The 49,228-nt window shown below is 65.0% G+C and carries 47 protein-coding genes (1 of these 47 running past the window's edge); 18 read left to right on the top strand and 29 right to left on the bottom strand.

Annotation, left to right across the window (positions count from 1 at the left end; genetic code table 11):
- Positions 1–147: 147 nt before the first annotated feature.
- The 5 genes from I6F31_RS33930 to I6F31_RS33910 form a co-directional block, all read right to left on the bottom strand.
- Positions 148–771, bottom strand: a complete 624-nt coding sequence (locus I6F31_RS33930; RefSeq protein ID WP_036024785.1) for a flavin reductase family protein — start codon at positions 769–771, stop codon at positions 148–150.
- Between the two features lie 177 nt (positions 772–948).
- Positions 949–1,548 (bottom strand): TetR/AcrR family transcriptional regulator, encoded by a 600-nt coding sequence (locus tag I6F31_RS33925; protein ID WP_225186862.1) that lies wholly within the window; start codon positions 1,546–1,548, stop codon positions 949–951.
- A 33-nt stretch (positions 1,549–1,581) separates the two neighbouring features.
- Positions 1,582–4,719, bottom strand: coding sequence for an efflux RND transporter permease subunit (locus tag I6F31_RS33920; RefSeq protein ID WP_225186861.1), 3,138 nt, complete (start codon positions 4,717–4,719; stop codon positions 1,582–1,584).
- A 222-nt stretch (positions 4,720–4,941) separates the two neighbouring features.
- Positions 4,942–6,048, bottom strand: coding sequence for an efflux RND transporter periplasmic adaptor subunit (locus tag I6F31_RS33915; RefSeq protein ID WP_225186860.1), 1,107 nt, complete (start codon positions 6,046–6,048; stop codon positions 4,942–4,944).
- 239 nt (positions 6,049–6,287) lie between these two features.
- Entirely contained in the window at positions 6,288–7,619 is a 1,332-nt protein-coding gene (locus tag I6F31_RS33910; RefSeq protein ID WP_225173035.1) for an MFS transporter, read from the bottom strand.
- A gap of 79 nt (positions 7,620–7,698) precedes the next feature.
- Here I6F31_RS33910 and I6F31_RS33905 point away from each other — a divergent pair, with 79 nt between their 5' ends.
- Entirely contained in the window at positions 7,699–8,142 is a 444-nt protein-coding gene (locus I6F31_RS33905; protein WP_225115082.1) for a DUF2809 domain-containing protein, read from the top strand.
- Between the two features lie 83 nt (positions 8,143–8,225).
- Here the strand turns inward: I6F31_RS33905 and I6F31_RS33900 are convergent, their stop codons facing one another.
- From I6F31_RS33900 to I6F31_RS33890, 3 genes are all read right to left on the bottom strand, one after another.
- Positions 8,226–9,386 (bottom strand): crosslink repair DNA glycosylase YcaQ family protein, encoded by a 1,161-nt coding sequence (locus tag I6F31_RS33900; RefSeq protein ID WP_225186859.1) that lies wholly within the window; start codon positions 9,384–9,386, stop codon positions 8,226–8,228.
- A 111-nt stretch (positions 9,387–9,497) separates the two neighbouring features.
- Complete coding sequence (locus I6F31_RS33895; RefSeq protein WP_036035285.1) at positions 9,498–9,746, bottom strand: hypothetical protein; 249 nt, start codon at positions 9,744–9,746, stop codon at positions 9,498–9,500.
- A 119-nt stretch (positions 9,747–9,865) separates the two neighbouring features.
- The gene (locus I6F31_RS33890) at positions 9,866–10,102 is read right to left on the bottom strand and encodes a hypothetical protein (protein WP_036013890.1); all 237 of its coding nucleotides are present in this window, start codon (positions 10,100–10,102) and stop codon (positions 9,866–9,868) included.
- A 373-nt stretch (positions 10,103–10,475) separates the two neighbouring features.
- Between I6F31_RS33890 and I6F31_RS33885 the strand changes: the two genes are divergently transcribed.
- Positions 10,476–11,117, top strand: a complete 642-nt coding sequence (locus tag I6F31_RS33885; protein WP_225115083.1) for an OmpA family protein — start codon at positions 10,476–10,478, stop codon at positions 11,115–11,117.
- A 55-nt stretch (positions 11,118–11,172) separates the two neighbouring features.
- On the opposite strand, the gene I6F31_RS33880 is transcribed toward I6F31_RS33885, so the two are convergent.
- Positions 11,173–12,462, bottom strand: a complete 1,290-nt coding sequence (locus I6F31_RS33880; protein ID WP_225148778.1) for a phospholipid carrier-dependent glycosyltransferase — start codon at positions 12,460–12,462, stop codon at positions 11,173–11,175.
- A gap of 191 nt (positions 12,463–12,653) precedes the next feature.
- Between I6F31_RS33880 and I6F31_RS33875 the strand changes: the two genes are divergently transcribed.
- Positions 12,654–13,355 carry a FecR domain-containing protein gene (locus tag I6F31_RS33875; RefSeq protein ID WP_192893324.1) on the top strand — a complete coding sequence of 234 codons (702 nt, stop codon included), beginning with the start codon at positions 12,654–12,656 and terminating at the stop codon, positions 13,353–13,355.
- A 2-nt stretch (positions 13,356–13,357) separates the two neighbouring features.
- Positions 13,358–14,518 carry a hypothetical protein gene (locus I6F31_RS33870; protein WP_225186858.1) on the top strand — a complete coding sequence of 387 codons (1,161 nt, stop codon included), beginning with the start codon at positions 13,358–13,360 and terminating at the stop codon, positions 14,516–14,518.
- A 159-nt stretch (positions 14,519–14,677) separates the two neighbouring features.
- Here I6F31_RS33870 and I6F31_RS33865 read toward each other — a convergent pair whose 3' ends face one another.
- The 3 genes from I6F31_RS33865 to I6F31_RS33855 form a co-directional block, all read right to left on the bottom strand.
- Positions 14,678–15,166, bottom strand: a complete 489-nt coding sequence (locus I6F31_RS33865; protein ID WP_225112442.1) for a VOC family protein — start codon at positions 15,164–15,166, stop codon at positions 14,678–14,680.
- Positions 15,167–15,200: 34 nt separating this feature from the next.
- Complete coding sequence (locus I6F31_RS33860; RefSeq protein ID WP_225147055.1) at positions 15,201–15,629, bottom strand: VOC family protein; 429 nt, start codon at positions 15,627–15,629, stop codon at positions 15,201–15,203.
- A 129-nt stretch (positions 15,630–15,758) separates the two neighbouring features.
- Complete coding sequence (locus I6F31_RS33855; protein WP_036024770.1) at positions 15,759–16,277, bottom strand: cupin domain-containing protein; 519 nt, start codon at positions 16,275–16,277, stop codon at positions 15,759–15,761.
- A gap of 128 nt (positions 16,278–16,405) precedes the next feature.
- On the opposite strand from I6F31_RS33855, the gene I6F31_RS33850 reads away from it, so the two are divergent.
- Positions 16,406–16,624 (top strand): CsbD family protein, encoded by a 219-nt coding sequence (locus I6F31_RS33850; protein WP_036013900.1) that lies wholly within the window; start codon positions 16,406–16,408, stop codon positions 16,622–16,624.
- Positions 16,625–16,832: 208 nt separating this feature from the next.
- Here the strand turns inward: I6F31_RS33850 and I6F31_RS33845 are convergent, their stop codons facing one another.
- From I6F31_RS33845 to ggt, 5 genes are all read right to left on the bottom strand, one after another.
- Positions 16,833–17,297, bottom strand: coding sequence for an FKBP-type peptidyl-prolyl cis-trans isomerase (locus tag I6F31_RS33845; protein ID WP_036013901.1), 465 nt, complete (start codon positions 17,295–17,297; stop codon positions 16,833–16,835).
- 62 nt (positions 17,298–17,359) lie between these two features.
- On the bottom strand, positions 17,360–19,651 hold the full coding sequence (locus I6F31_RS33840) for a xanthine dehydrogenase family protein molybdopterin-binding subunit (RefSeq protein ID WP_225186857.1): 2,292 nt from the start codon (positions 19,649–19,651) through the stop codon (positions 17,360–17,362).
- A 2-nt stretch (positions 19,652–19,653) separates the two neighbouring features.
- Positions 19,654–20,670, bottom strand: coding sequence for a xanthine dehydrogenase family protein subunit M (locus I6F31_RS33835; RefSeq protein WP_225186856.1), 1,017 nt, complete (start codon positions 20,668–20,670; stop codon positions 19,654–19,656).
- 4 nt (positions 20,671–20,674) lie between these two features.
- Complete coding sequence (locus I6F31_RS33830) at positions 20,675–21,289, bottom strand: (2Fe-2S)-binding protein (RefSeq protein WP_225158257.1); 615 nt, start codon at positions 21,287–21,289, stop codon at positions 20,675–20,677.
- Between the two features lie 167 nt (positions 21,290–21,456).
- Positions 21,457–23,043, bottom strand: a complete 1,587-nt coding sequence (ggt, locus tag I6F31_RS33825) for a gamma-glutamyltransferase (protein ID WP_225112438.1) — start codon at positions 23,041–23,043, stop codon at positions 21,457–21,459.
- Positions 23,044–23,239: 196 nt separating this feature from the next.
- On the opposite strand from ggt, the gene I6F31_RS33820 reads away from it, so the two are divergent.
- Positions 23,240–24,007 carry a rhodanese-related sulfurtransferase gene (locus I6F31_RS33820; RefSeq protein WP_225186855.1) on the top strand — a complete coding sequence of 256 codons (768 nt, stop codon included), beginning with the start codon at positions 23,240–23,242 and terminating at the stop codon, positions 24,005–24,007.
- Positions 23,997–24,215 (top strand): SlyX family protein, encoded by a 219-nt coding sequence (locus I6F31_RS33815; RefSeq protein ID WP_036024763.1) that lies wholly within the window; start codon positions 23,997–23,999, stop codon positions 24,213–24,215. The genes I6F31_RS33820 and I6F31_RS33815 overlap by 11 nt, the downstream gene beginning before the upstream one ends.
- Before the next feature lie 6 nt (positions 24,216–24,221).
- Here the strand turns inward: I6F31_RS33815 and I6F31_RS33810 are convergent, their stop codons facing one another.
- Together I6F31_RS33810 and I6F31_RS33805 are read right to left on the bottom strand one after the other, a co-directional pair.
- On the bottom strand, positions 24,222–26,123 hold the full coding sequence (locus I6F31_RS33810; protein ID WP_225186854.1) for a diguanylate cyclase: 1,902 nt from the start codon (positions 26,121–26,123) through the stop codon (positions 24,222–24,224).
- Between the two features lie 174 nt (positions 26,124–26,297).
- Positions 26,298–26,513: a hypothetical protein gene (locus I6F31_RS33805; protein ID WP_036013926.1), complete on the bottom strand. Its 216-nt coding sequence runs from the start codon at positions 26,511–26,513 to the stop codon at positions 26,298–26,300.
- Positions 26,514–26,619: 106 nt separating this feature from the next.
- On the opposite strand from I6F31_RS33805, the gene hemE reads away from it, so the two are divergent.
- Entirely contained in the window at positions 26,620–27,654 is a 1,035-nt protein-coding gene (hemE, locus tag I6F31_RS33800) for a uroporphyrinogen decarboxylase (protein WP_225186853.1), read from the top strand.
- 167 nt (positions 27,655–27,821) lie between these two features.
- Here hemE and hemC read toward each other — a convergent pair whose 3' ends face one another.
- The 3 genes from hemC to I6F31_RS33785 are packed head-to-tail and all read right to left on the bottom strand — an operon-like array spanning position 27,822 to position 31,097.
- Positions 27,822–28,802 carry a hydroxymethylbilane synthase gene (hemC, locus tag I6F31_RS33795; RefSeq protein WP_225186852.1) on the bottom strand — a complete coding sequence of 327 codons (981 nt, stop codon included), beginning with the start codon at positions 28,800–28,802 and terminating at the stop codon, positions 27,822–27,824.
- A gap of 25 nt (positions 28,803–28,827) precedes the next feature.
- Complete coding sequence (locus tag I6F31_RS33790; RefSeq protein WP_225145250.1) at positions 28,828–30,453, bottom strand: choline dehydrogenase; 1,626 nt, start codon at positions 30,451–30,453, stop codon at positions 28,828–28,830.
- A 53-nt stretch (positions 30,454–30,506) separates the two neighbouring features.
- Positions 30,507–31,097 (bottom strand): TetR/AcrR family transcriptional regulator, encoded by a 591-nt coding sequence (locus I6F31_RS33785; protein WP_225147046.1) that lies wholly within the window; start codon positions 31,095–31,097, stop codon positions 30,507–30,509.
- 101 nt (positions 31,098–31,198) lie between these two features.
- Between I6F31_RS33785 and I6F31_RS33780 the strand changes: the two genes are divergently transcribed.
- Positions 31,199–31,564 carry a nuclear transport factor 2 family protein gene (locus tag I6F31_RS33780; protein ID WP_036013913.1) on the top strand — a complete coding sequence of 122 codons (366 nt, stop codon included), beginning with the start codon at positions 31,199–31,201 and terminating at the stop codon, positions 31,562–31,564.
- Between the two features lie 11 nt (positions 31,565–31,575).
- Here the strand turns inward: I6F31_RS33780 and I6F31_RS33775 are convergent, their stop codons facing one another.
- The gene (locus I6F31_RS33775) at positions 31,576–32,586 is read right to left on the bottom strand and encodes a hypothetical protein (RefSeq protein WP_225186851.1); all 1,011 of its coding nucleotides are present in this window, start codon (positions 32,584–32,586) and stop codon (positions 31,576–31,578) included.
- Positions 32,587–32,735: 149 nt separating this feature from the next.
- On the opposite strand from I6F31_RS33775, the gene I6F31_RS33770 reads away from it, so the two are divergent.
- From I6F31_RS33770 to I6F31_RS33760, 3 genes are all read left to right on the top strand, one after another.
- Positions 32,736–33,350 carry a TetR/AcrR family transcriptional regulator gene (locus I6F31_RS33770; protein ID WP_036013914.1) on the top strand — a complete coding sequence of 205 codons (615 nt, stop codon included), beginning with the start codon at positions 32,736–32,738 and terminating at the stop codon, positions 33,348–33,350.
- 72 nt (positions 33,351–33,422) lie between these two features.
- On the top strand, positions 33,423–34,283 hold the full coding sequence (locus tag I6F31_RS33765) for an EamA family transporter (RefSeq protein ID WP_036013915.1): 861 nt from the start codon (positions 33,423–33,425) through the stop codon (positions 34,281–34,283).
- A gap of 171 nt (positions 34,284–34,454) precedes the next feature.
- Entirely contained in the window at positions 34,455–36,416 is a 1,962-nt protein-coding gene (locus I6F31_RS33760) for an EAL domain-containing protein (RefSeq protein WP_036013916.1), read from the top strand.
- 232 nt (positions 36,417–36,648) lie between these two features.
- Here the strand turns inward: I6F31_RS33760 and I6F31_RS33755 are convergent, their stop codons facing one another.
- The 4 genes from I6F31_RS33755 to pgm form a co-directional block, all read right to left on the bottom strand.
- On the bottom strand, positions 36,649–37,629 hold the full coding sequence (locus I6F31_RS33755; protein ID WP_036013917.1) for a PDR/VanB family oxidoreductase: 981 nt from the start codon (positions 37,627–37,629) through the stop codon (positions 36,649–36,651).
- Between the two features lie 11 nt (positions 37,630–37,640).
- A complete protein-coding gene (locus tag I6F31_RS33750; protein ID WP_036013918.1) occupies positions 37,641–38,393 on the bottom strand; it encodes a GntR family transcriptional regulator in 753 nt (250 codons plus the stop codon).
- A 3-nt stretch (positions 38,394–38,396) separates the two neighbouring features.
- Entirely contained in the window at positions 38,397–39,446 is a 1,050-nt protein-coding gene (locus I6F31_RS33745) for an aromatic ring-hydroxylating dioxygenase subunit alpha (protein ID WP_036013919.1), read from the bottom strand.
- A 187-nt stretch (positions 39,447–39,633) separates the two neighbouring features.
- Positions 39,634–41,280, bottom strand: coding sequence for a phosphoglucomutase (alpha-D-glucose-1,6-bisphosphate-dependent) (pgm, locus tag I6F31_RS33740; protein ID WP_036013920.1), 1,647 nt, complete (start codon positions 41,278–41,280; stop codon positions 39,634–39,636).
- Positions 41,281–41,444: 164 nt separating this feature from the next.
- Between pgm and I6F31_RS33735 the strand changes: the two genes are divergently transcribed.
- Together I6F31_RS33735 and I6F31_RS33730 are read left to right on the top strand one after the other, a co-directional pair.
- Positions 41,445–42,581, top strand: coding sequence for a CocE/NonD family hydrolase (locus I6F31_RS33735; RefSeq protein WP_225186850.1), 1,137 nt, complete (start codon positions 41,445–41,447; stop codon positions 42,579–42,581).
- Positions 42,508–43,404, top strand: coding sequence for a transglycosylase SLT domain-containing protein (locus I6F31_RS33730; protein WP_346656511.1), 897 nt, complete (start codon positions 42,508–42,510; stop codon positions 43,402–43,404). Before I6F31_RS33735 ends, I6F31_RS33730 begins: the two co-directional genes overlap by 74 nt.
- 68 nt (positions 43,405–43,472) lie before the next feature.
- Here the strand turns inward: I6F31_RS33730 and I6F31_RS33725 are convergent, their stop codons facing one another.
- Positions 43,473–44,276, bottom strand: a complete 804-nt coding sequence (locus tag I6F31_RS33725; RefSeq protein WP_036024738.1) for a response regulator transcription factor — start codon at positions 44,274–44,276, stop codon at positions 43,473–43,475.
- Between the two features lie 247 nt (positions 44,277–44,523).
- Here I6F31_RS33725 and I6F31_RS33720 point away from each other — a divergent pair, with 247 nt between their 5' ends.
- Positions 44,524–45,372 carry an MBL fold metallo-hydrolase gene (locus tag I6F31_RS33720; RefSeq protein WP_225186848.1) on the top strand — a complete coding sequence of 283 codons (849 nt, stop codon included), beginning with the start codon at positions 44,524–44,526 and terminating at the stop codon, positions 45,370–45,372.
- Positions 45,373–45,434: 62 nt separating this feature from the next.
- Here the strand turns inward: I6F31_RS33720 and I6F31_RS33715 are convergent, their stop codons facing one another.
- Entirely contained in the window at positions 45,435–46,322 is an 888-nt protein-coding gene (locus I6F31_RS33715; protein WP_225186847.1) for an aldose 1-epimerase family protein, read from the bottom strand.
- Between the two features lie 181 nt (positions 46,323–46,503).
- On the opposite strand from I6F31_RS33715, the gene I6F31_RS33710 reads away from it, so the two are divergent.
- From I6F31_RS33710 to I6F31_RS33700, 3 genes are all read left to right on the top strand, one after another.
- Positions 46,504–47,607: a glycosyltransferase family 1 protein gene (locus tag I6F31_RS33710; RefSeq protein ID WP_225186865.1), complete on the top strand. Its 1,104-nt coding sequence runs from the start codon at positions 46,504–46,506 to the stop codon at positions 47,605–47,607.
- A 214-nt stretch (positions 47,608–47,821) separates the two neighbouring features.
- Positions 47,822–49,000, top strand: coding sequence for a glycosyltransferase (locus tag I6F31_RS33705; protein ID WP_225186846.1), 1,179 nt, complete (start codon positions 47,822–47,824; stop codon positions 48,998–49,000).
- On the top strand, positions 49,000–49,228 hold the 5' portion of the coding sequence (locus tag I6F31_RS33700; protein WP_225186845.1) for a hypothetical protein. It continues 1,112 nt past the right edge of the window; only the first 229 of its 1,341 coding nucleotides appear in the window; its start codon is at positions 49,000–49,002; its stop codon lies beyond the right edge, outside the window. Before I6F31_RS33705 ends, I6F31_RS33700 begins: the two co-directional genes overlap by 1 nt.

The raw sequence follows: 49,228 nt of genomic DNA, 5'->3' as shown, positions 1-49,228 counted from the left end.
GTTCCGGGAGGGGGTGGGGCTGAATGTCTCTCCACTGTCATTCCGGGGCACGCGAAGCGTGAGCCCGGAATCCATCGTGCCGCAGCGTTGGTCGATGAATGGATTCCGGGCTCGACGCTGCGCGTCGCCCCGGAATGACGGAGTGGCCTAGTCCGGCCGGACCATCTCGAACATGTTCTCCGGCTTGATCTCGAAATAATCGCCGCGCCGGCCGGCGCGGACGATGGGGCGGGCGGCGGCGGTCTGGTAGACGCCGTCCTTGATCAAGGCCTTGTCGATGTGGACGGCGACGACTTCGCCGAGCGTCAGCCAGGCGTCGGCCTCCTTGCCATTGGCGCCCTTGAGGCGGACGATGTCGGACACCTTGCACTCGAAGGCGACGGGGCTCTCGCCGACGCGCGGGACATTGACGAGCTTGCCGGGCACGGCGGTGAGGCCCGCGACCTCGAACTCGTCGACCTCGGGGGCGACATGCGCCGCGGTCGCGTTCATGTGCTTGGCGAGATCCATCGTCGTCAGATTCCAGACGAACTCGCCGGTCTGCTGCATGTTCTCGACCGTGTCCTTCCAGTTGGTCGAGGAGAAGCCGATGATCGGCGGCACGTAGCAGAACGCGTTGAAGAAGCTGTAGGGCGCGAGGTTGACGTGGCCCCTGGCGTCGCGCGAGGAGATCCAGCCGATCGGCCGCGGCGCGATGATGGCGTTGAAGGGGTCGTGCTTGAGTCCGTGGCCCTTGGAGGGTTCGTAGAAGTACAGGTCTTTGTCGGTCACGCGCTGCTTCCTTTCGTCATTGCGAGCGCAGCGAAGCAATCCAGAATCCCTCCGCGGAGACGGTCTGGATTGCTTCGCTGCGCTCGCAATGACGGAGTTTGTGGGTCCGTCCCGGTCCGCCTCCGGCGGTCGTGCCGGGGGCGATCAGTCTGCTTATAGGAGAAAACGCCCCGCCCGTCAGTGGCGCGGCGACAGACCCGCGATGACGAAATCGATCATCTGGTCGATGGTCGGGCCCGGCTTGGTGGCGCACTGGGCGATCATCTGGGGGTGGAAGAAGCGGATCATCGCGGTGCAGGCGCACAGCGAGGCCAGTTGCAGGTCCGGCGCCTCGAGCTCGCCGGAGGCGACGCCTTGCGCGATCATCTGGCCGATGACGCCGGCGATGCACTCCATATGGGCGACGCAGACCTCCCAGTCCTCCTCCATCGCGATCGCGACCATCTCGTGCAGCTTGTTGTCGCCGACATAGCGCTCGGTGTTCATGCGATTAATGGTGATGAGCAGCTCGCGGAAGCGCGGCAGCACCGGACCGGGCCTTGCCACGATCCGCTGCGCCTCCAGCTCGACCTCGCCCATCAGCGAGCGGGCCACCGCCTGATGGATCGCCTTCTTCGATTCGAAGAAGCGATACACGTTGGCGGGGCTCATCCTGAGCTCCTTGGCGATGTCGCCGACGGTCGTCTTCTGGTAGCCGATCTGGCGGAACAGCCGCTCGGCCACCTCGAGGATGCGATCCCGGGTGTCGACTTCGATATGTTCCGAAACAAGGGCCATCAGTCAGGACTCGCTGGTCAACAGTCTTCTCATCTATTCAGCCGCTTCGGCAAGCGGAATTGCGTGCGGGTCATCGCTCCCATGCTGCGGCGCGGCCGGCTGCTCGGGCGTTCCGGCCTCGTCCAGGCTCTTGCGGAACCACAGGGCGTAGAGGCCCGGCAGGTACAGCAGCGTCAGGAAGGTCGCGACGAACAGGCCGCCCATGATGGTGATCGCCATCGGGCCCCAGAAGGCCGAGCGCGTCAGCGGGATCATGGCGAGAATGGCGGCGAGCGCCGTCAGCACCACCGGCCGGGCACGGCGGACGGTCGCCTCGACGATCGCCTCGCGCCGGGTCAGGCCGTGGCTGACGTCGGTCTCGATCTGGTCGACCAGGATGACCGTGTTGCGCATGATCATGCCGGCGAGCGCGATCAGGCCGAGCAGCGCCACGAAGCCGAACGGGGCATTGGCGACGTTGAGGCCAAGCGAGGCACCGACGATGCCGAGCGGCGCGGTCAGGAACACCAGGATCAGGCGTGAGAAGCTCTGCAGCTGGATCATCAGCAGCGTCAGCATCACCATGACCATCACCGGGAAGAGGATGAAGATCGAGGCGTTGCCCTTGGCGGATTCCTCGAACGCGCCGCCCGGCTCGATCCGGTAGGCCGGCTCGAGGTGATCCTTGATCGCCTTCAGCTTCGGCGTGATCTGGTTGGTGACATCAGGGGCCTGCACGCCATCGACGACGTCGGAGCGCACGGTGATCGCCATGTCGCGGTTGCGCCGCCACATGATCGGCTCCTCATGGGCATATTCAATTCGAGCGATCTGCTGCAGGGGCACGGCGACGCCGTTGCGCGAGGTGATGGTGAGATCGCCGACGCCGCCGAGGTCGAGGCGCTCGGACGGGATCGCGCGGGCGACCACGCCGACCTTCTCGATGCCGTCGCGCACGGTCGTGACCTGCGAGCCCGAGATCAGCATCGCCAGCGCCTGCGAGACGTCCTGCGGGGTCAGGCCCATGGCGCGGGCGCGGTCCTGGTCAACGACGAGCTTGAGGTAGGGCGACTGCTCGTTCCAGTCGAGCTGGACGTCCTTGACGCTCTTGTTCTCCCGCATGACGTCGCGGACCTGGTAGGCGATCTCGCGGACCTTGTTGGCATCGGGGCCGATCACGCGGAACTGCACGGGGAAGCCGACCGGCGGACCGAAATTGAAGCGGTCGACGCGCACGCGTGCCTCGGTCAGGAAGCCCTCGGCGGCCGCGGTCTCGATCTTGGCCTTGATGCGCTCGCGCGCCTCGACCCCCTTGGCAACGATGACGATCTCGGCAAAGGCCTCGTTCGGAAGCTGCGGGTTGAGGCCGAGCCAGAAGCGCGGAGAGCCCTGGCCGACATAGGCGGTATAGGTCTCGATGTCCTTGTCGTCCTTGAGCAGCGTCTCAGCCTTCTTCACCGCCTTCTCGGTAACGTTGAAGGCGGTGCCTTCCGGAAGGCGCAGCTGCAGGAACAGCTCGGGGCGCTCCGAGAGTGGGAAGAACTGCTGCTGGACCTGGCCGAACCCGACGATCGAGGCGGCGAAGACGCCGACGGTCGCGACCACCACGGTGATGCGGTGGTTGACGCACCATTTCACGATGGCGCGCAGGCCGCGGTACATGCGGGTCTCGTAGACCGCATGCGGATCATGGTTGTGGTGCGCCTTCATCTCGGGCAGCAGCTTGACGCCGATATAGGGCGTGAAGATCACCGCTACGAACCAGGAGGCGACCAGCGCGATTGCCACGATCCAGAATATGCTGCCGGCATATTCGCCGACCGCGGAATTGGCAAAGCCGATGGGGAGGAAGCCAGCGGCCGTGACCAGCGTTCCCGTGAGCATCGGAAACGCAGTTGATTCCCAGGCAAAGGACGCCGCACGCATGCGGTCCCAGCCCTGCTCCATCTTCACCACCATCATCTCGACCGCGATGATGGCGTCGTCGACGAGCAGGCCGAGCGCGATGATCAGCGCGCCGAGCGTGATGCGGTGCAGGTCGAGCGACATCGTGTTCATGACGATGAAGACGATGCCGAGCACCAGGGGCACCGACAGTGCGACCACGATGCCGGTGCGCCAGCCGAGCGCCAGGAACGAGACGAACAGCACGATGACGAGCGCTTCCATGAAGGAGTGCACGAACTCGCCGACGGCGTGCTCGACCACCTTGGGCTGGTCGGCAATCAGCTTGACGTCGACGCCCTGCGGCACCGCCTTCATGAAGTCGGCCGTCGCCTTCTCGACCTCCTTGCCGAGCTGGAGGATGTTGGCGCCCTTGGCGGTGACGACGCCGATGCCGATGGCGGGCTTGCCTTCCTGGCGCACGACGAAGCTCGGCGGATCGACATAGCCGTGAGTGACGGTGGCGATATCGCCGAGACGGAACACGCGGCCGTTGCTCTCGACCGGCGTTTCGGCGACGGCCTTGGCACCGTCGAGCGCGCCGGTGACGCGCAGCGGCACGCGCTGCGAGGAGGTCTCGACCGTGCCGGCCGGCGTCACGTTGTTCTGCTTGGCGAGCGAATCGAACAGCGCCTGCGGCGCGATGCCGAGCGTGGCGAGCTTGGCGTGGCTGAACTCGACGAAAATGCGCTCATCCTGGTTGCCGTAGACGTCGACCTTGGTCACGCCGGGCACCTTGAGCAGGCGCTGGCGAAAACCTTCGGAGACCTTCTTGAGCTGGGCATAATCGGCGCCGTCGCCGGTCATCATGTAGAGGATGGAATCGACGTCGGAGAACTCGTCGTTGACGACGGGCCCGAGGATACCTGACGGCAGCTGGCCCTGCACGTCGACCAGCTTCTTGCGCAGGAGATAGAAGAGGTAGGGCACGTCCTTCGGCGGCGTGTTGTCGCGGAAGGTGACCTGGAGCGCGGTGAAGGCGGGCTTGGAATAGGTCTGCACCTTCTCGAAATAGGGCAGCTCCTGGATCTTCTTCTCGATGGGATCGGCAACCTGGGTCTGCATTTCCTGCGCGGTCGCGCCGGGCCAGATCACGGAGACGTTGACCACCTTCACCGTGAAGAACGGATCCTCGGCACGGCCGAGCTTCTCATAGGAGAAGAAGCCGGCGACGCCGAGGATGATCATCAGGAAGAGCACCAGCGTCGGATGGCTGACGGCCCAGGCCGAAAGGTTGAAGCGCTTCATCGCACTCTCCGAAAGACGATCCAGTTGCAAACAACGACAGCCGCTCTGCTCAAACCGTCGTCGCGAGGCAGCGAAGCAATCCAGGGGGCTGGGCAGGTTCTGGATCGCTTCGCCGCTTCAGCCTTTGCTTAGGGACAAAGGCCGAAACTCACCTCACACGACGTAACTCACTTCTCTTGTCATTCCGGGATGGTCCGAAGGACCAGACTTTCAAACGACGGATCAGAACGACAAGGACGACACGATCCGCACCCGCTGGCCGGGATCGAGCTTCTGCACGCCGAGGGCGACGATCTTGGCACCCTCCTCCACGCCGCCGGTGATGACGACGTCCTTGCTCTCGTAGGACTTCACCGTGACCGGCTTGAGCGTGACGCCACCGTTGTCGTCGACGACGTAGAAGGAGGGCTTGCCGCCTTCGTTGAAGAGCGCCGACAGCGGCAACCGCGCGACGCGCTCGGTCGCGGCATCCGACAGCGTCAGCGTCGCCGTCATGCCGAGCGCGACCTTGTCGTCGGCCTCGGGCAGCGAGAACTTTGCCAGATAGGTGCGCGTGGCGGGATCGGCTGCCGGCGCGATCTCGCGCAGCTTGGCCGTGTATTGCTTGTTCGGCTCGGACCAGAGAGTGACGCTGGCGACGCCCGACTTGGCGCGTCCGACCAGCGTCTCAGGGATAGCGACGACCGCTTCCTTCTCGGCAAAGCGGGCGACACGGATCGAAGCCTGGCCCGCGGCAACCACCTGGCCGGGCTCGATCAGCGTTGCGGTGACGACGCCGCGGGCGTCGGCGTTGAGCGTCGCGTAGGAAAGGGAATTCTTGGTCAACTCGACCGAGCGCTCGGCCCGGTTCAAGCGCGCACGGGCTTCATCGGCGGCGGCGCGGCTCTGGTCGAGCTGGGCGTCCGTGGTCCAGCCCTTGGCCTTGAGGTCCTTGGCGCGCTGCTCGGCGGCGGCGGCCTGGGCCAGCACGCCGGTTGCGGCGGTCTGCTCGGCAACGGCCTGCTCGGCCTGGAGCTTCAGGTCGACCTCGTCGAGGGTGGCGAGCGGCTGGCCGACTTCGACTGTCTGGCCCACTTCGACGAGGCGTTTGGCAACCTTGCCGGCGACGCGGAAGCCGAGATCGCTCTCGATCCTGGGACGGATAGTGCCGACGAAGCTGCGCTCCGGGGTCTCGGCAGCGTAATGGGCAGTTGCCACCAGAACCGGCCGCGGCGGCTCGGCCTTCTCGGCGACAGTATCATTGCACCCTGCCAGCGAAACGGCCATCAGGGCGAGCGCGGCTCCTGCGAAAAGCTTGGAATAGCTCGACAAAATCGACCGGACGAACATCGAAGGACACTCCTGCATCTCGACTGAGAGGAATGTCGACTGTTCACTGATAAAAGTCAATAATCGTCAGTCATCAGGAATGCGTGATCGTGAAGGAGTGGTAAGGAGGGATAGGCTTGGCCGCGAGGTGTTATTGTAGGGTGGGCAAAGCGGAGCGTGCCCACCAGAACCGCTCTGCGGCGAAGATGGTGGTTGCAGCGCGCAAAGTGCGCGCCTTTTGCCCACCTACAAAAATCCCCTCACCGCTCCTGGTCGGCGAATTCGTGCTTGCTGTCGTGTCCGCCGACGAACACCAGGATGCCCGCGATCAACGGCAGCACGGCGAGCACCAAGAGGCCCGTCGAGGTCTGGCCCGTGGCTTCCTTGACCCAGCCGATCAGGTACGGCCCGCCGAAGCCGGCGAGGTTGCCGATCGAGTTGATCAGCGCGATGGCGCCGGCTGCGGCCGTGCCGGACAGCCAGGCGGTCGGCAGGGTCCAGAACACACCGAAGCAGCAGAACACGCCGATCGCGGCCACCGTCAGCGCCACCATCGTCAGCGTGGGATCGGTGAGATAGGAGGAGATCCCGAGCGCGACTGCGGTGAGCAGCAGCGGCGCGCCGACATGCATGACGCGCTCGCGGCTCGCATCCGAATGCCGCGCCCACAGGATCATGGCGATGGTGCCGAACAGATACGGGACCGCCGTGACGAATCCAGTCTGGGCGTTGGTGAGACCGAACGCCTTGACGATCTGCGGCAGCCAGAACTGCATGCCGTAGAGCGCGCCGACGAATCCGAAATAGACCAGGCTGAGCGCGATCACCTTCGGTGAAGACAGCGCCTCGCCGAGCGAGAAATGCTTCACCGCTTGCTTGGCCGCGATCTCCGCATCCAGCTTCGCCTTCAGCCAGGCCTTCTGCTCGGCCGAGAGCCAGTCCGCCTTCTCCGGCTTGTCGGTGAGATAGAACCAGGTGACGATGCCGAGCAGCACCGATGGGATGCCCTCGATGATGAACAGCCACTGCCAGCCTTTCAGGCCCATCATGCCGTCGAGCCCGAGCAACAGGCCCGAGATCGGCGCGCCGATCACGGTCGAGACCGGCACCGCGATGGCGAAAGCCGCAAGAAAGCGGGCGCGATATTCGGCCGGATACCAATAGGTGAGATAGAGGATGATCCCGGGGAAGAAGCCGGCCTCGGCGACGCCGAGCAGGAAGCGCAGGACGTAGAAGCTGGTGACCCCGCTGACCACCGCCATCAGCGCCGAGATGATGCCCCAGGTCACCATGATGCGGGCGATCCAGCGGCTCGCGCCGAATTTCTCCAGGGCGAGGTTGCTCGGCACTTCGAAGATGAAATAGCCGATGAAGAAGATGCCGGCGCCCCAGGAGTAGATCAGCGGGGTGAACTTCAGGTCCGCATTCATGGTGAGCGCGGCGAAGCCAAGATTGACGCGGTCGAGATAGGAGAAGAAGTAGGCCAGCACCAGGAACGGAATCAGGCGCCAGGAGATGGCGCGGATGGTCGAGGTTTCGATGTCCGACTTGGTGGCACCGGTGGAACCGGCATAGGTCGTGGTCTGGCTCATGGCTTCCCCCGGGGTTGTTGCTTTTTTCGGGTCTGCGGCCGTTTTCAGCATCGCGAGCAAAGAGTCAATGGAGCAAGCAATGCACGAGACGCAGCCGGGCACGCCTGTTGCGCCTCTACGGACCTCACTGATCCGCGCTGCTTTCGCGCTCGCAGTGATTGCCTGTGGGCTGTCCCTTCGCTGGTACGGCTTCCCGCTCGGCCTGCCTGCGTTCATCGTGAAGTACGGCGGCTCGCTGCTGTGGGCGACGATGGTGTTTCTGCTGGCAGGAGTCGTGCTGCCGCGGCTGACACGGAGCCAGCTCGCAGCCATCGCGATAGTGATCGCGGCAGTCGTCGAGTTCTCCCGCCTGATGCATACTCCCTGGCTCGATGCGTTCCGCCTCACCACCGCCGGCGCGTTGCTGCTCGGCCGCATCTTCTCGCTTTGGAATTTGCTGGCCTATGCGGTTGGGATTGCGTTTGGCATGTGGATCGATCGCGTTGCCATGCGCGGTCCCGTAGGGTGGGCAAAGGCGCCGTAGCGCCGTGCCTACGTCTCGTCATCGAATAGGCAAGACGTGGGCACGCTTCGCTTTGCCCACCCTACAAGACTGCCGTCGGAGCCTCACTCCGCCAGTTGAAACCGCTCGAAACGGTCGAGCTCCTCCTCGATCACGCGCTTCAGCTCCTTGCGGCCCGCCGTCTTCCTGCCCTGCCCGACCCAGGTCCATTTCTGCATCAACAGCTTCTTGTTCTGCCGGTCGGTTTTGAGATCGAGCGCGGCGACGATCTCGTCTCCGACCAGCACGGGCAGCGCGAAATAGCCGAGCTTGCGCTTGGCTTTCGGCACATAAGCTTCGAACAGGTGGTTGTAGCCGAAGATGAGGTTGGTGCGCTTGCGCTGGATGATCAGGGGATCGAACGGCGAGAGGATGTGGACGAGATCGGGCGACACCTCATGCGGCTCAAGCGCTGCAGGCGAGGCCCAGTGCTCCTGCTTACCGGCGCCCTCGATCGCGACGGGCACGAGCTCGCCGCGGCGGACGCGCGAGGCGATCAGGCGCGCGACCGGCTTCTTGCTGGGCGCATCGAGATGGCAGACCGAATCGAGGCTGACCACGCCCTGCGAGCGCAACGCGCGGTCGAGCAGATAGGCCGTGATCTCGCTTGCCGGCGCCGGCTTCGGCAGCCTGTCCCAGCCGAAATGACGCGTCGTCAGCTCGTAGGTCTTGAGCATGCCCTGGCGCGCGCTGATGGTGACCGCCCCGGTATAGAAGGCGAGCTGCAGCGCCCGCTTCGAGGGCTTGCGGCTCTGCCACAGATGCTCCTTCTCGACGAGCACGTCGTCGTCGATGTCACGGATCGTCAGCGGCCCGCCGCGCAGCAGCCGCATCACCTTGCGCGTGTCGGCCGGCTTCACCGCGGCAAACCATTTGTGCCCCTCGCGGCGGTGCTCGCGCATCGCCGGCAGGAAGAAGCGGAAGTCGTCCGCCGGCACGTAGGAGAGCGCGTGCGTCCAGTACTCGAACACGGTCTTGTCGACACTCTGGGCGTGGCGCAGATCGGCGCGGCGATAGGACGGGATCCGGCTGAACAGGATGTGGTGATGGCAACGCTCGATGACGTTGATGGTGTCGATCTGCACATAGCCGAGATGGGCGACGGCGGCCGAGACGGCCTCTGCGCCTTCGCCAAACGGGGCGCGGTCGGTCAGCCGCTGGGCATGCAGCCAGATCTGCCGGGCCTGTGTCGTCGAGAGCGGAAGCGGTTTGGACGTGCGGGGCATTGCAGCGTGCAATGTAGCGGGATTCGCCGCGAGGCAAAGAAGCAGGGACGCGAAAAAGCCGCGCTGCCATCTGCTGGCAGCGCGGCCATGACGTGTGGGATCGGCGGAAGCCTACTTCTTCATCGCCATCGCCTTCTCGGCGCTCATATAGTGCTTGCACGCTCCACGCATGTTGCCCTTGCTCATGTCGGAATTGGCCGCGGCCATCGACTTCCTCGCCGCGATCTTGGCGGGCGTGTCTTCGCCGCCCATGCCGGCAACGAGCTTTGCCATGTTTGCACTGGTGCACGCCATCTTGGCGGCAGAGGCGGGGGACAGAGCAAGTGCGGCGAATGCCGTCGCGAGCAACAGGGTCTTCATCAAGTTCTCTCCTCGAGTAGGCAGCCGGCCTGATGCCGGCCAACGCAACCGCCATTCTTCAGCCACAAGTTTGCAGGGAAAAGACAATTTCGTTGCTGCGCTGCAGTGATACGCGCTTTTCAGCGTGCGGCTTTTGGGCGCTCCCCGACGCTGCCGGTGGCGACCTCCGGGTCGCAGATGGCCTTGCCACGTCCTTCTGCCTGGCAGCGATAGACACTGCCGGTGAGGCGATCGACCAGCCAGACGTTCTCGTCGGTCGGCCCTTCGAGCCCGACATAGCGGGAGGTCATCCCGGTGATCAGTGTCGAGAGCAGGATGGCCACCGCGATCATCGCCGCACCGATATAGATGGGCATTGCGTTCAGGGTCACTGTCCGATCCGGCGGGCCGCTGCGATGGAATTGATAGTCGCGCTGATAGTCACTTGGCCTCGGCACAGGACGGAACTCGGCTCCCCTCGCGTCAAATTATCGAATGATTGAAGTGTGTTAGGCGGACATCTGGACGAATTCTTGTTCGCGGGCGGGCGGTGAGGCGACGCCTTTGCGACGTTCGGGTTTCCCGGAACCCAGTACGGCCGGCTCGAAAGCAAAGTGCGAATGATTCGAACCGGAGCACAGTGACCTCGGCTCGCCGTTCGAATGTGACCAAGATCACATCAGAGCCGTTGAACCTGCCCTACGCTCGCAGCATCAAATCGCCATCAGGCGTAACAGCGAGGATACCACCATGACCCATTTCAATAAGTCTTTTGGACTGACGGCGATCACCCTGACAGCCGTCCTATCGATGACGGCCGGCCTTGCGCTGGCTGGCGACAACAACATCTCCGCCGGCCAGATCGTCGATGCGCTGAAGCCGAAGCCGGCGACCCGCGGCCTGTCCGTTGGCCCCCAGACCGACACGACCGTGCAGGCCAAGGAAGCGACCTTCCTGAACACCGTGCGCAACCGCTCGACCCGGTCGCTCTCGACAGGCGAGCGCGAGCAGATCGCCGAGCTCGCTGCCACCAAGCCGAAGATCGATCTGGAGATCCAGTTCGACTACAACTCGGCCGACATCGCCAAGACCTCGATGGCCTCGGTGCAGGCGCTCGGCAAGGCGCTGTCCGATCCGGCGCTGAAGGGCTCGACCTTCGTGGTCGCCGGCCACACCGACGCGACCGGTGGCGAAGCATACAATCAAGGTCTCTCCGAACGGCGCGCCGACACCATCAAGAAGTACCTGATGCAGAATTACGGCCTCAACGGCAACGATCTCGTCACCGTCGGCTACGGCGAGACGAAGCTGAAGGATGCCGCCAACGGCGCTGACGCCATGAACCGCCGGGTCCAGGTCGTGAACATGGACACCAAGACCGCAGCGAAATGATTCTCGGCTCCTGGAGTAAAACACGCCGCCTGCCGCAGCCCGGCGGGCGGCGAACTCATATCCAGCTTTGGAACAGCATCAGCCGGTTGAAGCCTCCCATCGAGGTGCCGACGAAGGCCGCGGAAATCGGCAGCATCACCGCAAAGCCGGCCGCCGCGACGCCGACATAAGCCCACAACAGCCAGCGCGGCAGACCCTCGCGGCGCAGCACATAGACCAGTGCCAGGGACGCCGCGGTCGCGGCCGGCAGATAGTAATAGATGAAGCCCAGCGTGCGCGGCAGCAACGCCCAGGCGAGCCAGGGACCGAAATAGAATGTGGCGATCAGGAATGCATCCCAGCGCCGCGCCACGATGAAATCGCGCAGCACCATGGCGAGTGCAGGCAGAGCCGGCCACAGCACGAGCGGATTGCCGAGGAAGACGATCGCGGCGATGTGGTCCTCCGCGGTCTTGTCGAACAGGAACCAGACCGGGCGCGCGAGCAGCGGCCAGGACGGCCATGCGCTCATATAGGTGTGGCCGGCGATGGCCGTCGTGGTGTTGTCGGCAAAGATCCGCCGCTGCGCCTCGATCAAGTCCGGGAGCGACAATCCGTAGAGCGGAACGAAGGCGGCAAGATAAGCCAATGCCGGCAGGACGACGAAGCAGAGCGCGACATGATGCAGCTTCAGGCCGGGCCAAAGCTCCGGCCGATACCAGTCGTCCGGCTTCGCGTCGGCGAACAGCGTGTGCCAGCCCTGCATCAGGCGGATCACCGCAACAATGACGATGCAGACGCCGAGCGGGAACAGGCCGCTCCATTTACACGCGGCCGCAAGGCCGAACAGGCTGCCCGCCACCGCGAACAGCGCTTGCGGCCGCTCTCTGCGAAACCCATGCATGAAGGCGGCGGTGGCGAGCAGGCCGAAGCCGAGCGCAAAGACATCGAGCATCGCGATGCGCGCCTGGACGTACAGCATCTGGTTGAAGGCTGCGATCAGCGCGGCGGCGATCGCCGGCCCCTGCGCGGCGAACAACGCGAGTCCGCACAGATAGATCGCGACGATCGCGAGCGCGCCGAACAAGGTCGCGGGATAACGCCATCCAAGCGCGTTGTCGCCGAACGTTGCGATCGATGCCGCGATCATCTCCTTGGCCAGCGGCGGATGCATCGGATTGAGCATCGGCTGCGACATCGCGGGCGTCAGCATCTGGCGCGCCGCCGGCACGTAATGCACCTCATCGAACACGAATTTTTCCGGCGTGACGACACCGATCAACAGCGCCAGATGCGCGATCAGGAAGATCGCGACAGCAATCACTGCACTCCGCGACACCTCAGGAACCGCAGGCAATTCGCGCATCTTTTGTGGGGCTGTCTTGCGTGGCAAATTGGCTTCACCGCGGAGAAAAATAAACTGCTTCCCGTCATTGAACGCATTCTGCCGCAACTGTCACTAAGCATGACGCAGGTCCTGCGCCGCTTGTGATAATTCCGCCACATCAGAAGCGCGCGCGATCCGGTACGATCAGGGACACATCGATCGGTTGCGAAATGAATTTGCGTTTTTGCCTTTTCTCCACACTGCTCACGGCCGCAATCTGTGCGGCATCCGGCGCCGAAGCGCAGACGCGCGTCGGCCAGGCTGTCGTCATTCAGAACGAAGTGGTGCGCGTCGCCGCGACCACGACGCCGATCAATGTCGGCGACAGCATGCTGCGCGACGAGACCGTGCGAACCGGCGCCGACAGCGCGGCGCGTTTCGTGATGGCCGACAGCACCAATCTATCACTGGGGCCGAGCGCCACGCTGAAGCTCGACCGCACCGTCTTCAACGACGAGCACAGCTATCGTGACGTCGCGATCCGCATGACCACCGGCGCCTTCCGCTTCGTCACCGGACGCTCCGACAAGGCCGCCTACAAGATCACGACACCGCTCGCCACCATCGGCGTGCGCGGCACCACGCTCGACATTCTCTCGCAGCGCGGGCGCTCCGTCGTTGTGCTTCAGGACGGCGCGGCCAGCGTTTGCACGAGGAGCGCCCAGTGCGTGCAACTCACCCAGCCCGGCGACACCGCCATCATCACCTCGACTGGCGGCAAGGTGAGCATCACCAAGAGCAACACGCCGCCCTGGACCTTCGCCGCCAATTGCGCCGCGAGCGCCGGGTTGTGCGCAGTCAACCAGTATGCCGGCGCCTCGCCGACCATCACGCCTGCCGTCGAGGACGACGCCATGCTGTGCGGGCGCTGACGATGGCGAAATTCACCGTTCGGCGCCTCATCCTTGCCGCTGCGCTGGCCGCATCTGCGGCGTTTGCGCTCGTCACGTTCGATGCCCGCCCGGCGGCTGCACAGGCCTCGGAGTGCGGGTCCGAGTGCGGTGAACCAGAGCCCACTCCGTCCCCAACCTATTCGCCGTCGCCGAATCCCTCGCCCACGCCGACCCCCTCCCCATCGCCCAGCCCCTATCCGTCGCCTTCACCGAGCCCGGCTCCGTCGCCGTCGCCGTCGGGACCGACGGGCGCGGATTCCAGCGGCAATTCGATCGGCGGCCTTGCCAATCAGCGCTTCAATCAGATGATCACCAACCGGGTGCTCGGCACCGTGCTGCTCGGCGTCAACGAGCAGATCAATTGCGGCGACTGCATCAGCGCGTTCGGCTCGGCCGGCTCGTTCTCGGCCGGCATCCACGGCCGCAAGCAGCTGACCAACAATCTGTCGCTGCTCGCCGGCATTGCCTACACACATTACAACGAGGGCGGCTACAAGATCACGAGCGCACCGATCGGCGCTTTCGCGCTGCGCTACGACTTCACCGACTGGGGCTCGTCGCGCCCGTTCTTCGACGTCGGCGCGATCCTGACGCCATGGGAGAAGGCGCGCTACACGCGCAGCTACGACACCAGCCTTGGGCCGGTGAGCGTGACGAGCTCGACCAACGCGTCCAACTACGCCGTTTACGGCCGCGCCGGCTGGATGAGCCGCCTCTCGCCGCGCGACGAGGTCGCGGCCTCGATCGAGGTCTGGCAGCTCTGGCAACGCGTCTCCGGCTATCGCGACAGCGCGGTGGCGTTCAATCCGTTCGACGCCAGCATCGCTGATGGCACCGACCGCACCAGCCTCGTCAAGATCGGCGGCCAGTGGACGCATCTGTTCGGCAGCAGCATCGAGACCAACATCAATGGCGGCTGGGTGCAGTCCTTCGCCAGCCACAGCGGCATCGTCGCCACAGTGACCGGCCAGGGCACGGTGGTGCCGACCATGGGTAACCAGGGCTGGTTCGAATATGGCGGCCGCCTCGGTTTCCGCGTGCAGAAGGGCTGGATCGTGGACCTCTTCGCCAACGGCACGCTGGGCCCGCAGCCGGTCGGCAACACGATCCACGGCGGCGTGGGGCTGCGGATCAATTATTAGCCGGCGAGAATCCCGCCTCACATTCCGCTGTCATGCCCCGGCTTGACCGGGGCATCCAGTACGCCGCGGCCATCGGTTTAATCACTGCCGTCTCGGAGTACTGGATCGCCCGGTCAAGCCGGGCGATGACAGTGAGTATGTGGCGATAGCGACCTGCCCTCACGCCGCCGACTTGCCCTCGAACGCGCGCCGCAACACCTCGACATCCAGCTTGACCATCTTCATCATCGCGTGCATCGCGCGCGCGGCTGCGGCCTTGTCCGGGCTCGACAGGAACTCGAACATCACCTTTGGCACGATCTGCCAGGCCACGCCCCAGCGATCTCTCAGCCAGCCGCACTGCTCCGCCTTGCCGCCATGGGCGAGGAACGCGTTCCAGACACTGTCGACCTCTGCCTGGTCGTCGCAATGAATCATCAGCGAAATGGCGTGGGTGTATTCCATCTTCATGCCGCCATTGAGCGCGACCAGCTTCTGTCCGGCCACGGTGAACTCGACGACGAGCACGGAGCCTTCCTTGCCGGAGGGGCCGTCCGAAACGTTGCGCTGAACGTGTGTGATCGCCGAATTCGGGACCAGCGAGACGTAGAATTTTGCAGCGTCCTCGGCATCGCCGTTGAACCACATGCAGGGCACGAGCTTGGACATGGTGAATGCTCCTCTTGAGGTCTGCTGTTTCGGCTCAGGCGTTCGCCAGGTCGGGCTGCAGAGGGGCGGCTGAAAGGTCCATCCAGTTCACGCCCCACATGTGGCCGTCCGGATCCTCGAAGCTGCGGCCGTACATGAAGCCGTATTCGTCCTTCGGGCTGGGATCGGCAACGCCTCCTGCAGCCTCCGCCCTGCCAACGATCTCATCGACCTCGCTGCGGCTGTCCGCGGACAGGCAGAACAACGCTTGGTTCGAGGTCCTGGCGTCCGCGATCGGCTTCGGCGTGAACTGGCGGAATTTGTCGTGGGTCAGCAGCATGGCGAAGATGGTCTCGGAAAAGACCATGCAGCTCGCGGTCTCGTCGCTGAATTGCGGGTTCTTGACCGCGCCGACCGCCTCATAGAAGGCAGTCGCGCGCTTGAGGTCGGTCACCGGCAGGTTGACGAAGATCATCTTGGGCATCGGAAGCTCCTTGGCGGGGTTCTGGCCAAGGACGGATGGCCAGGCCGCCATCCGACATCACTTCCGACAAATTTTTCGGACCCCGACTGCGGGGCCCTGTCGCGCCGCTCTCCGCGCCCCTGAAGAGACTTACTTCTTCTCGTTGGGATCCCGGTGCACCGGGTCGATCCACAGCACGGTCTCGGGCTTCTCGACCGGCTCAATGTCGAGGTTGATGGCCACCGCCTCGCCGTCGCTGCGCACCAGCACGCATTCCAGCACCTCGTCGGGGCTGGCGTTGATCTCCTGGTGCGGCACGTAGGGCGGGACGAAAATGAAGTCGCCGGGGCCGGCTTCCGCGGTGAATTGCAGGCTCTCGCCCCAGCGCATGCGCGCCTTGCCCTTCACGACATAGATGACGCTTTCGAGATGGCCGTGGTGATGCGCGCCGGTCTTGGCATCCGGCTTGATGCTGACGGTGCCCGCCCACAATTTCTGGGCGCCGACGCGGGCGAAATTGATCGCGGCCGCACGGTCCATGCCCGCTGTCGACGGCACGTTGGTATCGAGCTGATTGCCGGGAATGACGCGCACGCCGTCATGTTTCCAGCGGTCATCATGATGATGACCATGGTCATGGTGGGAATGCGAATGGTCAGGGCCGGTCATGGGACTTGCTTTCTGTTGGTTCCGTGCGCGGCAAACTAACCCAAAGCCGCAGCCGCAAGCCATGCCAAAATCGGAACCCTCATAGCCGCCCAGCGTTGTCATTCCAAGCAAATCGAAAGGAGATTTTCATGGGCAGCACGACCGACAAGATCAAGGGCACCGCCAACGAGGCGATCGGCAAGGCCAAGCAGGGCGTCGGTGAAGCCACCGGATCCGATCGCATGAAAGGCGAGGGCGTGGTGCAGGAAGTGAAGGGCAAGGGCCAGCAGGCCATGGGCGATGCCAAGGACGCCGCGAAGGATGCGATGGATCGCGCCGCCGCTGCGGCTCGCCGCGCGGCGGAGTGACGCGCGTAAGATTGAAAGTGAAAAGACCGGCCCTAAGGCCGGTCTTTTTACTTGTATCGATTTCATCCGTCATGGCCGGGCTTGACCCGGCCATCCACGTCTAGACCGCACGGCACGAAGATCGTGGATGCCTGAGCCTTCGCCTCGCCGAAGCGGCTTCGGCCGCGCAGGCGGGACGAGCCCGGGCATGACGATGTAGAGACGTCAGTCACTTCACCGCGAGCAATTCCACGTCGAACATCAGCGTCGCGTTCGGCGGGATCACGCCGCCGGCACCGCGGGCGCCATAGCCGAGCTGCGGCGGGATGATCAGCGTGCGCTTGCCGCCGACCTTCATCGAGGCAACGCCTTCGTCCCAGCCGGCGATGACGCGGCCCTTGCCGATCGGGAATTCGAACGGCTCCTTGCGATCGACGGAGCTGTCGAATTTCTTGCCCTTCTGACCGTTCTCATAGAGCCAGCCGGTGTAGTGCATCACGCAGATCTGGCCGGGCTGCGGCGAGGCGCCGGTGCCGACGGTGGAGTCGATGATCTGCAAGCCTGAAGCTGTGGTCATGGTCTTTCCTGCGGTCTGGGCCGAGGCCGTGGTGGAAACGAAATGCGACACGCTGGCGATCACGGTGATCGCGAGTGCCGACATCAGGGCGAGGAGCGCGCGCTGGAAACGCTGCATAAAACACCTTCCGTTTGAGGCGGGAGGTGTCTAACCCAAGGCGGTCGCCGTTTCCACCCCCTTTAGAGCTCGATATCTTCGAGCCGAACCGGCAGCCTGCGGATACGCTGTCCCGTGGCATGGTAGACCGCATTGCAGATCGCAGCATTGGTGCCGACATTGCCAAGCTCGCCGAGGCCCTTCACGCCGACGGGGTTGATGTGATCGTCCTGCTCGGACAGCATGATCACCTCGACGCCGGGCACATCTGCATTCACGGGCACGAGGTAATCTGCAAGATTGTCGTTGACGTAGCGCGCATTGCGCTCGTCGATCTGGGTGGCCTCGAGCAGCGCCGAGGACATGCCCCAGATCAGGCCACCCATGAGCTGGCTGCGCGCGGTGCGCGGATTCATGATCCTGCCTGCCGCGAACGCGCCGACCAGGCGGGGACAGCGGATCTCGTGCGTGAAGCGATTGACGCGAACCTCGGCGAACTCGGCGCCGAAGGCATAGGCGATCTGGTCCTTCATTTGATGGCCGCCGATCAGCCGGACCTGCCCGCTGTGCATGGCCCTGAAGGAATCCAGCGGCGCGCCCTCCGGCTTCCACTCGCCATATTCTTCGACCACGCCGACGCCGAGCGCATCGAACGCCTTCTCGATGTCGAGCGAGCGATCGCCCTTGGCGGCCTGGGTCGAGGGAGCCGGGCTGATGCCGACTGTCTCCTTGGCCTTGTCGGCAAGGCTGTCGCTGGGCATCAGCGCCTTGAACAGGCGCTGTCGGATCTGGTCGCACACCATCATCACGGCCGAGCAGGTGCTGGCAGTGGAATTGGAGCCGCCGGCAACCGGCGCGGGCGGCAGGTCGCTATCGCCCATGAAGACCGCCACCTTCTCAAGGGGCACGCCGAGCCGCTCGGCAGCCGTCTGGGCGATGACGGTGTAGGCGCCGGTCCCGATCTCATGGCCGGCGATCTCGACGCGCGTGCGGCCGTCGCGCTGCAGGCGCACGCGCGCGGCGGACGGTCCCGCCAGCGTCGGATAGCACGTGGCGGCGCAGCCGTAGCCGATCAACCAGTCGCCATCCGACATCGATTTCGGCTGTGGCGAGCGCTGCGACCAGCCGAACGCCTTGGCGGCTTCGTCGAAGCACGCCATGAGCGATCGCGACGTGTAGGGCTTGCCATCGATGGGATCCCTGGCGGCGTCGTTGATGCGGCGAAGCTCGACTGGATCCATGTTCAGGTTCACAGCGAGCTCGTCCAGCGCGCTCTCCAGCGCGAACAGGTACGGCACCTCGGGGGGCGAGCGCATGAAGCCCGGCGTGTTGCGATCGGCACGCACGATCGAGACCAGACTATCCACGTTCGGGCAGGCATAGAGGCGTGTCGTGGTCTTGGTGCCGCCGACGCAATAGGCGTCGGGGCGCGAGGAGACTTCGGCCCCCTCATGCCTCAAGGCGACCAGCCTGCCGTCGCGGCTCGCACCAAGTTTGATCTCGTGACGGGTCTCGGCGCGATGAGTGGTAATGGTGAAGCCCTGGTCGCGGGTCGGGACCAGCTTAATCGGACGGTTCAGGCGCCTGGCCATGGCGGCGATGATGGCGGTGCGCGGCGTCATCGAACCTCGCGAGCCGAATCCGCCGCCGACATAGGGATTGACCACGCGCACCTTGTCGGCGTCGATCCCGAGCTGCTCTGCCACGCCGTTCTTCAGGCCATGGACATACTGGCTGCCCTCGTAGATGACGAGATTGTCGCCCATCCAGGTGCAGCTGGTCGTGAACAGCTCCAGCGGATTGTGATGCTGCGTCGGCGTCTCGTAGGAGGCGGTCAGCTTGACCTCGGCCGCGTCGAACGCCTTGGCGAAATCCCCGACCTTCGGGTCTTCCTTGAACTGCGAGTTTTGTCCTTTCGCGGCGGCTGTCGTCGTCCCCGGCGAATCGAAAGTCGCGCTGGGCGTAGCAGCGCTATAGCTGACCTTGACGCGGTTGGCCGCTTCGCGCGCGGCCTCGTAACTCTCCGCCACCACCACGGCGATGATCTGGCCGTCATGGGCGATCTCGGCCGATTTCAACGGCTGGATCGTGGTGCCGGCATAGCCGCCATTGCTGTACAGTTTCGACTCCTTCAGCTTCGGGGCGTTCTCGTGCGTGACGATGTCGATCACGCCGCGGACGCGCTTGGCATCGTCGAGGTCGAAGCGGTCGATCCGGCCCTTGGCGATGGCGCTGGTGACCAGGAATGCGTAGGCCGGATTGTCCAGCGGCATGTCCGAGGCATAGGTCGCCCGCCCCGTCACCTTTGCGGCCGCATCATAGCGCGGCACGGGCTGCCCCATATTCGTCCTTGGCCCGGGAGCTGCAGCGGTCATGGTCAGATCTCCATCGTTACGGCCTGCTGGAGCGCGCGTGCCACGATACGCTTGCCGAGCGCAATCTTGAAGCTGTTGTGCCGGCGCCCGCGGGCGTCTGCGAAAGCTGCATCGGCGACGCGCTGTGCCAGAGCTTCGTCGAACCTCTGTCCCTTCAACAGCGCCTCGGCCTCACGCGCCCGCCACGGCACGGTGGCGACGCCGCCAAGCGCGACGCGCGCGTCGCGGATCGTGCCGTCCTGGACGTCGAGCGCGATGGCGGCTGACGACAGCGCGAATTCGTAGGATTGCCGGTCGCGGGCCTTCAGATACACGGAGCGTGGCCAGCGGCCGGAGATCGAGAACGCCGAGATCAGCTCGCCGGGCTGAAGCGCAGTCTCGATGTCGGGCGTGCTGCCTGGTGCCCTGTGAAGCTGCGCGAACGGCATGCTGCGCGTACCGGCCTTGCCGGTGATCTCGATCATGGCATCGAGCGCGATCAGCGCCTGCGCGAAATCGCCAGGATACGTCGCGATGCACTGATCGGAGGTCCCGAGCACCGCATGAATGCGATTGACGCCGTCCATTGCGGCACAGCCGGAGCCTGGATTGCGCTTGTTGCAGTTCTCATAGGAGACATCGCGGAAGTAGTTGCAGCGCGTCCGCTGCATCACGTTGCCGCCGAGCGTTGCCATGTTGCGCAGCTGGGCGCTCGCGGCGAGCTTCAGCGAATCCGCGATCACGGGATAGTTGCGCTGGATCTCCGCGTGCGCGGCGACGTCGGACATCTTGGCGAGCGCGCCGAGGCGCAAGCCGTCGCCGCCTGGCGCGATCGCCGACCAGGCGGGGGCCAGCGGATTGATGTCGACGATCGCGGTGGGTCTCATCACGTCGAGCTTCATCAGATCGATCAGGGTGGTGCCGCCGGCAAGCGGCTGCGCCGCCGCCTTCGTCAGCGGATTGTTTGCAGCTGCGGCGACGCCGAGCGCCTGCACGGCCATGTCGGGGTCTGATGCCCTTTGATACGAAAACGGTCGCATGCGCCTAGCCTTTCATGATCTCGGGCGCGGCCTGCTTCACGGCAGCGACGATATTGGGATAGGCGGCACAGCGGCAGATGTTGCCGCTCATGTATTCGCGGATGTCGGCCTCGCTGCCGGCATGGCCCTCCTTCACGCACGCGATCGCCGACATGATCTGACCGGGCGTGCAATAGCCGCACTGGAACGCATCGTTGTCGATGAAGGCCTGCTGCATCGGATGCAGGCGGTCGTCGGTGGCGAGGCCCTCGATCGTCGTGATCTCCTGGTCCTCGGCGGCGAGTGCCAGCGTCAGGCACGATAGCACACGGCGATCGTCGATCAGCACCGTGCAGGCGCCGCACTGGCCGTGGTCGCAGCCCTTCTTGCTGCCGGTGAGCTTGAGATGTTCGCGTAAGGCATCGAGCACCGTGGTGCGCGCATCGATGGTCAGGCGCTTGTCCTTGCCGTTGACGCGCAGCGTGACCTCGACGGGAAGCGACGGATCCTGCGCGGCCGGCGCCCGGGCATCCTCCGACGCCGCGCGCGCCGTGATCGGGATCAGCGCGCTGCCCGCCGCGCCGGTCATGAAGGCGCGCCGGTCGAATCCGGATGATCTGGAACCTGGTTTGTCGGGCATGGCAGGCCTCCGCCGCTGATCTGCAAAGCAGCGCACGCCTGCACCGCTCATCGCCCCTTAACCTGGAGCAATGGGCGCAGTTCCGGATGAGAGAAGGGCGGCGCAGCAAATGCCGCGCCGCCCTTCGTCAACTTTTCCTGATCTCGCGTGGGGAACTGCGCCGGCGATCAATAACCCAGCGCGCAGCCGTCCTTGCGCGGATCGGAGCCGCCGGTGAGCGTGCCCTTGTCCCAATCGATCCAGATCGCCTGGGCACCGCCGAGCGGGCCGACCACGCTGGTGGTCTTGTGGCCGAGCTTCTTCAGGCCCTCGACGACGGCCGCCGGCACGCTGTCCTCGAGCTGATACTGTCCCTCGTAGTGCAGGCCGCGCGGCATGTCGATCGCCTCCTGCACGTCGCAGCCGTAGTCGAGGATGTTGGTCAGGAGATGAGTCTGGCCCGTCGGCTGGTACTGGCCGCCCATGACCGCGAACGACATCGTGGAACGGCCGCCCTTGGTGAGCAGGCCCGGCATGATCGTGTGCAGCGGGCGCTTGCCGCCTTCGATGCAATTGGGATGGCCCGGCTGGATGCGGAAGCCGCCGGCGCGATTCTGGAACAGGACACCGGTCTTGTTCGAGACAATCGCCGAGCCGAAGGAATGCGCAACCGAATTGATGAACGAGCAGACGTTGCGGTCCTTGTCCACGACCGTGATGTAGATGGTCGAGGGATTCATCGGCGGCGCGACGTTCGGCAGGTCGAGCATGCCGTCCAGGCGGATCTTGCTGATGTACTCGTCGGCAAAGCCCTTCTCGAGCATCTCGGCGACGTTGATCTTCATGTGCGCAGGCGAGGCGACATGCATCTCGCGGTTCATGTAGGCGATGCGCGCGGCTTCCGCTTCGAGATGGAAGCGCTCGACGCTCACGGGCGCGTACTTGGTCAGATCGAACCGCGACAGGATGTTGAGCATCAGGAGCGCGGTGACGCCCGGGCCGTTCGGCGGGCACTGCCAGACGTCATAGCCCTTGTACATGGTGCCGATCGGCGTGGTCACTTCGGTCGTGTGCGCGGCGAAATCGTCGAGCGTATGCAGGCCCCCGATGCCCCTGAGGGTCTCGACCATGTCCTCCGCGATCTCGCCCTTGTAGAACGCGTCGCGGCCGTCCCTGGCGATCGCGCGCAGCGTCTTGCCGAGCTCGGCCTGGCGAATGACGTCGCCGGCGACCGGCGGCTGGCCGCCCGGCAACAAATAGCGCACGGTGTTGGTACCGTTCTTCAGCTTCTCGAACTGGTTCTTCCAATCGAAGGCAATGCGGGGCGCGACGACGTAGCCCTCCTCGGCCGCCTTGATCGCGGGCTGGAGCAGCCGGTCGAAGCCGAACTTGCCGTGATCGCGCAGCACGGTCGCGAAGGCATCGATCACGCCAGGGATCGAGACCGCATGCGCCGAGGTGAGCGGCACGGAATTGATCTTGCGTTCGAGATACCAGTCGGCATTCGCCGCCTTTGGCGCGCGGCCGGAGCCGTTATAGGCGACGATCTTGCCCTCGCCCCGCGGCTGGATCAGCGCAAAGCAATCACCGCCGATGCCGGTCGATTGCGGCTCGATCACGCCGAGCAGGGCCGAGCCGGCAACCGCCGCGTCCACCGCGGTGCCGCCCTCGCGCAGCACCTCGATCGCGGCGAGCGAGGCCTGCGGATGCGAGGTCGCCACCATCGCGTTGGTGGCGTGGACCGTGGACCTGCCGGGGAAATGGAAGTTTCTCATCGAATGTCTTGCTCTCTTGGCCGTCGGCGCGGTTGGCGCGCCATCTCGAAAACCGCGTCTACATGACACATTCCCGCCCCGCGGGGCAATGCTGGCATACCAGGAAAATGGCTGCCATCCGCTGGGCGTATGGACCTTTTGCAAGCTTTTGCGATGCGGGTTTTCCGGGCGCGGGCCGCCTGCTAAACGAGCGGCCATGACGTCCAGCAATACGCCTTACAAGGTCTGCGCCTTCTATCAATTCGTCGCCCTCCCGGATTACCGCGAGCTGCGCGAGCCGCTGCGCGCCTGCTGCGCCGGTCTTGGGCTGAAGGGCAGCGTGTTGCTGGCGCAGGAGGGCATCAACGGCACGGTCGCCGGCGCACCGGAGGCGATCGAGGCTTTCGCTCACGAGCTCGCACGCGGCGACATGTTCGGCGGCAGGCTCGACAATCTCGAATTGAAATTCTCCGCCGCGGAGGCGATGCCGTTCGGACGGCTGAAGGTGCGGCTGAAGAAGGAAATCGTCACGCTGGGCGATGCGGCCGCCGATCCGACGCGTCAGGTCGGCACCTATGTCGATCCGCACGAATGGAACGCGCTGATCGCAGCACCCGATACCCTCGTGCTCGACACCCGCAACGCCTTCGAGGTCGCGATGGGCACGTTCGAGGGCGCGCTCGATCCCGGCATCAAGAGCTTCGGCCAGTTCAAGGACTTTGCCGCCGAGCAGCTCGATCCGGCACGGCACCGCAGGATCGCGATGTTCTGCACCGGCGGCATCCGCTGCGAGAAGGCGAGCGCGCATCTGCTCGCGCGCGGCTTTGGCGAGGTCTATCACCTCAAGGGCGGCATCCTGAGATATCTGGAAGAGGTGCCGGAGGCGGAGAGCCGCTGGCGCGGCGAATGCTTCGTGTTCGACGAGCGCGTGGCGCTCGGCCACGGCTTGCGCGAGCGAAACAAGGACGTAACGCGTGACGAATGAGATCAAGACGCTGAGCGAGCGCATCGACACGCTGGAGACGCGCCTCGCCTATCAGGACGATACGATCGAGACGTTGAACCAGACCATCACCGCGCAGTGGAAGCAGATCGACAGGCTGACGCGGCAGATCACCGAGCTCAATGCTCGGCTGCAGGACGCCGAGGCAAATGCGCCAGGGCCTGCCAACGAGCCTCCGCCGCACTATTGAACGGTGTTACTGGCCGGACGCCTTGGGCAGCAGATCCATGACCTCGCCGGACATTGCCAGGCGGTTGCGGCCTGCGGCCTTGGCGGCATAGAGCGCCCGGTCGGCAGCTTCGACCAGCGCAGCGACCCCCGCGGTTCGTTCGAACGCCGGCCGGCAGGCTGCGCCGCCAAGCGAAGCGGTGACGCATCCAGCCGCCTCATTGCTGCCATGCGCGAGGCCGGCCTCGTGAATGGCGTTGCGGATCCGTTCGCCGATCCGGGCGCAGCCGGCGGCATCGATGTTCGGCAGCAGCATGGCGAATTCCTCACCGCCGTAACGCGCCGCCAGATCGCCGGCGCGCTGCGCTTCGGCCGCGATGATCTTGGCGATCAGGCGCAGGCAGGCATCGCCCGCGGGATGGCCATATTCGTCGTTGTAGGCCTTGAAGTGGTCGACATCGATCATCAGCAAAGCAAGGCTGGAGCGGTCGCGATAGGCACGCGCCCATTCCTCCTTCAGGCGCTCGTCGAAGCGGCGGCGATTGGCAAGGCCGGTGAGGCTGTCCTCGATCGCCAGCGTCTCGAGCCTGGTTTCCAGCCTCTTGTGCTCGGTGATGTCGCGGGAGATCGCGACCACGCCATCGACCTGGCCATTGTCCTTGCGCGTCACCCGCATGGTCGATTCGAGCCAGATCTCGCCGTTCTGCCGATGCGAGTTGCGGTAGGTGAGACGCGCCTCCTCCTTCTCACCGCGCTTCATCGCGTCGACGATCGCCTGGACTTCCGGCAGGTCCTCCGGATTGATACCCGCGAGGGCCGGCGAACCGACCAGTTGATTGGGACGCCAGCCGACGATGCGGACCGACGAGGGCGAGACATAACGCAGTCGCTCATCGAGGCCGATCCGCGTCACCATGTCGCTGGAGCCTTCGGCGAGCAGGCGGAAATGCGCCTCCGTCTCGGTCAGCGCGACAGCCATGCGCTGGCCGCGCTGCAACTGCCGCACCAGCACGCCGCCGATGACTGCGATCAGCATCACCAGCGCGAACACGTAGAGCATGCGGGAGATCGCCGCCGCGCGCCACGGCGCGAGCAGCTCGTCCTTGTCGACGGTGGCGAGCAGGAGGAGCGGGAACCGACCGCTGCGATTGAAGAAGCTGACGCGTTCGACACCGTCCAGCGACGAGGTGAAATGATGGGCGCCGCTCGGCCGTTGCAGGCTCGGCTCGCGGAACAACGGCTTGTCGGCGACGCTGCGCCCGACGAATGTCTCGTTGCTGGGATTGCGCGCGACGATCAGTCCGTCGCCATGCGCCAGTGACACGGAGCTGTTGCGGCCGATCTCGAACTGCTTGTAGAAGTGCGACAGATAGTTCGAGCTGATGGTCGCGAGCACCACGCCGCCGAAGCTGCCGTCCTGCTTGCTGAAGCGGCGTGACAGGGTGACGACCCATTCGCCGTCCAGCAGGCTCTTCACGGGACGGCCGACATGGGCCTCGCGCTTCGGCGAGAGCTGGTGATGTCGGAAGAAGGCATCGTCGCTGAAGGTCGTGCCGATCGTACCGGGTGAGGTCAGCCAGTTGCCCTGATCGTCGATGATGGCGAGGCTGTGAATGCGCGCGATCGCCTTCTTGCGCACATCCAGCAAGGTGCGCAGCTTCGCGATCGTGACCGGTGCGGTGCCGTCCATCTCCAACCGGCTGACCACGCCGACGACACCGGAATCCAGGAGATCGAGGCTGTCTTCGGCATGCTGGGTCAGCGAACGGGCCACGTTCGCCATCTCCATCTCGGCGGCCTTGAGCACCGCATCGCGTGCCGTCCATTCACGCCAACCGCTGACGCCGAGGATCGTCGCGCAGGTCAGCGCCACGAAGGCCGCCGCGCGCAGCGGCAGGCGGCTCCATCCGGCTCGTTGGGTAGCGCTCATGTGGCAGGGTTCTCCGATCGTTCGGAAACCTCTGCCGCTTCTGTTATTTAATTCTGAAATCGCTACCGGACTACGCGGCGGTTTCCGCCCTTTCCAGTAGTCTTACGGACGCGGCGATCGGTGCATCGCTAACAAGACATTAGCGGGCCGATCGGAATCCGGCGCCCGCCGCCGCTAGCTGAAGATGGCCTTGACCTTGGCCCAGAGCGAAGGATGCTCGGCATCGGCGTCGGCCTTCGAGGGCGTCGGCTGCGCCACGCTCACGGGATCGGACGCTGGGAACGTGTCCCTCAGCCCGTCGTCGAGCTTGGACTGCCGATCGGCAGCGAGCGCCTCGCGCAGGTCTTCGGCGTGCTTGTCGTGCGGCGCGGGATTGAATGTCTCAGCCATGATCTCCTCCATTGGCTGGTCAACGCGGCCCGATCATCCAGGTTCCCCTGTTCCGCTGCGGGCCGCGGCGGTGTATCAGGAAGCACAACCTGCTTCAGGACCATTCGTGCCCCAGTCTTCGACGAAACCATTCATCGACGTCCTCTCCGGCCAGCACCAAGCTGTCCCGCCCATGTGGATGATGCGCCAGGCCGGGCGCTACCTGCCGGAATATCGCGAGGTGCGCGCCAAGGCGGGCGGCTTCCTCAATCTCTGTTTCAACCCGGAGCTTGCCGCCGAGGTGACGCTGCAGCCGATCCGAAGGTTCGGTTTCGATGCGGCGATCATCTTCTCCGACATCCTGGTGATCCCCTATGCGCTCGGACGTTCGGTGCGGTTCGAGGTCGGCGAGGGCCCGCGGCTCGAGCCGCTGGACGATCCGGCCAAGGTGGCGACGCTGGCGCCGCACGCAGATTTCGGCAAGCTCGAGCCGGTGTTCGACGCGTTGAAGATCGTGCGCGGCGCGCTCGATCCCAGGACCGCGCTGATCGGCTTCTGCGGCGCGCCGTGGACGGTGGCGACCTACATGGTCGCGGGCCACGGCACGCCGGACCAGGCGCCGGCCCGGATGATGGCCTATCGGCATCCGGAAGCCTTCTCGCAGATCATCGACGTCCTGGTCGACAACTCGATTCAGTATCTGCTGGCACAGCTCGACGCCGGGGCCGACGCGTTGCAGATCTTCGACACCTGGGCCGGCGTGCTGCCGCCGACCGAGTTCGCGCGCTGGTCGGTCGAGCCGACGCGGCGCATCGTCGAGGGCGTAAGGGCCAAAGTGCCGGACGCGAAGATCATCGGCTTCCCGCGCGGTGCGGGCGCGCAACTGCCCGGCTATGTCGAAGCGACCGGCGTCAATGCCGTCAGCATCGACTGGACCGCGGAGCCCGCCTTCATCCGCGAGCGGGTGCAGAGCAAGGTCGCGGTGCAGGGCAATCTCGATCCACTGGTGCTGATCACGGGCGGCGCGGCGCTCGACCGCTCGGTCGACGACGTGCTGGCCAATTTTGCCGCCGGACGGCTGATCTTCAACCTCGGGCACGGCATCCAGCCAGAAACGCCGATCGCTCATGTCGAGCAGATGATCCGGCGCGTGCGCGGCTGATTTGTTTCGCCGCTTCGGGCGCGGCAAAACAAAGTTACGAAAACAACCCCATGCACAGTAGCCAAGTCATTGAAAAGCTTGGACTGGCGTGACTCGCCTGTGTGTTTTGACTCGTCGGGCAAAACAGGCGCAGAATGGCATCATCGCAGATCGTGATTTCGGCAGCCTTACCGCGGCCGGCTGCGCTCGATGATATCAGCCGCACCCTTGGACAGCAGATCCAATCCCACCGCCCGGCCGAGCTCGCGCGGACGATTGGCGGGCCCGGTGCGCGAGGCCTCGATGATGGTGTTGCCGGAGAGGTCGAGCACCGATGCGGTGAGCGACATCCGATCGCCCGTGATGGTCGAAAAGCCCGCCACCGGTGAATTGCAATGGCCGTTCAGCACCCACAGCACCTCGCGCTCGGCGTCGGCGGAGGCGTGCGCAGCGGCGTCGTCGATCGACGACAGGATCTGTCGCGTCTGCCAATCCTGCGCGGCGCATTCGACCGCGACGATGCCCTGCCCTGCCGCGGGCAACATCTCCACTGCTGTGAATTCGTAGGCGATGCGATGGGACAGGCCGACGCGATCGAGGCCCGAGCGCGCCATGATCAGCGCATCCGCAGGCCCCACAGCGCCGCCATCCGGCAGGCGCTGTTTCTCGCCATTGTCGAGCTTGCGCACACGCGTGTCGGCGGCGCCGCGGAAGTGGATCACCTCGACATCAGGGAACAGCCGCCGCGCATAGGCTGCGCGACGCACCGCGTTGGTGCCGATCTTGAAACCCTTGCCGCGGGACTGCCGCAGCGCCTGCAGCGTCACACCCTCGCGCAGCACCAGCGCATCACCAGGCGGATCGCGCGACAGCGTGGCACCGATGACGAGACCCGGCGTGTCCTCGTTACCAGGCATGTCCTTTAACGAATGCATCGCCGCCTGGAGCTCACCCGACAGCACGGCGGCGCGGATCTGCGCCACGAAGGCGCCGCCTTTGCCGCCATGCGGCAGCAGCTTGCTGGTCTGGTCGAGATCGCCCGTGGTATCGAATTTGACGATCTCGACGTCGAGACCGGGCACGGCGGCGGTCAGGCGGCGCGCAATCTCTTCCGTCTGTGCCAGCGCCATGGCGCTCTTGCGTGTGCCGATCTTCAGTCGCGTAGCCAAGTCCAAATCCTTTCAAAGCGCGAATTTAACGCGCATCCTCCAATATCATGTCGGAGGCCTTTTCGGCGATCATGATGATCGGCGCATTGGTGTTCCCTGACACCAGATCGGGCATGATCGAGCCGTCGACGACGCGAAGGCCGTCGAGCCCCCTCACCTTCAGCCGCTGATCGACCACCGCGAGCGCGTCATTGCCCATACGACAGGTCGAGGTTGGATGATAGATGGTGCTGCCGCGTTCGCGGCAATAATCCAGGATCTCGGCATCCGAAGATACTTTCGCGCCGGGGTCGTACTCGCTGACCACGAACGGTTTCAGCGCCGGAGCGTTCAGGATCTTGCGCAAGATCTTGATGCCCTCGACGTTGGTGGTGCGATCGGTCTCGGTCGACATGTAGTTGATGCGGATTTCCGGCGGCACGGCCGGGTCGGCACTCTTGATGCGGAGGGAACCGCGACTTTCAGGACGGAGCTGGCAAACCGAAGCGGTGAAGCCGGAGAAATCGTGCAGCTTCTCGCCCATCTTGTCGGTCGAGAACGGCAGGAAATGAACCTGGATGTCGGGCGAGGCGAGGCGCGGACTGGTCTTGAAGAAGGCGCCCGCCGTGCCCGCTGCGATCGTCAGCCATCCCTTGCGAAACAGCGCATAGCGTGCGCCGGCCATCGTGCGGCGAAGCGGATGATTGATGGTGTCGTTGAGCGTGATCTTCTGCGAGCAGCGCATGACGATGCGGACCTGCATGTGATCCTGCAGATCATGCCCCACGCCGGCAGCATCGAGCACCACCTCGATGCCATGCTTGCGCAGGAGATCGCCGGGCCCGACGCCGGAGAGCTGAAGCAGCTGCGGCGAGTTGTAGGCGCCGCTCGACACGACGACTTCCCGCCGCGCGCGGGCGCGGCGCAAGGTGGCGCCTTGCCGGTATTCGACGCCTGCGGCTCGGCGCCCTTCGAACAGGATGCGCTGAGCGTGGGCGGAGGTCTCGATCTTCAGATTGCTGCGCGCCTTCGCGGGACCGAGATAGGCCACCGACGTCGAGGCGCGCCGGCCGTTGCGCGTCGTGGTCTGAAACAGGCCGACGCCTTCTTGGGTCGCGCCGTTGAAATCAGGATTGTAGGGCAGACCGCTCTCGACGGCAGCGTCGATGAAGGCCTTCGACAGCGGATCGGTCACGATCATGTTGGACACCGGCAGCGGCCCGCCCGTGCCGTGATACTGGTCGGCGCCGCGCGACTGGTTCTCGGCCTTCTTGAAATAGGGCAGCACGTCGTCATAGCCCCAGCCGGCGTTGCCGAGCTGGCGCCAGCGGTCGTAGTCCTCGTGCTGGCCGCGGACATAGAGCAGGCCGTTGATCGAGCTCGATCCGCCCAGCGTCTTGCCGCGCGGCTGGAACACCTGGCGACCCTTCAGCTCCGGCTCCGGCTCGGTCTGGTACATCCAGTTGACGCTCTTCTCCTTGAACAGCTTGCCGTAGCCGAGCGGGACGTGGATCCAGATGTTGGAATCCTTCGGGCCGGCCTCGAGCAGCAGCACGCTGTGCTTGCCGTTCGCCGAGAGCCTGTTGGCGAGCACGCAGCCGGCGGAGCCGGCGCCGACGATGATGTAGTCGAATTCGGGATCGGTGGGTGCGAGAGAGGAAGTTGCGTTCATGCGCTACTGTTCTTCTTGTTGGCGTGGGCGTTTCCGGTTCGTCACTACCACAATCATGCGGGCAGACGCAGCGCTTCCACCAGCGACTTGAACGCACGGGCATATTCCGCGCCCGCCCTTGCGATGTCAGCGCGACCAGCGCAGGCGACTGCGGCTTCCGTCACCGCGCCGAGCAGGAGGCGCGCCAGCGGCTCGACCGGCTGACGCGCGATCAGGCCGACCTCCATCGCGGCGGAGAGCGCGCGCGGCATCTTGCCGCCAAAGTGCTGCGCGTCGATCTCGCGCCAGCGCTCCCAGCCGAGCACGGCGGGGCCGTCACGCAGAATGATCTGGCCGGTCGGCCCCTTCGCGGTCGCGGCAAAGTAATGCTGGGTGCCGGCGACCATGGCGGCGAGTACGTCCTTCTCGGCGCGTGCCGTGCGGTCGATCTCGGCAACGAGGTCGCGCGACACCTGGTCGAACACAGCCTCAAACACCGCCTCCTTGGTCTTGAAGTGATGATAGACCGCGCCTTTGGCCACCGAAGCGCCTTCGGCAATGTCGTCCATAGTGGTCGCGGCAAAGCCTTGCGTCCCGAACAGGCGCCGCGCCGCCGTCAGGATCGCCTCCGATGTCGCCGCCCGCCGCTCCGCCTGTTTGGCCATAAGCTCTCGTCTAGTCGAATTCGCGAGAGCCGGCCAGTTGACTTTTCGACTATCGGTCGGTAATTACCGACTATTAGTCGGTTTTAAATTGTGAGGTCACCATGCCGAGCCGTGAGATCGTGGAAGCCTTTGCGAAGCGGCTGGAGGATGGCGACTTCGTCGGCGCGATCCTCGACTACTACACCGCTGATACCGCGACCTATGAGAATCTCGCCGCGCCGGTGGTCGGGCGCGACAAGCTCGCGGATAAGGAGCGCGGCGTGCTGGCGGCGTTCAAGGAGGTCACTGCCGTGCGCCTCGGCCCGAGCCTGATCGATGGCGACGTCGTCGCCAGCCGCTGGAAGTTCTCCTTCACCGACGCCGAGGGCGCGACGCGGACGCTGGAGGAGATCGCATGGCAGACCTGGCGAGGCAATGAGATCATCGAGGAGCGCTTCTTCTACGATCCGAAGCAACTCGGACGCTGAGCGGGATTCCCCTATCGGTACAGCATGACCACGGCCAGACCGACGAGAGGCGCAAGAAACTGAACGGCCTGCCACCGAGAGCCATCGATCGACCACCGTCCGTAGAAGACGGTGCCGCCGCGTTGGGGCGGCGATGCCGGTTGATCCCGAAATGTCTTCCACCGCGCCTCGGCAGGCCCGAGAAAATCTTCCGCTTTGACCGCCATGTCGGCGCTGCTCAGCACCACCTGGATCGCCTCGCCTTTCGGCTGGAACATGGCCTCGGCCCCGGGTGGCGAGAAGAAGCTGCGCTTCGGGGCGATATGCTGCTCATAGAAGTTTTGACCGACCGTGACGGCCGCAGCGTATGGACTGACATACGGCACCCCCGAGATGCCGGGAACGACCAGATGGCCCACCCCGCGCACCTCCTGCCAGGGAATGAAGAGACCCTTGAGCCATGGCCTGTGAAAGTGGATGCCCGCGGAAGACATGGAGACGACCGCCCGATCCGCGTAGAAGTGCCGGTAAGCTGAAAACGCGATCCATCCGAAACCCAGATAGAGCAACATCCAGCCGAAAACGTTCAGCGATGGGTTCACGAGATGAGTCCAATAGTGACTGCGCATCGTGCCGACATAGCTGGAGCCGCCGCTTGGCCCGCCGACGAATACGCTGATCACACCGATCAAGCCGGAGACGATGATCAGGACCAGGACGCCGATCAACAACTCAAGCAGCAAGGGCAGGCCGGACCGCCCGATCAGGCTCGTCAGGGCATAGCCTGCGAATGCCAGCCCCAGCAGAGCCACATAGACGACTGCCAAAACCGCTCCATTCTGGCCGCGGCTCTCTGCGTGAAGCGCGATCGCAAGGCCGGCGACGCAAGCCCACATGGCCCAGGGAAGGCGGTCCATCCGCCATTTGTCCATCGTGTATTCGACCGTTGCCGACACGTCGGCTGAAGGCTCGCTCATGGACAGGCCCTCGGAATTTCGAACGCATCCGGTGCCGACGCGGCGCACGGTGGCCTGCCGGTCCACGAAACGTATCACGCGATCGAGGGGGCGTCTCGATCCGCTGACGAGAAGAAAACATCAGCGCAGATTCCGGTGTTGAGGTCCGGATAGGAGGCTGATGATCCCCGGAGCTTGGCCTTGTCATTTAATGACTGATCGGTCTATATATTGGCATGAGGCAAAATACTGCAACGCCGATGCCCCGTGGCCGGCCGCGAAGTTTCGACGTGGACGCTGCCGTCGAACGCGCGATGGATGTGTTCTGGTCGCGCGGCTATCACGCCACGGCGCTGCCCGATCTCCTTCGCGCGACCAGGCTGTCGCGGGGCAGTCTCTACGCCGCTTTCGGCGACAAGCATTCGCTCTTCTTGCGCGCGCTCGATCGCTACATCGCGGATGCCTTGGCGCGGATGGATGTGGAATTCGATCCCCGGAACGATCCGGTCGACGGCCTGCGGGCCTGCCTGGCCGGCTACGTCGAGCGCACCAGCGGGAGCAACGGTCGGCGCGGATGTCTCCTGGTGGCCACGGCCATGGAATTGGCTGGCGGGGATGCCGACGTCGGTCGACGCGTCGCGGGCTTCTTCAAGGCGATGGAGGCCAAAGTGACCGATGCACTGTCCCGCGCGAAAGCGGCGGGCAGGTTGGCCGATGGTGTTGAGCCCGCAACGGCCGCCCGGGTTCTCGTCTGTTTCGTTGAAGGGCTGCGCGTGGTCGGCAAGACGGCACCGGCACGGACCACATCGCAAGCGGCCGTCGACGCTCTCATCGGTCGTTTCGTCAGGTAAGCAACCCCGTGACGCCTGCGCTGATGGTGCGCCCATATTTGGACTGATCGGTCTTTAAAAAGGACATCCGCCATGTCTGCCATCCAGATCGTCTGCGCGATCGCCGTTCCCCTGATTTGGGGTTATCAGTTCGTGGCCATCAAAGTGGGCGTTGCGGAGTTTCCACCGCTCTTCTTCCTCGCACTGCGCTTTCTGGCCATTGCGCTGCTGCTTGTTCCGTTCGTGGACAGGCCCACGCGTCAACAGCTCGGCCCTGTCGCAGCCATTTCGCTTTTCCTGGGCGGACTAAATTTCGGGCTGTTCTACGTTGGCCTCGGGCTCGGCTCGGGAAGCATATCGGCCGTCGCATACCAACTCGCCACGCCCTTCACGGTTCTGTTGGCCTGGCCGCTGCTGGCGGAGAGACCGTCACTTGCCACCTGCGCCGGAGTGATGCTTGCATTCGTCGGCGTGACCGTGCTGGCGGCGGAGCCGGGCCAGTCCACCAACCCGCTTCCGCTGCTGCTTGTAGTCGGAGCAGCTTTCGCCTTCGCGGTGTCCAACGTCTTGACGAAGCGTTATGGCCCCTTCGATCCCTTGATGTTGATGGGGTGGTCCTCGCTGCTCACGGTACCGCAGGTCATGTTGATGTCGCTGCTCCTTGAACATGGACAAGCGGCGAGCCTTGTGACGGCGGGCGAACTTGGCTGGCTGGCGCTCGCCTACACGATCTTCGCCGGGGGAATTGTCGGGTTTGGCCTCTGGTTCTGGCTGATCGCCCGTTGCTCGATGGTGCGCGTCGCGCCCTTCGGTCTGCTACTTCCGGTGTTTGCCTTGCTTTCGAGCGTACTGTTTCTCGGCGACCGGCTTACGCCCAAGCTGATCGTCGGCGGACTGCTCGCGATCTCCGGGGTCGCCATCACCCAGCTGAGACCGCGCCCCCGCCCCGTTTGATGTCCGGCCTGTCGGGCATTTGTATCGATTTGTTATCGATACTGCGTGAAGAGCACGCAGAAGTGGTCGCGGCCGGCGCGGCAAGCGGGGATAATTCATAGTTCGTCAAAGGTTTACGGCGAATTCTCCGGATCGAGCCGAAAAGAACGGCCCGTGCTGCTAGGCTATTGAATGCGGACTCAAACGACCAGCTATGTCGCCCGGCTGTTCGCCGGCGATCTGTCGGCCTTTGGCGGCCCCGCAACGGACGAGGCCGTGGCCGGGCATATCCGCGCCGAGCAGATGTCGCTGGTGCTCGGCTATTCGGTCGGCATCATGCTGGCCAATGCCTGCAACGCCATCGTGCTCGCCATCGCGCTGTGGCAGTCGCCGGACAGAATGCCCGCCCTGATCTGGGCGGCGGCTGTCGCCGCCGCCGCGATCGGATTTGGCCTGCAATCCCACGTCGCGCGCCGCATCACCAAGCCGCAATTCGTCTCGCGTCGCGCGATGTACCGGCTGGTGCGCAACGCCTTCATCCTCGGCGCCGCCTGGGGCATCGTCCCGGTCGCCTTCTTCGCCGACGCTTCCAGCGGCGGCCAGCTCGTCATTACCTGCCTGTGCGCGGGCATGCTGGCCGGCGGCGCGCTCGCCTTCGCCACCATTCCGATCGCGGCGATCGCCTTCACGGCGCCGATCTTCCTCGGCATCGCCATCTGCCTCGGCCAGAACGGCGATCTCGCCTTTCTCCTCATCGCCTTTCTCGTCGTGGTCTACGGCAGCGTCCTTTTGCGCGGCGTGTTCGTCAATTCGTTCTCGTTCGCCCGGCGCATGATGCGGCAGATCGAGGCCGAGCGCACGGTGCGGCTCGATCCCCTGACCCACCTGCCCAACCGCGTCGCCTTCAACGAAACGCTCGATGCCGCGCTCAAGCGGCTGGCGCTATCGGGCGAGGAATTCGCGGTGCTCCTGCTCGATCTCGACCGCTTCAAGGAGGTCAACGACCAGTTCGGCCATCCCGCCGGCGACGAATTCCTGGTCCAGGTCGCCAGCCGCCTGCAACGCTGCACGCGCGCCGCCGAGCACGTCGCGCGGATCGGCGGCGACGAGTTCGCGCTGGTGATGGCCAATCTGACACGGCCCGAGGATGCGCTCGAGATCGCCGAACGCTTCGTCGCGGCCTTCAGCGAGCCGTTCCAGATCGAGGGTCGCCAGATCGTCGGCGCGATCAGCGTCGGCATCGTGCTGGCGCCACGCGACGGCAACACGCCGCTCGACCTCATGAAGAATGCCGATGCCGCGCTCTACCGCGCCAAGAAGGTGGGGCCGGGCACGGTCTGCTTCTTCGAACAGGCCGACGACAAATCGTCCCGCGAGCGCAAGGCGCTGCAAGCGGACCTCGCAGGCGCGATTGCGCGCAACGAGCTGTTCCTGGTGTTCCAGCCATTCCTCGATCTCGGCACCAACCGGATCACCGGCTTCGAGGCGCTATTGCGCTGGCAGCACCCTTCGCGCGGGCTGGTTCCTCCGAGTGAATTCATACCAGTCGCCGAAGAGACCGGGCTGATCCACGAGATCGGCGAATGGGTCATCCGCCGCGCCTGCGCGACGCTGGCGGACTGGCCCGAAGACATCAGGGTTGCCGTGAATTTCTCGGCCGCGCAATTTCACAACACGGCCATCCTCCAGACCATCGTGCAGGCGCTCGCCGACGCCAGGATCGCCCCGCAACGTCTCGAGATCGAGATCACGGAATCGATGCTGCTGGCGAAGTACGGTTCGGCCGCGACGGTCCTGAACGCACTGCTGGAGCTCGGCGTCACCCTCGCGCTCGACGATTTTGGCACCGGCTTCTCCTCGCTGACCTACCTGCGCAAACTGCCGTTCAGCCGCATCAAGATCGACCAGTCCTTCATCCGCGACATGCTGGTGCAGCCGGACTGCGCGGCCATCGTGAAATCGGTGATCTCGCTTGCGCGCGATTTGCGGATCGGCGTCGTGGCGGAGGGGGTCGAGTCCGCCGACCAGCTCGAATATCTCAGGCAGATCAGTTGCGACGAGGTGCAGGGCTATCTGATCAGCCGGCCGGTGGCCGCGGACGGGGTGATGGCGCTGCTGGAGACGAAGAAGTACCGGGCGATTTACGCGGCGTAGGGCTCTACCGATTGGTCCTTCGTAGCCCGGATGGAGCGGAGCGCAATCCGGGACGAGTGTGCGCCGGAGCAACACCGCCCCGGATTTCGCTCCGCTCCATCCGGGCTACAGGGATTCCCCCAGAGGAGAGAACCCTCACCCGCGCCTTCGGCGCGACCTCTCCCGCAAGCGGGAGAGGTGGAGCCCGCGGCGCCGTCTACTTGCTCCTAGGAGAGTCCCGCTCCGGCCTCCTTCAAACCGCATCCGCGCGCAGCAACGTATCCACCGTGATCGTGCCGCGCGCGCGGGAGACGCAGGCGCAGATCTTCTGGTTGCTCTGTTTCTGATGGTCGCTGAAGAAGACGTCGCGATGGTCGATCTCGCCGTCGACATTGACCACGTCGATGGCACAGAGGCCGCATTCGCCGCGCTTGCAATCGGATATCACCTCAAAGCCGCTGGCATTGAGCACGTCGAGCATCGAGCGCTCACGCGGGATCTCGAGCTCGACACCGGAGTCTTTCAGGCGCACCCTGAACGTTTCGGTGGGCAGCGTGCCGCTGGAGCCGAACGTCTCGTAGCGGAGATCGGGGAGCGGATGGCCGGCGCCGATCCAGGCATGGCGTGCGGCGTCGAGCATGCGCATCGGGCCGCAGAACAGCGCTAGCGTGCCTTGCGGCAATGAGGCGAACAGCGCGTCCATATCGAGCCGGCTGCCTTCCTCGCTGGCATGAACGACGAGGCGATCGCCAAGCATCGCGGCGAGATCGTCGAGATAGGCGGCCTCGCGGCGCGAGCGTACGGCATAATGCAGCGTGACATCCGCCCCGCGCCGCGCCAGCGCCTGCGCGGCGCCGAGGATCGGGGTGATGCCGATGCCGCCGGCAATCAGGCAATAATTCTCGCGAGTCCAGTCCACCGCGAGCAGCGAGGCGGGCTGGGTGATGTCGAGCCGCGCGCCCGACTGCAAGGACCACATGTAGCGGGAGCCGCCACGGGAATCCTCCGCGCGGCGCACAGCAATTCGGAGGCCGTGCGACGAGGCCTCGCCAACCAGCGAATAGGACCGCGTCTCCGGCAGGCCGTCGATGGTGACGCTGACATTGATGTGGCTGCCGACCGGATAGGCCGCGGCCTCGAACTGATCCGGCTTGATCTGGAATTCGCGGACGTTCGGGGTGAGATCGCGGGTGGCGACGAGCGTTGCTGGGGTCCAGGTCTCGATGAAGCGCATGGTGACTGCCCTCAATCGGTTGCGGTCTTGATCAGCGCGAGCGCCGGCAAGAGGTCGAGATGGGTGCGGTTGCGCAGCGCGAGCCGCAGGTTTCGCACCGCCAGCCGGGCATGCTCGCGCATGACGGCCTCGGCGCGCGCGCCTTCGCGGTTCTCGATGGCGTCGATCACGACCCGATGGTGCTCCTGGGCGATGATCAGGATCTGCTGTGCCTCCGGCAACGCCGATTGCGCCATCACGAAGCCGCTCGGCGAGGCAAACGGCAGCGCCGAGGCGCGGTCGATCTGCCGGATCAGCGGCGGGCTGCGCGACAGTTCCGTGAGCTGGGCGTGGAAGCGCGCATTCAGCGCGACGTAGGACGAGAAAGCATCGACCGAGATCGGCACCTGCCGCAGCAGCTCGTCGATCGCAGCAAGGCACTCCTTCAGCGGCTCGAGCTCGCGCGCAGAGACGCCGCGCTCGGCGGCAAAGCGCGCCGCCAGGCCTTCCAGCGTGCCGCGCAGCTCGATGGAATCGGAGATGTCGCGCTCGGAAAACGCCTTCACCATGAAGCCGCCGGAGGGGATCGCCTCCAACAGCCCCTCCTCCTCCAGCCGCACCAGCGCCATGCGCACCGGTGTGCGCGAAGCGCCTGTGGTCTCCACCGCCTGCAGCTCGGAGATGCGCTCGCCCGGCCGCAAGGCGCCCGACAGGATCTGGTCGCGCAGCGCGAGCTGCGCCTTCACGGTCTGCGAGATGGAGCGGTCGACCTCACGCTCGGCCATGTTCTACTCCGCGGCCTGAAGGTGCTTTGGGGCGTTTTCCTTCGCCACCATCCGATCGATCAGCTTGCGCGACCACATCGCGCCGGCGTCGATGTTGAGGTTGTAGAAGATGCGGTCGGGGTTTTCGTCCATCGCGCGCTGCTGCGCTTCGAGGATCAGCTCGTCCTCGCGGAAGATGCCGGAGACGCCCTCGCGGATCTCGGTGGTGAGGCGCTGCTCACTGATCCGATAATTGCGGACGAACGACCAGAAATAGTGACAGGTCTTCTCGGTCTCCGGCGTGATCGTATTGAGCACGAAGCCGTTGACGCCCTGCGAGCGGTCGCCTTCCGGCGCACCGGTCCCTGTCGGCGCGACGCCGACGTCGATGGCGATGGTGCACGGCGCCTCGAAGCGGATGATCTGCCAGCGGTCGACGAGGCCGGGCTTGCCGAGCTGCTTGGCCCAGAACGGCGGCGGCTCGATGCCCCGCATCCAGCGCGTCACCGTCACCGTCTTCTCGCCATGGGTGACGTCGAACGGCGCCTCGGCGACGGCGTCATTGCCGATGGAGGAGCCGTGCACGAAGGTCTCGTGGGTGAGATCCATGAGATTGTCGAGCACGAGGCGGTAGTCGCAATTGACGTGGATGGTCTTGCCGTCGCCGGCCCAGGCCGGGTCGTGATTCCAGTGCATGTCGGGGACGAGCGCGGGATCGGCAAGTGCGGGATCGCCCATCCAGAGCCAGACGTAGCGGTGACGCTCGACCACGGGATAGGCACGCACGCAGGCCGAGGGGTTGATGGTCTCCTGCGAGGGCATGAAGGTGCAGCGCCCCTGCGCGTTGTATTTGAGGCCATGATAGCCGCAGACGACAGTGTCGCCTTCAAGCCGGCCCTTGGACAGCGGCACCAGGCGATGCCAGCAGGCGTCCTCCAGCGCGGTCACCGTGCCGTCGGCCTTGCGATACATCACGACATGCTTGCCGCAGATCGTCCGCGGCAGCAACGCCGCCTTGACGTCGGCGTCCCACGCCGCGGCGTACCAGGCATTCATGGGGAAGGGTTTTGTCATGTCTCACTCCCACGGCTTATGAATACGTTCTGTATACAATAGCTGAGGGATGGAATTGTTCAAGGGAGAATCAGCTCTACTTTAATACCTTTATCCCTTTGCTTGTATACAGAGCGGGGGAATGGATCGCGTCCGTCTCCCCTTACCCTCCCCTGGAGGGGAGGGTAAGAAAGCGCCAGTGTTGGCTTTAACTCGCGAACACCTTGGCTAGGCCCGCCTGGGCTTCCTCCTGGATCCGTTTCAGGTGCTCGGGGCTGCGGAAGCTTTCGGCGTAGATCTTGTAGACGTCCTCAGTGCCGGACGGGCGCGCCGCGAACCAGCCGAAATCGGTTTCGACCTTGACGCCGCCGAAGGGCTGGCCGTTGCCCGGCGCCTTGCTCAGCGTCGCGCGAACGGGATCGCCGGCGAGGTCCTTGAGGCCGAGCTGCTCTGGTGTGAGGGACTTCAGGATGTTCTTCTGCGGCCCGGTGGCGGCAACGTCGATGCGCGCGTAATGCGGCATGCCGAATTCGGCGGTGAGATCATTGAAGATCTGGCTGGGATCGCGGCCGGTCTTGGCCATGATCTCGGCAGCGAGCAGGCCGAGGATGACGCCGTCCTTGTCGGTGGTCCACACCGCGCCGTCGCGGCGCAAGAACGAGGCCCCTGCACTCTCCTCGCCGCCGAAGCCGAAGCCGCCGGTGACGAGGCCGTCGACGAACCATTTGAAGCCGACCGGCGTCTCCACCAGCTTGCGGCCGAGCTTTTTGGCGACGCGGTCGATGATCGAGCTCGACACCACGGTCTTGCCGATCGCCGCATCCTTGCCCCAGTCCGGACGGTGCGCGAACAGGTAGGAGATCGCGGTCGCCAGGTAATGGTTCGGATTCATCAACCCGCCGGTGCGCGTGACGATGCCGTGACGGTCGGCGTCGGTGTCGTTGGCAAAGGCGACGTCGAAGCGGTCGCGCATGCCGATCAGGCTCGCCATCGCGTAAGGCGAGGAGCAGTCCATGCGGATCTTGCCGTCCCAGTCCACCGTCATGAAACGGAAGGTCGGATCGATCGCCTCGTTCACGACTGTGGCGTTGAGGCCATAGCGCTCGATGATCGGATGCCAGTAATGCACGGCGGCGCCGCCGAGCGGATCGATGCCGATCTTGACGCCGGCGGATTTAACGAGGTCCAGATCGACGACATTGCCGAGATCGGCGACGTAAGGCGTGACGAAGTCGTAGGCGTGGACATTCGCGGCCTTGCGCGCCCTCGAATAGTCGATGCGCTTCACGTCCTCGAGCTCGCCGGCGAGATAGGCGTTGGCGCACTTCTCGACGGCAGCGGTCACGTCCGTATCGGCCGGGCCGCCATGAGGCGGATTGTATTTGTAGCCGCCGTCCTCGGGGGGATTGTGCGAGGGGGTGATGACGACGCCGTCAGCAAGACCAGAGGTGCGGCCCTTGTTATAGGTGAGGATCGCATGCGAGATGACGGGCGTCGGCGTGTAGCCGCCATCCTTGTCGATCATGACCTCGACGCCGTTGGCTGCGAACACCTCGACGGCGCTTGTAAGCGCCGGCTCGGCCAGCGCATGGGTATCGATGCCGATGAAGAGCGGGCCGGTCAGGCCCTTCTCCTTGCGGTAATCACAAATCGCCTGCGTGGTCGCGAGGATGTGGCCTTCGTTGAAGGTGTTCTTGAACGAGGTGCCGCGATGGCCCGACGTGCCGAACGCCACGCGCTGTGCCGGATCGGACGCATCCGGCTTGCCGGCGAAATAGGCCGTCACCAGCCGCGGAATATTGGTGAGCGCGTCCGGCGAGGCCTGCTTGCCCGCCGCGGGATGAACATCAGCCACTGGAATACCCTCGTCCTGTCGTGAGTGCGGGACACCATAGCATCGGCCAAGCCCCCGCCAAGGGCACAACACGCGCGACGGGGAAGGCGTTCCTTGGAGGCGCTGCAGTCCCCATGAGCGGCCTTCGTGCTATGCTCGGCAGCACCGCCCTTTCGAATCGTCTCATGATCCCTTCGCGCAAGCTGCTCGTGCTGATCGCCGGCCTCGCCCTGGCCGGTGCACCGGCGCGCGCCGCGGAGTTCTACACCGAGGACCTGCGCATCCCGATGGCGGAGGCCGGACCGCAGGGGCTGGAGGCCTTTCTGGTCCGACCAGTCGGGACCAAGCGCTATCCGCTGGCGCTGCTCAGCCACGGCTCGCCGCGCAAGTTCGAGGACCGCGCGACCATGTCGGCGCACAAATATTATGGCATCGCGCTGGAATACGCCCGGCGCGGCTTTGCGGCGCTGGTGGTGATGCGGCGCGGCTACGGCACCTCGCTGGGCGGGCGCGTCGACAGCGTCGGCGGTTGCGCAAAGGCCGCGTACCTGCCGGCGGCCGCCGTCGCGGTTGCCGATCTGCGCGCCGCGATCGATGCGATGGCGCACCGGGGCGACGTGACGACATCGGGCATGATCGCGGCCGGCCATTCCGCAGGCGGCCTTGCAACGGTGGCGCTGAGCGCACAGGCGCCGGCGGGCCTCGTCGCCGCAATCAATTTTGCCGGCGGCCGCGGCTCGCGCAACGACGACGATGTCTGCAATCCGGATGGGCTGGTGCAGGCCTTCGCCACCTTCGGCAAGACCTCGCACGTGCCCATGCTGTGGGTCTATGCCAGCAACGATTCCTATTTCGGTCCCGACCTCGCGCGCCGGCTCCATGACGGATTTCGCGCCGGCGGCGGCAATGCGAGGTTCGTGGCGGCACCGGCTTACGGCGAAGACGGGCATTATCTCTATTCGGTCGCGGGCCGGCCGCAATGGACACCGTATCTCGACGCCTTCCTGCGCGAGCGCGGGCTCGGCCATGAAGTACTGGGCCTGCCTGATCCGCTGCCGCCGCCACGCCAGCTCAACGAGGCCGCGCGGGCCGAGTTCGCGCGCTATCTCGCCAGCCTGCTGCCGCACAAGGCCTTTGCGGTGTCGCCGAACGGCGGCTACGGCTGGCGCGCCGGACGTGCGACGACCGAGGAGGCCCGGCGCGACTCGCTGGCGGCCTGCATGAAATGGTCGCCCAGCTGCACGCTCTATGCGGTCGATGACCAGCTGGAGGAGCCGTCGCAGGCCAGATCCACCGACCAGAGCGCCCGCGCGCGACCGTGACGCACAAACGCCTGAGGCCGGTTTGTTAACTCCGGCGCTCTATGACAGGCCCATGCTGCGGGATCGGGCACGCTCCATTCTCGGCGCGACGTGGAAGCACGTCGCGGTCGTCCTGCTCGTGTCGGCTCCGATCGGCACACATGCGGCCGACGGCAGCAGCGAGCTCGGCGCCGGCGAAACGCCGTCGTCGCGGGCCATGATCCGAAAGATCATCGAGCGGGAAACCAAGAGCACCGATCTGCCGGCCGATATCGCCGAGGCGGTCGTCTTCGTCGAAAGCGGCTACAACCCGGCGGCCATCGGCAGCGCGGGCGAAATCGGCCTGATGCAGGTGCGCCCCGAGACCGCGGCGATGCTGGGCTTCCGCGGCAGCAGCGCGGAGCTGGCCGAACCCGACGTCAACATCCATTACGGGGTGCTCTATCTCAGCCAAGCCTGGCGGCTTTCGGGCGGGGACCTCTGCCGCGCGCTGATGAAATACCGGGCGGGTCATGGCGAAGTGGAGATGAGCGCGCGGTCGCAGGTCTATTGCAACCGGGCCCGCAACCGGCTTGTCGCGATGAGCGCGATGCCGGGAGAGCGCGAAGCTGCGGCTGCTCCGGATCCGGCGTCCACGGTTGCAGCTGCCGTTGCGGTTGCGGCTGCGGCGCCCGTGAAACCGGCGAGCCGCCCGAAGATGCCGGTGCAGCCGAAGGCGGTCTATGCCCGCTATCGTCAAGGCACCGCGGCCGCCAGCCGCGCCTATTGGGCGGCCCATGAGGCCAGGGTCAGCCGGATCAAGGCGCGCATCGAAGCACGTTGGAAGCGCGTCGCATCGCGCTGACGGCGATGTTGCTATTGTCTGAGCATGATCTTGCCGGAAAACCGCTGCACGCTTTTCCGGATCTTGCGCTACAGCCGCTCGCTGAGCGCGAGCTTGTAGCCGACGCCGGTGACGGTCGCGATCACGGGCGTGCCGCTGCCGACGAGCTTGCGGCGCAGCCGCGCCACCAGCGCATCGACGGTGCGGATGTCGACTTCGGCCTGGCGGTTGCTGACCACCTCGATCAGATAGTCGCGGCTGAGCGGCCTGCCGTCGGCGCCGACGAGCGCCGCCAGCAGGTCGAATTCGGCGCGCGTCAGCGCCACCGGCTTGCCGTCGTTGCCGAGCAATTCGCGCCGGGTCAGGTCGATGATCCAGTCGCCGAACGCGATCGAATTGTGGTTGCGCGCCGCCTTGCGGTCGATCGAGCGACGCCGCAGCACGCTGCGCGCACGCGCGAGCAGATCGCGCAGGTTGATCGGCTTGGTGACGTAATGGTCGCCGGCGACCTCGAGGCCGAGGATGCGGTCGACGTCGGTGTCGCGCCGCGTCACGAAGATGATGCCCGCGTTGCTGGTGGCCTGGATCTCCTTGGCGAGCTCGAAGCCGTCCCCGTCAGGCAGTTGCACGTCGAGGAAGACGAGATCGGTGCGCGCGCGCAGCGCCTGACGGCACTCCGTGCAGGTGCCGGCGCCGACCACGTCGAAATTGTTGTCGCTGAAATAGTCGACCAGCATGGTCCGCGTCACCGGATCGTCCTCGACGACGATCAGCCGCTCGCGGCCGGGCGGACGAGCGGAAGCTACCGCCGTCCTGGCGGTCCCATGTGCCTGCGTCCCGACCTGCAGATTCAAGTCGCCGCGCAACGCGCCGTCATGTGAACGGGCATTCACAGCCTGTTCGAGCCCCCGAAATTGCCTGCCGCGATACTAGGCGCGTTGTGATGCGCAAACAATATTGGTCATGCTCTTGGCACATTAAGTATGAATTGGCCCACAATTCTCATTTTGCGCACCGTCGCGCCGGCAGTCTCCCGATTTTCGGAAAAGCAGATCGTACTTCGGGCGGCGCTCTGCGGCTTGCTCCCCTGTGAGCTTCGCATCTACTGTGCCTCCAAAAGCCTGCACTCGGAGGTGGCGCATGGAGGTCATACTGCTCGGCACCGGCGGCCCGCGCCCGGACCCGCGCCGCATGGCGACGACCACGCTGATCAGGCTTGGCGAGGAGAACATCCTGTTCGACGCCGGCCGTGGCGTCATGGTGCAGCTTCACAAGGCCGGCGTGCCGCTCGGCGCCATCAACACGGTCTTCCTCACCCATCACCATTTCGACCACATCGGCGATCTCTACGATGTGATGTTGAATTCGTGGATGCACGGGCGCAAGGATGAGTTGCGCATCTATGGGCCGCCGGACACTGAGCGGCTCGTCAACACGCTCATCACGCAGGTCTACGACAAGGACATCATCTGGCGGGACCAGGGCGAGCCGAGCTTCGGCGGCTGGAAGCCGGTCGCCGCAACGGACATCATTCCAGGCCCCGTGCTCGACACCGGTCGCTGGAAGATCAGTGCCGAACTGGTCTCGCATGGCGATGCCCTCGACATGCCGCCGGCCTTTCTGGCGCGCTGGATCTGTCTCGGCTATCGCTTCGAAGCGGAAGGCAAGGTCATTGCTATTTCCGGCGACACCGTCCCCTGCCCCGGGCTCGAGCGGCTGGCCGAGGGAGCCGACCTGCTGGTGCAGTGCTGCTTCCTCGCCACGCCGGAGATCAACAACGAGCATTTGCGCCGGCTTGCGAAATACACGATCGCCTGCGGCGACACGGTCGGGAAGATCGCGGCCAGAGCCGGCGTCAAGAAGCTCGCGCTGACCCATCACCGTCCGCGCACCGACGATGCCATGCTGAACGCATTGCTTGATGACGTCAGGCGGGACTATGCAGGACCGGTCGTGCTCGGCGAGGATCTCACGCGCATCGAGGTCTGAGGATGATCGAAGATCGAAGCACGCGCGCCGCAACAAATCATGCGTGCGGAAGCCGTTCGGCGTCAGGACGATCCGACCTCGATCCGGTAGGATAATTCTTCCTCAGCGCCCGGCGCGATGTGCATCAGTCCCGGCTTGTCGGCGAACTCGCCATGGAAGCCGGCGGGACTTGCGTAGCCGCGCCAGGGCTCGATGCAGAGGAACGGCGCGCCTGACGGTTTCGACCAGACGCCGAGCTCGCGAAATCCGCGCCAGGACATTTTCAGCCATGGCCCGGTCGATGCACCGCCCGCCGCGGCATAGCGGACCGAAGTGCTCTCGATGCGGTCGAAGATGATGGCGTCGTCGACGAACAGGGAGTCCGACAAGGGAAGCGAGGTGCCTTTGACCGGGCTCGGCTCCGCTGCCGGCCGCAGCAATCCACCTTCGAGACGGCGGACCGGAGACGGTTCGGCGCTCGCGAAAGTCAGCGCATGGCTCTCCTTCGCCGCGCCGGGCTGCAGCGGCCAATTGAAGGCGGGATGACCGCCGAGCGAGGCCGGCAACGTCTCCTTGCCGGTGTTGGCGATCGTGAGCGTCAGATCGAGGCCGGACTCATCGATCGCATAGGCTGCCGTCAGCCGGAACGGGAACGGATAGAGCGCGCGCGTCGTCTCATTATCATCGAGCACCAGGGTGCAGCGGCTCTCGCCGCGTTCTGCCCACACGAAGCGGCTGTCGCGGGCGAAGCCGTGCTGCGTCATCCGATACGTCTTGCCCTGATGCCGCAATTCGTCGTTGGCAAGGCGCCCGACGATCGGAAACAGCAGCGGCGCGTGACGCGGCCATTCCGGCCCCGCCTGCCAAAGGAATTCGGTGCCGCCGCCCTTCAGCGAGCAGAGCTCGGCGCCGTGCGCCTTGACGGTCGCGGTGAGCGAGCCGCAGCGGAAGGAGTGGGTGTCATCGGTCATGGCCGACCTCTACACCCCGGCCTGGCACGCAGCAAGGCGACGCCGGGCCATGCAGGCGGCGCCTCCGAGCCATGCCCGGCTGCGTCATATTTCTGTACCTAACGATTGCTCACGTGCGGCTCCTCCACCGCGAGCTCCCCGCGAACCCGGCCGGAACTCCATGAACCATCGTGGTCCCCAATTGAAATTCTTCATCAACGGCCGCTTTCTGTCGCAAAAGCTCACGGGCGTGCAGCGTTATGCCGCTGAAATGGTCAAGGCGATCGACGTGCTGCTCGCGTCGGAGCAGATTCCGACCTCGCTGCGCAACGCAGACTGGCAATTGTTGAAGCCCGCGGATGCAAGCGAGGAACTTGATCTCGACCGGATCAAGATTCGCGCTGTCGGCCGGCTGCATGGGCACGCGTGGGATCAAATCGATCTCGCCCGCGCTGCCGCCGGAGGCCGCTTGATCAGCCTGGCCAATTCCGGACCGGTCTTCCATCGCGACCACATCGTCGTGATTCACGACGCCCAGGTCTTTCGCAGGCCCGACTTCTTCAACTGGCGCTATCTGACCGTCCATCGCACGATGGGGCGGATGCTCGCCCGGCACGCAAGCATCGCAACGGTGTCGGGATTTTCCCGCAAGGAGCTTGCGGACGTGCTGAATCTCTCGGCATCGCGCATTCCCGTCTTCCCCAACAGCGCCGAGCACTTTGCAGCCACGAAGCCCGATCCCGGCATCCTGGCCCGACTTGGCGTTCAGCCGCAGAAGTTCTTCCTCTTCGTGGGCTCGAAAACCAAGAACAAGAATCTGTCCGTCGCGATCCGCGCCATCCAGCTGCTCGACCGGGCAGACGTTCCCCTGGTCATCGTCGGCGGCGACAACAGCAAGGTCTTTCAGGATAATTCGGGCGAAGGGGCTTCCGGCCTGGTGCTGGCCGGCCGTCTGACCGACAGCGAGATTGCCGCGCTCTATGCGCACGCATCGGCCTTCGTGTTTCCCTCGCTCTACGAGGGGTTCGGCGTGCCGCCGCTCGAAGCCATGATCTTCGGCTGCCCGGTCATCGCCTCGAGGGCCGACGCCGTCGTGGAGACGTGCGGAGACGCGGCTGCGTATTTTGACGCCACCGATGCCGAGGCGCTGAAGCAGCTCATGCTCGAAAGATTGGCAATCGGCGCGATCTCGGACCAGGAACGCCGGCGGCAACAGGATCGCCTTGCACTCTATTCGTGGAAGAAATCGGCGAAGACGTTGCTCGATCACCTCGCAGTGCCGGCGAAGGTCGCCAGCGCTGCGTGAAACGCGGCGCGGTTCGCCTATCGCGCGCAACGGTTTTTGCACAAACGGTTTGCAACTCGCGGCTCTTTGCCTGGTTCCATGAAATTTCTTCTTCGTTCTTGCGATGATCGCAAGCACGAGCGCCTTGGCGCAACATCACCACATCGCTGCCCCAATATCGCTACGTATTCGAGGAACTGTGTTTCGCACTAGCGAACACAGAACAGGGATACAGATGTCCGGCTCTCCAACGCGGCCCTACGCCAGGCAAACGATGAAAGTGCTGCACATCGCCGAAACGATCCGTGGCGGGATCGCGAGCTATCTGAACGAGTTGCATCCTCAGCAGCAGGGCAGCTTCGGTGCCGAGAACGTGCACTATGTTGTACCGTCGGATCATCGGGGCGACCTCGGTGCCATCGATGACAACCAGATTACAACATTCGAACGATCCGGCCGCAGCGTCGCCGGCCTATTCCAGATGCTGCGTGCCAGCATGCAAGCGCTGGATGCCTTCAGACCGGACGTGGTGCACCTGCATTCTTCCTTTGCGGGGCTCGTGCTCCGGCCCGCGCTCGCAGCCCGCTCGGGCGGACCGCGCGTCGTCTATTGTCCGCACGGCTGGGCATTTTCGCGCGAGACCGGCCGCTTCAGTCATAAGCTGACGAGGGCGGCGGAGAACCTGCTTGCGCGCACCTCGGACCGAATCATCTGCATCTCCGGCGACGAGTATAGCGAGGCGGTGCGCGCGGGAATTCCTGCCGACCGCCTTACCGTGGTCCACAACGGCATCTCGAAGAACCGCACGCCGCAGCCCGTCGCGGCGGACTGGACCTCGAAGAAGGTCAAGGTCCTGTTCATCGGACGCCTGGACCGGCAGAAGGGGTTCGATCTGCTGTTCGAAGCGGCACGCGCGCTCGAGGATGTGCTGGACGTCCGCATGATCGGCGCCTCCGTCGTCAACAAGTACGAAGGTCCGACCGTCCCGTCCAACGTGTCCCTGCTGGGCTGGCTCGACCGACCGACCATCGAGACCCAGCTCGAGGCCGCCGACCTCGTCGTGATCCCGTCACGTTGGGAAGCCTTCGGCCTCGTTGCCCTGGAAGCGATGCGCGCGGCCAAGCCCATCCTTGCGTTCCGCAGCGGAGCTTTGCCCGAGATCGTCGTCGATGGCGTGACCGGCGTGCTTTGCGAGCCCGTCGCGGTCCAGCCGCTCGTGGATGGTTTCCGGCGCGCACTCGACCTGGATCTCAAGGTGCTGGGACAGCGCGGCTACGACCGCTTCAAGCAGCTCTATGACGTCGAGAAGACGCATGCGCAATTGCAGCAGGTCTATGTCGAGCTGCTTCAGGACGACCGGACGCCCGTCGCAACGAAGGCGGCGCTGCAGTCGGATCTCTCCAAGAATTTCTGATGGCTGCACCGCTCCCACGCACCTTGGTTCGCGACAGTCTCCGCCTCGCGAGCCTCATCGCATCCATTCTCCTTCCGGTCTCGGTCTGCGCACAGCAGGCGCAACCGCTCGATGTCCGATTTCTGCTCGGGGTCGGCACGCATCAGGGGCTGGGCGGCCCGGTGAGCGCGCGCGGATACGTGCCTTCGGAAAACGTCGCCCAGATCAAGCAACTCGGTCTCAATTCCT

This window comes from Bradyrhizobium sp. NBAIM01 (assembly GCF_020194115.1).
In the GTDB taxonomy this organism is placed as follows: Bacteria; Pseudomonadota; Alphaproteobacteria; order Rhizobiales; family Xanthobacteraceae; genus Bradyrhizobium; species Bradyrhizobium yuanmingense.
The sequence above is the reverse complement of the archived record's forward strand: the minus strand, read 5'-3'. Positions and strand labels throughout refer to the sequence as shown.

What these genes read in the sequence shown, in the direction of transcription:
- I6F31_RS33925 (WP_225186862.1), bottom strand. Translation starts at nt 1,548, where the DNA reads ATGGCCCTTGTTTCGGAACATATCGAAGTCGACACCCGGGATCGCATC.
- I6F31_RS33920 (WP_225186861.1), bottom strand. Translation starts at nt 4,719, where the DNA reads ATGAAGCGCTTCAACCTTTCGGCCTGGGCCGTCAGCCATCCGACGCTG.
- I6F31_RS33915 (WP_225186860.1), bottom strand. Translation starts at nt 6,048, where the DNA reads ATGTTCGTCCGGTCGATTTTGTCGAGCTATTCCAAGCTTTTCGCAGGA.
- I6F31_RS33910 (WP_225173035.1), bottom strand. Translation starts at nt 7,619, where the DNA reads ATGAGCCAGACCACGACCTATGCCGGTTCCACCGGTGCCACCAAGTCG.
- I6F31_RS33905 (WP_225115082.1), top strand. Translation starts at nt 7,699, where the DNA reads ATGCACGAGACGCAGCCGGGCACGCCTGTTGCGCCTCTACGGACCTCA.
- I6F31_RS33900 (WP_225186859.1), bottom strand. Translation starts at nt 9,386, where the DNA reads ATGCCCCGCACGTCCAAACCGCTTCCGCTCTCGACGACACAGGCCCGG.
- I6F31_RS33895 (WP_036035285.1), bottom strand. Translation starts at nt 9,746, where the DNA reads ATGAAGACCCTGTTGCTCGCGACGGCATTCGCCGCACTTGCTCTGTCC.
- I6F31_RS33890 (WP_036013890.1), bottom strand. Translation starts at nt 10,102, where the DNA reads ATGCCCATCTATATCGGTGCGGCGATGATCGCGGTGGCCATCCTGCTC.
- I6F31_RS33885 (WP_225115083.1), top strand. Translation starts at nt 10,476, where the DNA reads ATGACCCATTTCAATAAGTCTTTTGGACTGACGGCGATCACCCTGACA.
- I6F31_RS33880 (WP_225148778.1), bottom strand. Translation starts at nt 12,462, where the DNA reads ATGCGCGAATTGCCTGCGGTTCCTGAGGTGTCGCGGAGTGCAGTGATT.
- I6F31_RS33875 (WP_192893324.1), top strand. Translation starts at nt 12,654, where the DNA reads ATGAATTTGCGTTTTTGCCTTTTCTCCACACTGCTCACGGCCGCAATC.
- I6F31_RS33870 (WP_225186858.1), top strand. Translation starts at nt 13,358, where the DNA reads ATGGCGAAATTCACCGTTCGGCGCCTCATCCTTGCCGCTGCGCTGGCC.
- I6F31_RS33865 (WP_225112442.1), bottom strand. Translation starts at nt 15,166, where the DNA reads ATGTCCAAGCTCGTGCCCTGCATGTGGTTCAACGGCGATGCCGAGGAC.
- I6F31_RS33860 (WP_225147055.1), bottom strand. Translation starts at nt 15,629, where the DNA reads ATGCCCAAGATGATCTTCGTCAACCTGCCGGTGACCGACCTCAAGCGC.
- I6F31_RS33855 (WP_036024770.1), bottom strand. Translation starts at nt 16,277, where the DNA reads ATGACCGGCCCTGACCATTCGCATTCCCACCATGACCATGGTCATCAT.
- I6F31_RS33850 (WP_036013900.1), top strand. Translation starts at nt 16,406, where the DNA reads ATGGGCAGCACGACCGACAAGATCAAGGGCACCGCCAACGAGGCGATC.
- I6F31_RS33845 (WP_036013901.1), bottom strand. Translation starts at nt 17,297, where the DNA reads ATGCAGCGTTTCCAGCGCGCGCTCCTCGCCCTGATGTCGGCACTCGCG.
- I6F31_RS33840 (WP_225186857.1), bottom strand. Translation starts at nt 19,651, where the DNA reads ATGACCGCTGCAGCTCCCGGGCCAAGGACGAATATGGGGCAGCCCGTG.
- I6F31_RS33835 (WP_225186856.1), bottom strand. Translation starts at nt 20,670, where the DNA reads ATGCGACCGTTTTCGTATCAAAGGGCATCAGACCCCGACATGGCCGTG.
- I6F31_RS33830 (WP_225158257.1), bottom strand. Translation starts at nt 21,289, where the DNA reads ATGCCCGACAAACCAGGTTCCAGATCATCCGGATTCGACCGGCGCGCC.
- ggt (WP_225112438.1), bottom strand. Translation starts at nt 23,043, where the DNA reads ATGAGAAACTTCCATTTCCCCGGCAGGTCCACGGTCCACGCCACCAAC.
- I6F31_RS33820 (WP_225186855.1), top strand. Translation starts at nt 23,240, where the DNA reads ATGACGTCCAGCAATACGCCTTACAAGGTCTGCGCCTTCTATCAATTC.
- I6F31_RS33810 (WP_225186854.1), bottom strand. Translation starts at nt 26,123, where the DNA reads ATGAGCGCTACCCAACGAGCCGGATGGAGCCGCCTGCCGCTGCGCGCG.
- I6F31_RS33805 (WP_036013926.1), bottom strand. Translation starts at nt 26,513, where the DNA reads ATGGCTGAGACATTCAATCCCGCGCCGCACGACAAGCACGCCGAAGAC.
- I6F31_RS33790 (WP_225145250.1), bottom strand. Translation starts at nt 30,453, where the DNA reads ATGAACGCAACTTCCTCTCTCGCACCCACCGATCCCGAATTCGACTAC.
- I6F31_RS33785 (WP_225147046.1), bottom strand. Translation starts at nt 31,097, where the DNA reads ATGGCCAAACAGGCGGAGCGGCGGGCGGCGACATCGGAGGCGATCCTG.
- I6F31_RS33780 (WP_036013913.1), top strand. Translation starts at nt 31,199, where the DNA reads ATGCCGAGCCGTGAGATCGTGGAAGCCTTTGCGAAGCGGCTGGAGGAT.
- I6F31_RS33770 (WP_036013914.1), top strand. Translation starts at nt 32,736, where the DNA reads ATGAGGCAAAATACTGCAACGCCGATGCCCCGTGGCCGGCCGCGAAGT.
- I6F31_RS33765 (WP_036013915.1), top strand. Translation starts at nt 33,423, where the DNA reads ATGTCTGCCATCCAGATCGTCTGCGCGATCGCCGTTCCCCTGATTTGG.
- I6F31_RS33760 (WP_036013916.1), top strand. Translation starts at nt 34,455, where the DNA reads ATGCGGACTCAAACGACCAGCTATGTCGCCCGGCTGTTCGCCGGCGAT.
- I6F31_RS33755 (WP_036013917.1), bottom strand. Translation starts at nt 37,629, where the DNA reads ATGCGCTTCATCGAGACCTGGACCCCAGCAACGCTCGTCGCCACCCGC.
- I6F31_RS33750 (WP_036013918.1), bottom strand. Translation starts at nt 38,393, where the DNA reads ATGGCCGAGCGTGAGGTCGACCGCTCCATCTCGCAGACCGTGAAGGCG.
- I6F31_RS33745 (WP_036013919.1), bottom strand. Translation starts at nt 39,446, where the DNA reads ATGACAAAACCCTTCCCCATGAATGCCTGGTACGCCGCGGCGTGGGAC.
- I6F31_RS33735 (WP_225186850.1), top strand. Translation starts at nt 41,445, where the DNA reads ATGATCCCTTCGCGCAAGCTGCTCGTGCTGATCGCCGGCCTCGCCCTG.
- I6F31_RS33730 (WP_346656511.1), top strand. Translation starts at nt 42,508, where the DNA reads ATGCGGTCGATGACCAGCTGGAGGAGCCGTCGCAGGCCAGATCCACCG.
- I6F31_RS33720 (WP_225186848.1), top strand. Translation starts at nt 44,524, where the DNA reads ATGGAGGTCATACTGCTCGGCACCGGCGGCCCGCGCCCGGACCCGCGC.
- I6F31_RS33715 (WP_225186847.1), bottom strand. Translation starts at nt 46,322, where the DNA reads ATGACCGATGACACCCACTCCTTCCGCTGCGGCTCGCTCACCGCGACC.
- I6F31_RS33705 (WP_225186846.1), top strand. Translation starts at nt 47,822, where the DNA reads ATGTCCGGCTCTCCAACGCGGCCCTACGCCAGGCAAACGATGAAAGTG.